This window comes from Actinoplanes xinjiangensis (assembly GCF_003148685.1).
Taxonomy (GTDB): Bacteria; Actinomycetota; Actinomycetes; order Mycobacteriales; family Micromonosporaceae; genus Actinoplanes; species Actinoplanes xinjiangensis.
In genome coordinates this window covers 1-57671 of record NZ_QGGR01000042.1, presented here as the reverse complement: position 1 = coordinate 57671, position 57671 = coordinate 1, and the positions used below count along the sequence as shown (strand labels likewise).

Below are 57671 nucleotides of genomic sequence, written 5' to 3'. Positions count from 1 at the left end.
GGCGGAGCCTTCTGCAGTGCCAGCTCGTTGCGGGACTTGGATCCGGGGACCCGTCCGTTCAGTATCCGGGCCGCGCCGGCCGAGTTCACCGGTCGGTCCGCGATCAACACGGTCCGGACCTCCCCGAGCCCCACGCCCCCGATGGTCGAATGCGCCGCGCCACCGTGACCGCTCCCTGCCTCGCGGGCGCCGCTCCCGCCGGCACCGGGGACACTGACACCGTTTCCGCCGGCGCGGGCGTGTTCCCGGGCTGATGGGGCGCCGGCTCCGGTCGTACCCGATGAGGTTGTCGGTCTGCCGGCCGGGCCAAGGTCGAGCCGGTCGATGTGCAGTAGTTCGGCGGCGGATTGAGCGGCGTAGTGCTCGGGCCGGTCGCACGTCTGTGGGGCGGCGAAGGTCGCCGCCGCGGAAGCGGGTGCCGGAAGGGTCAGCGTGCCCGCCAACCCGAGTGCTACGACACTGGCGGCCACCGAGCGGGCGGGAGTCATGGCTGGTCCTCTCGAGACGTAGGCGTCTACGGGACTGGCCAACGAGGGTCGATTAGTCCGGTTGCGCAGCATCTATGGGACAACCCGCGCGGGTAGTTCAAATCCGGCATTTGGTACGGCTTGCCAACCGTCGTAGGGTTGATCGCATGGGCATGCTGTGCGCGGTCAGTTTCAACCGGTACGGCCGCCTCTACTACCTCGATCCCGCCGGTTTCACCCCGGCTGTCGGTGACCGCGTGCTGGTGCCGACCGATGACGGTCCCGAGGTGGCGGAGTGCGTCTGGGCGCCGCAATGGGTCGACGAGGAGACCGCCGGGTTTCCCAAGGTCGTCGGGCTCGCCGACGACCAGGACCTGCGCCGGGACGAGACCGTGCGCAAACGCAAGGCCGAGGCCAAGGTCGCCGCGAAGAAACTGATCAAGGCCCACGACCTGCCGATGAAGGTCGTCACCGTCGATCACGTGCTGGATCAGCCGGGCAACGGCGGCGCGCGTACCACCATCTACTTCACGGCTCCGCACCGTGTCGACTTCCGGTCGCTGGTCCGCGACCTGGGCGCCACCCTGCACTGCCGGGTCGAGTTGCGCCAGCTCTCCGCCCGTGACTCGGCGCGGGTCCAGGGCGGGATCGGCTCGTGCGGCCGTGATCTCTGCTGTGCCACCTTCCTGACCGATTTCGAGCCGGTCACCATCCGTATGGCGAAAGATCAGGACCTGCCGCTCAACCCGTTGCGCATCTCCGGGGCGTGCGGCCGCCTGATGTGTTGCCTGAAGTATGAGCACCCGCTCTACCAGCAGTTCCAGGCTTCGGCACCGTCGATCGGCACCCGCGTGACGACTCCGGAGGGTGACGGGCGCGTGGTGGCGCACAGTGTTCCCAAGGACTCGGTCGTGGTCCGGCTGGACGCCGACGGCTCCCGCTGTTCGTGCAGCCGTGCGTCGGTGTGTGCTCCCCGCCAGGCGCACGACGCCCACTACAACGCGGACGACTCCACGGCGTGAGCCGTCCGGATCGGCCACGCGCTGATCGTCGGGTTCAGTCGACCGTGACGGGCGACTCGATGCGGTGCACGGTGAGCGGTGTTCGCGGTCGCATCCACGGCGCGTGCGGCTCGCCGTCCGGGTCGGCCTCCCAGTCCTTGCAGATCCGCTGGACTCCGAGCGGGTGGATCGTGAGGGTCCCGTCGGCGCTGATGTGCAGGCGCAGGAAACTCTTCGCATGTTCGATGCCCTGACCGGCGTAGAGCTCGTTCAGGTTGACGTCGAACCGGGCGGCGATCAGCAGGTAGAGCGCCAGGAGCTGGGTGGCGACGATCGCGATCAGGGGTCCGTAGGCGACCGCGGCCACCGCCAACGGTCCGGGCCACTGCCAGTTGCGGAACGGGAACTGCTCCCACACCCAGGTTCCGCCGACCGCCAGCCCGATCTGCGCCAGGCCGTGGGCCGCCCCGAGGACCCAGTGCCGTACATGTCCGTCCGGTTTGGCGAACAGCACGGTGCCCGCCATGATCAGCACCAGCATGAGCACCAGCGGGATGCTGAACAGCCGCTGGATGTTGCCGCCCTGGCTGGCCGCGCCCGCCATGGCCAGCATGGTCAGCGTGTGGATGACGCCGAGCATCGTGGCGAACCCGGCGTTGCGCCGCGGCACCCGGTAGAAGACGCCCCAGCCCATCCGCCACGACGACTTCGTGTCGGGGAAGGTCGCCCGCTGCTCGTAGCGTCGGCTGCGGCTGCTGCTGCGGGTCAGCGTCTCCTTCGGCGGCACCATCAGGTGGTCCGGCAGGTTCTGCGTGCCGAGCGTGTACGCCCCACCGCCACCGCAGGTGATCAACTCCCGGTCCTCGCCGGAGTAGCGCGCGTAGTGGTGCAGGTCCCCGGAGACGAGCACCCGCACCTGCGCCTGGGTGGGTGCCAGGATGGTCCGGATGAAGTAGTCGACCGCGTCGTACGCGTCCGGGTTCTGCCGGCCCTTGACCCACGTCGGTGACGGGGTCATCAGGATCACCCGGTCCTCCGGCCCGACGTGCTCGGCCGCCCGCTCGAAGTAGAGCAGCTGCGGATCGTCGATGTAGGCCCCGAACTGCTCGTCCACCGCGAACAGCCACCAGTTCGCGGGCAGCTTCACCGCGAAGTACGACCGCCGCTGCTCGGTCCGCCACCCGCCGATGTGGCCGTCCTTACGCCGGGCGAAGAGCCGCAGGAAGGCGGTCAGCCCGTCGTACCAGTCGTGGTTGCCGGGCAGCGCGAACAGCGTGGGCCGTGGCGCCCCGGCCGGTGCCTCGGGCAGCGCCGCACGATACGGCCCCTTCATCCGGTTCTCGTAGCCGTCCCCGCTGGCCAGCGGATACACCTGGTCGCCGCCCATCAGCAGCAGCCGTCCGCGGGGCAGCCGCTCACCGTCGACCTCGAGTTCCTCCTGTGCCAGCAGGTAGGCGATCGAGTAGGTGGCGTTGAACCCGTCCCCGAGGTCGGCCACGTAGTCCAGCCAGAGATCCCCGGTCGCGGTGGCCGAGTGATCGAAGACGTCACCGTCGAGCGAGTTCTGCAACTCCCGCTTGTCCAGGTAGGCCCCGAACAGGATGTGCAGCAGCGTCCGCAGACCGGTGCTGAGCAGCAGTAATGGGGCGAGCCAGCCGATCGGGCCTTTCCGGGTGAACCCGAGTTCCTGCGGATCGAGGCTCCGAGGCCGATTCCGTTCACTGTTCTCAGACTCGGCGAGACGGTGCCGGGGAACGATGGTCACCGAACGATCCTCCCCGGTGAGGCCGTGTCCGTCTATGCAGTACACTTTCTAATCGTTGCCGCCTTAGCTCAGTCGGCTAGAGCGACGCACTCGTAATGCGTAGGTCGACGGTTCGATTCCGTCAGGCGGCTCAGAAAGAACCCCCAGGTCAGCGACCTGGGGGTTCTACTTTTGAGCGCCTACGCCTCGAAGCGGGCGCGGCGCCGGCGTCCGATCACGAAGCCTGCGCCACCGAGGAGCAGAAGCGCGCCGCCGGCACCGGCCACGACCCCGGTGTTGGCGCCGGTCACGGGCAGTCCGCCGCCCTCGCCGCCGTCGCCCTCCTCGCCACCGGTGGCGGCGGGGCTGGCGGACGCCGTGGCGCTGGACGTGGCACTCGGCGTCGCGCTGGGCGTGGCACTCGGCGTGACGCTCGGTGAGGGCGAGGGCTGCGACGCGCAGTCAAGCGCACGTGCGGCGTACAGGCCCTTGTTCAGGTAGGCCAGCAGCGCATCGAAGGACTCGTCGTCGAGCGCCTTGTTCGCCGCCGCCTTCACGTTGGTGCCGGCGTTGGTCATCGTCCAGCCCACCGAGATCCGCAGATCATGCGTCCAGGTCGACAGCACGCCCTTCTTGAGGAAGGCCCGCAGGTCTTCCTCCGTGCCGCGCAGGTTCTTATCGATCTCTCCGGGCAGAACGGGCAACGAATCGGCCTGGGCCGCGTCCAGGATCCGGTAGGCCAGGATCCGCAGCTGCGCCTCGTTGGCGGTGTCCAGATCGATGGTGATCAGCTCACGGATGTCGGTGAAGATCTTGGGCTCGACCGTCTTGCAGGCCTCGTTGAGCACCGGTGTTTCGGTCTCCGCGGCCGCCGGCGCCGCCGGAATCAGAAGAGCCAGCGCCAGCAGGGCGCCGGCTGAGATCTTCTTGAGCATGTAGGTTCTCTCCCCGTTGAAGGCCAAAGCCGACAGATATTACAGTCAATGGTTCGACAGGCAGGCGGCGGCCCCGGCAGGCCGGGCCGGCGCGCTCAGACAGGCGATGCTCTGCCCATCCGGGACAAGAAATCCGGCTCCGGGGTACGAAAGATGCCGCCCGGTGGCTACCGGACGGTGGGCTCTCGTAGTGCCGGGGTGAGAGCGAGTGACAGCACCAGCAGCATGGCGACCGCGAGCAGACCGCGGGAGACCGTGAAGTGGTCGCCGAGGAAACCGATCAGTGGTGGCCCGCCGAGGAACGCGCAGTATCCGATCGAGGCGACCACGCCGACCCGGGCGGGGGCTTGCGCGGGCTCGTCGGCGGCGGCGCTCATGCCGACCGGGAAACCGAGTGAGGCGCCGAGTCCCCAGAGCAGCGCGCCGGCGAAGGCGACCGCCGGGTGCGGGCCGAAGACGAAGACGAGCAGGCCGGCCAGCCCGGTGACGGCGAGGAGCCGGAGCACCGGCACCCGGCCGAACCGGTCCAGCAGGTTCGGCCCGAACCAGCGGCCGACCGTCATCGCGGCCAGGAACAGCGCGAAGCCGAGGGTGCCGGTGGAGGCGTCGGTGCCGTGGTCGTCGATGAGCGCGATGTTGATCCAGTCGATGCCGGCGCCCTCGGTCAGCGCGAACGCCAGCACGAACAGGCCGATCAGCAGGGTCCGGGGTTCGCGCCAGGCGGCCAGGGCGCCACCCGACTTCCCGGCCTCGTCCTCGGCGCTGCTCTCGTCGGTGATGAAACCCCGCACCGCGATGACCACCGCGATCACGACCAGGACGCAGGCGATCACCACATGCTCGGTGACCGGGAGCCCGGCCTTGACCGCGCCGGCGCCGGCCAGGGCGCCGGCGACCGTGCCGACGCTGTAGCCGGCGTGGAAACGGGACATGATCGACCGGCCGAGACGGCGTTCCACCACGGCGGCCTGCACGTTCATGGCGACGTCCCAGGCGCCGGTGGAGAAGCCGTAGACGTAGAGCGCGATGACGACCGGGACCACGCCGTACTGGTAGCCGATCGCGGCGCCGGCCAGTGCCGTGCCGAGAAGGACCGCCATGGTGCCGACCATGGCGCGGGAGCCGAACCGGTGGGTGAGGTGCCCGGCGAGCGGCAGCGAGGTGATCGACCCGGCCGCGATGGCGAGCAGCACGAGACCGATCCCGGAGGGGCTGAGCCCGAGATGGTCGCGGATCTGCGGGATACGGGCGGCGAAGCTGGCCATCGCGACGCCGAGGAAGATGAAGGTGATGTAGACCGATCGGGTGGTGGCCCGCAGGTCGGCTGTCTCGACCGTACTCAAGCGATGACTCCGTGTCGCTGTGGGAGCGTTTGCTCCGCTCACGGTATCGAGATTCCGTCTATGCGCCAGGAGTCGTAACGGGCGTCTCATCACCGGGCGGCCGGGCCGACTGCCCGGTGACGAGAGTCAGAGGGAACGGCGCTGCCAGGGCGCCCACTGGATCGGCGCGGCGAAACCACCGCGCCGGGCGTCCCGGGCCCCGGCCGCGGACAGCGGCCCCTCCCGGCCGGACTTGACGCCCGTGCCGATCAGCCTGGTCTCGAACCAGGACCCGCTCAATCCACGGCGTACGCGTTCCCACAGCCCGCCCTCGACGAGCGCGTCGGTGTGGGTGCGCAGCCGGTCGGCCAGGATCGCCGGGTCCTCGGCGCAGGTTTCGCAGGCGCATGCCGGCAGTGACTCCATCCACCATCGGCCGAGCCGGATCGCCAGCCCCGGCTCGATGAAGTGGACCGCCAGGGGGGCGGCGGTCGGCATGCGGGGGATGAGCCGGACCGTCCGCACGAGCGCGTCGTCGAGCCCGAGCGGTTCCTTGCTCTCCCGGCGCTCCACGAGGTAGCGCTCGGAGAGTTCGTCCAGCAGGGTTTCGGCCGCCTCGTGCAGAGTGGCGAAGCGGTCGGTGTCGGTGGCACCCGGTTTGCCGTCCACCACTGCAGTATGCCGCGCTCGGCCCGCGGCGCCGGGGTCCACCGGAGGAAGGTGAGTCATCAGAAACCGAAGGTTCCCGCCTTGACTCCTGCCACGAACGAGTCCCACTGCTCCTCCGGGAAGCTGAGCGGGATGGTGCCGGGGTTCTTCGAGTCGCGAACCAGGAACCGGTCCGCCAACCGGGCCACCTCGACACAGGCGCCGTGTGAACATCGACCGCTTCGGCGCCAACGGGGCTCTTCCGTCGGTTTGATCATTTCTGTGCACCTCCGTGACGGTTCGGGATCCACGTTAGGCGAGGGACCCGTTACCGGCCGGACGGTCACATGAGTGAAAATGAAAAATGACGCATTCCTCACCGAATGGGAGTTATGCGTCGTCTATTTATTGCTATTAATCTGTTTTGTGAATTTTTTGGACCGGCCCGCTCTGAATTCTCCCCACAATCAGAGCGGGCGCGACCGAACGACTTCAGAAGCGGAACTCGCCCGCGGCCACACCCTCCACGAAGGCGTCCCACTCAGCCTGCGTGAAGCTCAGAGCAGGAGCCTCAGGGTTCTTCGAGTCGCGGACCAGGTACTGGTCGTCCACCTTCGCGACCTCGACACACGTCGACGTTCCGCAGCGGCTGCTCTTCCGCCATGCGGGCACGTTGTTCTCTTCCATCGGGGACCTCTCGGAAACGTTTATCGGTTATCTATTTATTTCCTGGCGACGCGGTTCCGGTGTTTCCGCGCTCCAGTTCCTTTATCTGCCGTTCGATGAATTGGATCGTGTCTTCCTCACCTGCGGCCTCGCGCCAGACCCGGTCGTAACGAGCGCGATGTTTCGCGATCGTCTCCCGGTCCTCGATCATCTCGTCATTGAGACCCGTTTCCCGGTACAGCACCTCGCCCTGGCCCAGTTGAAGCAGGTCGAAGCTGGCATTGTTGGTCAGTGACGCGTCGAGCGAGAACGGCACCATCCGGATGCGGACGTAGCCGTTCTCAGCGTTGTGCTTCAGGTGGCGGAGCTGCTCCGCGAAGACCTCCGGGCCGCCGATGGTGCGGCGGAGCACCGACTCGTCCACCATCAGCAGGAACGTCACGGGCCGGGTCTCCAAGACCTCGCGACGTTTGTTCCTCGCCTCGATGCGCCTCGTGCGCTGATCCGCGGAGAGCTCGTCCTCGAACCGGGACATCAGCGCTTCCGCGTAGGCGGGCGTCTGGAGGTGACCCGGGATGTAATAAATCGAGTACGAGCGAATCTCCGAAGCTTCGCTCTCGTACTCGATCAGTTTACGCATGCCGTCGGTGAGGGTGTCGCGGAATTCGGCGGCCTGATACCACGCCTGCTGGCGAGTCCGGGCGATACGCGCGGCAGCGACCAGATCGGCGACGACCGTCTTGTCCTTGACGCCGAGAAAGGCCAACAGCGGTCGCAGATCGTTCTGGGAGATGCTGACATCGCCGTTCTCGATCCGGATGACCTTGCTGTGTGACCACTCCATCGCTTCGGCGACCTGATTTTGGGTGAGCCCGGCTCGCTCGCGCGCCAGACGGAGCGCGAGACGCACGCGCCGGCGTGCGATCGTCGGCGAGTCACCCTCGGTCATGAGTCCTTCATCGTCGAAGTTATGGTGACGCTCGGTGATCATTGGAATCCGTTAAGCCACCTCGCTGCCTGCCAGGTGGCAACCAGCGAGGTCGCGGACATCCTATTACTGTCCTATCAGAACGACGGGTGCAAGGTGCGGTTTTGATCAATTCGCAATCTCACCCGAGAGGTCCTCACGAAATCGCAGGTCAGGCGGCTGCCAGGCCGTAACCCCAGGAGGTACGGCGCCGGTCCTCCATGGCCCGGCGCAGAGCCCGGCTCACCTGGTTGAAGACCCGCGGGTCGGCGGACGAATAGAGCACCACGGCGACTCCGTGGTACTGCGCGTGCAGCTCCCAGCGGCCTGGCTCGCGCCACAGCGCGGCTACTCCGGGTATCGCCAGGGCCAGGAAGACGAGGACGTAGACCGCCGGATCCGGGAGCAGGATCCAGCCGGCGGCCGCCGCGGCGATGGCGACCACGGCGAAGACGGGGGCGTAGGGGCGGACCCGGGCCGGTGCCTGGACCAGGCCGACGTTGCGAAGATCCGGAATGGTGAAGACCTGCGGCGTGGCGGTGGGGTGCCAGACGAACCGATTGTCGGACACCAGAGCGTCCGGCCCGCGATAGTAGATCCGTGTGCGCATGGCGAACTCCTCTTCACGAATTCTTGCGAGAGGGGAAGGGGTGGAGTCACCATGGGCGCGAGAGACCCGTTCCCGCCTCGCTCGAGTCGTTACGAACGCCGCCGCTGAGGAAGCCGCCGCTGAGGAGTGAGCCTCAGAGGCAGACAACGGCACCCGTTTGCCGCCGGGTGCCGTTGCTTGTCTCTCCCCTTCAACTTCGCCCTTGTTGCCCTACAAGAAGTGAAGCACGCCACCCTGCACTCCGCCATCACTCAATCTGCCATGTTGCAGATTGCGTACAAGCTGTGCGACGTCGGTGCCGGTCGTCCATCGGCGGTCACCTACGTGTTTGCCCCCGGAAGCGACCGGGTAGGCCAAGCTCGGATGCCATTACAAGCCTGCGTTTGCGCAGGTAGGAAGGGCGTAACCGAATGGAGAGCCGATTGAGCGTCGCCGGACAGGCGGTGCAGCCGATTCTGGTGATGTTCCCACTGGGCCTGTTCGCTATGGCCGTTATGTTCGACCTGGCGGATTTGTTGGGGGGTCCTAGCATCCTCGGTGCCCTCGCGTACTGGAACGTCGTCGCCGGTCTGGTCGGCGGGGCTCTGGCCGCCGTGGCCGGTGCCGCCGACGTGATGTTCGCCCGCCGCTCGCAGGATCGCCGGCTCGGTGCGCTGCGCAGTCTGATCAACGTGGGTGTGCTGGTGGCCTTCGCGGTCATCGCGATGCTGCGGGTGCAGGCCGCCGACCGCGTCGTCGGCGGTGGGCTGTTCACCGTCGAGCTGTTCGCCCTGGCGCTGGCCGGGTTCGGCGCCTGGTTCGGTGGTGAGATCGCCAACGGCCGGCCCCCGGCGTTCGCGCGCGCGGCGGTCGGGAACCGGAACTACTGACGCATCCGCCGCAGGGCGGACCCGGCGTTCCCGGGCGGGCCGATGATCACGGCTCGCCCGGCCGGGAAAGCGGCAAAGCCGTTTCGGTTCTTTCGGTCTGACCATTCGGCCAGCGTCGCCCCTCCGCAAGGTCGAAAGTGCGCGCCGCATCTGGAAAGTGACGGCGGGGTGCGGGAAGGATTCCCTCTGCGTAACGACGGGACGGAACCGTCCGTTCGCTGAGGGAAGGAAGTCCATGCGCAAGTCTCTCGTCCGCCGCGGTGCCGCGGCGGCTCTGGCCGTTCTCACCGGGCTCACCACCGCGGCGCTGGCCGCCGCGCCGGCACAGGCCGCTCCGGCGCTCGCCGGTGTCACGCTGTCCACCGGCACGGTCGTGCTCGACGGTGACGCGGGCTGCGCCAACCGGGTGAAGGTGACCTACAAGGTCTACGACCCGACGGCCGAGGAGAACTACGCCGACGTCTCCGCGGACGTCATCGGGGCGGACGGCGACCTGGTCGACTTCCTGTACCCGTCCCAGACCTCGCGCAGCGGTGACTACGTCTACCTGACCGACTGGATCTTCATCTGCGGTGGCCTCGACGGGGCCGGCCGGTACACCATCCGGACCGAGCTGGAGTGGTACGACGACGACTTCAACAGCCACGTGGTCGAGCGGGTCACCACGTTCTACGTCAAGCGGCCGACGTCGCTCACCTACAACGCGACGCCGGAGCCGGTGAAGCGGAACAGCGCGCTCACCCACGGCGGCGTCCTCAAGGCCGACCCGGTCGGCTACGGAGCGAAGTACGGACTCAAGGGTGCCGTGGTGAAGTTCTACTTCAAGGCCGACGGCGCCAGGACGTACGTGTACAAGGGGCAGGCCACCACCGGGACCGGTGGCAGGTACAGCAGGAACATCAAGGCCACCCACTCCGGCCTGTGGAAGGTCGTCTACGACGGCAACTCGTTCCGGCAGCCGCAGACGGCGTACGACGCGGTCAAGGTCAGGTAAGCGGCGACCGGGTCCGGGAGGCGGCGGTGGCGTTCCACTCGTCGTCCGCCGCCTTCTTCAGGGCCATGCCGTGTTCGCCGTCGTAGCGGAGGAACTTCGGCAGAGCCGCCGCCAGGGCCACGCTGCCGATCACGCACAGGACACCGCCCACCCAGATGGAGCCGGCCACACCCAGACCGGTACGGGCCATCGCGCCGGCCCGGAGCTGACCGAGCAGCGGGCCGGTGGTGTACGACAGCATCTCGATGCCGGCCAGGCGCCCCCGCAGATGGTCGGGGATGGTCTGATTCCAGATGATCATGCGGAACAGTCCGGAGACCATGTCGGCCGCGCCCGCGAAGGCCAGACAGAACAGGGTCAGCCACAGGGTGTCCGACAGGCCCACGCCGACGATGCCGACACCCCACAGGGCCGCGGCGATCAGGACCATCAGGCCGTGCCGGTGCACCCGGGCGGTCCAGCCCGAGCCGATCGTGGCCAGCAGGGAGCCGACCGCGGGGGCGGCGTAGAGCAGGCCCAGCACCTTCGGGCCGCCGAGATCGTCGGCCAGGAACGGGTACAGCGCCGACGGCATGCCGAAGAACATCGCGTTGATGTCGACCAGGTAGGTGCCGAGCAGTTCGGGACGGGACTTCGCGTACCGCAGGCCGGTGACCACGCTCTTCAGGGACGGTCGGTCGGCGGCCACCGGTGGCGGGACCGCCTTCACCAGGGCCAGGCAGATCAGCGAGACGGCGAAGGTCAGCAGGTCGAACGCGTACACCCAGGCCAGGTCGAAGGTGGCGAGCAGGATGCCGGCCAGCGGCATGCCGGCGAGCTGGGCGAACTGCATGCTGAGCGACTGGAGCGACATGGTGGCCGGCAGTTCCTCCGGCTTCACCAGCCGGGGGACCATCGCCTGGAGGGCCGGCCGTTGCAGACCGGCCACCGCGGCGGTGAGGAACGCGGCCACGTAGAGCAGCCACAGATTCGGCTCGTCGGAGAGCGAGTTGATCAGCAGGATTCCGCAGATCACCGCGAGCGCGGCCTCACTGCCCAGGACCAGCAGCCGCCGGTCGATGTAGTCGGCCAGCGCCCCGCCGACGAACGACATGAAGATCAGCGGCAGCAACTCGCAGACGCCGATCAGGCCGACCATCAGCGGGTCGTCGGTCAGCTTCGCCACCTGGTACGGGATGGTGACGTAGCTGATGAACGACCCGAACGCGGTGACGAGGCCGGCGATGAAGACGAGCCGGAAGTCCCGGGAGGTACGCAACGGGGACAGATCCAGGCTCAGGCGGCGCTTCGTGGTCACGAAGGGCCATCCTGCCCCAGGGCGCGGCGAGCCGCACCGCGATTTAGGCCACCCTCACTTCATGACGAGGACACCGGTCTCGCGGAAGGTCGCCAGGTCGGCCAGCGCCTCGTCGATGACGAACGACTTCTGGCCGGGCAGCGCGTCCAACGGGAAGAAGCCGGCGTCCACACTCTCGTCGGTCTGCCGCAGCAGCTCCCCGTCCCAGGAGTGCACCACGAACGTCATGAGCACCTGCTGGTACGTGTGCCCGTACTCGTTCGTGTACGTGTACGCCGTGTAGAACGCGTACGGCGTGAGGGACGTGGCCCGCAGGCCGGTCTCCTCCCACAGCTCCCGGACGGCGCACTGCTCCATGGTCTCGCCCAACTCCATGGCGCCGGCCGGAATCGCCCAGCGATGGTTGTCGGACCGCTGGATCAACAGCAACCGGCCCTGCTCGTCGAGCACCACGGTGCGCGCACCGACGAAGAAGATCGTGTCGGTGTCGCCGATACTCGCGCGCACCTTGCCCAGGTAGGACTCCGCCCATGTCAGCGCCATCGGGACACCCCGCATGCAACTCCCATGGGAGAAGATTAGTCACGCTGACTTCTTGGTGGCCTTCCGTGGAGTGCTGGCTTTCTTCGCCGGCGTGCTCTTCCGGGGCGCCCTGGACGCCTTTTTCGCGGGTGGGGGCGCGTCGGCCGTACCTTCCGGGGATTTTTCGCCGCGGGCCTGCTTCGCGCGTTCGACGGAGGCCTTGAGCGCCGCCATCAGGTCGATGGCCGCCGCCGGCGCCTCCTCGGCCTCGTCCGGCTGGACCACCTCGCGGCCCTCGATCTTGGCGTCGATGACCTCCTGCAACGCGGCCCGGTAGTTGTCGGTGAACTCGTCGGGCTTGAAGCTGCCGGCCATCGAGTCGATCAGGGAACTGGCCATCGCGAGTTCGGCCGGGCGGGTCTCGATGTCGTCGTCGAGGAAACCGAAATCGGGGGTACGGACCTCGTCGGGCCACATCATGGTGTTGAGGACCAGCACGTCGTCGCGGACCCGCAGGGTGGCCAGCTGCTCGCGCTGCCGGATCGCGATCTTGACGATGGCCACCCGCTCGGCGTCCCGCAGCGCGTCGCGCAGGAGCACGTAGGGCTTCGCGGCCTGGCCCTCGGGTTCCAGATAGTAGGCCTTCGCGAAGAGGATCGGGTCGATCTGCTCGGCCGGGACGAATTCGAGCACGTCAATGGCGCGCGACGTGCTCAGTGGGAGGTCGGCGAAGTCCTCATCGGTCAAGATCACCATTTCGCCGCCGCCGACGTCGTAGCCCTTGGCGATGTCGTCATAGGTGACCACCTCGCCGTCCACCGAGCAGGTGCGCTGGTATTTGATCCGGCCCCCGTCGGTGCGATGCACCTGATGGAAGCGGATGTCCTTTTCCTCGGTCGCCGAATAGAGCTTGACGGCGATCGACACCAGACCGAATGAGACAGCGCCCTTCCAGATCGCTCGCATGTCCTCAGAATGGCATCACTGGGACGCCTGCGTAAGGTGATTGCTTTTGCCTATGGTGATCGGGTGTCCGGATCACCGCTCACCCCGATGCTCGCGACCGCGGGCGGGTTGCCGGTGGGCCCGGACTGGAGCTACGAGTTCAAGTGGGACGGCGTCCGCGTCCTGGCGCTCTGCAGTGGCGGATCGCCGGCCCTCTACGCCCGGTCCGGCGCCCTGGTCACCGCCGCCTACCCGGAGATCGCCGACCTGCACCTGCCGGAGGGCACGCTCCTCGACGGCGAGATGGTGGTCTTCGACGCGGCCGGACGGCCCTCGTTCACCGCCCTCGCCGAGCGGATGCACGTCCGCGACAAGACGAAGGCCGCGCGGCTGGCGGCCACGCTTCCGGTCAGCTACCTGATCTTCGACCTGCTCTATCTCGACGGCATGGACTACACCGGGCTGCCCTATCTGGCCCGGCGCGAACGCCTGGAGGAACTCGACCTGGCCGGGCCGCACTGGATGGTGCCGCCGTCCTTCGGTGACGGGGCGGCCACCGAGGCCGCCGCCCGGGAGAACCGGCTCGAAGGCGTGATGGCCAAACGATCCGACTCGGTCTACCTGCCCGGACTCCGCTCGGCGGACTGGGTGAAGGTCAAGTTCGACCGGACCGGCGACTACGTCATCGGCGGCTGGCGGCCCGGCGCGCGCAAGCTCGGCGGCCTCCTGATCGGTGTGCCGACCCCGGCGGGCCTGGCCTTCCGGGGCCGGGTCGGCGGCGGCATCGGCGCGGCGGCCGAGCGCGACCTCCTCTCGCGGCTGGCGCCGCTCGCCACCTCGGATTCACCGTTTGCTGCCGGCGCGGTGCCGCGCGAGGATTCCCGAGGGGCACATTGGGTACGCCCGGAGCTGGTGGCCGAGATCCGCTACGGCAACCAGACGCCCGACCGCCGTCTGCGCTTCCCCCGCTTCCTGCGGCTGCGTGAGGACAAGAAGCCATCGGAGTGTGTCGACGATGCCCCGTGACCGGTTCCTGGTCGAGATCGAGGGCCGCGAGGTGGAACTCTCCAACCTGGACAAGGTCATGTATCCGGCGGCCGGGTTCACCAAGGCCGAGGTGATCGACTACTACACGCGGATCGCCCCGGTCATGCTGCCGCATCTGCGGGGCCGGGCGGCCACCCGGATCCGCTATCCGAACGGCGTCGACGAGGCGCATTTCTTCGAGAAGAACAAGCCGGGGGGTACGCCGTCCTGGGTCCGCCTCGAGACCTTGCCGGTGCCCGGTTCCACGAAGAGCCGGGAGACCATCGACTTCGTGGTCGTCGACGAACTGGCCACGCTGGTCTGGCTGGCCAATCTGGCGGCGATCGAGCTGCATACCCCGCAGTGGCGGATCGGCGCGGACCCCGACCTGCTGGTCGTCGACCTGGACCCGGGTGCTCCGGCGGCACTGAAGGAGTGCTGCGCCGTGGCGGTGCTGATGCGGGACCGGCTGGCCGCCGACGGCATCTCCGCCTATCCGAAGACGTCCGGCAAGAAGGGCATGCAGTTGTGCTGCCCGATCTCCGGCACCCAGTCCTCGGAGATCGTCAGCGCCTATGCGAAGAAGGTCGCCGAGGAGCTGGCCGCGATGGTCCCGGGCTCGATCACCGCCAGGATGGCTCGCCAGCTGCGGCCCGGGAAGGTGTTCATCGACTGGAGCCAGAACGCCGCGGCCAAGACCACGGTCACGCCCTACTCCCTGCGGGCCGGGGTGAAGCCGACCGCCTCCACCCCGCTGACCTGGGATGAGGTGATCTCGATGGCGACCGGGGAGGCCGAGTCCTGGCAGTGCGGCGCGGCCGAGACGCTGGCCCGGGCGGAGGAACACGGCGACCTGCTCGCCGGGGTGCTCGAACCGGGGCCGCCGGTGCCGGCCTGATTGCCTTCAGCCACAGCCTCTGTGTATAACTGTTCTAGAACTCAGTTCTAGAACAGTGGAGGTGTGTCATGACCGAGATCGCGCTGCCGCGACCGGCCGCCAGTGTCATGAGCGACCCCGGCGCAGTGGGCCGGTTCGGTGAATACGGCGGGCGCTATGTGCCCGAGTCGCTGATCCCCGCCTGTGCCGCGCTGGAGGAGGCGTTCCGCGACGCCTGGGCCGACCCGCGGTTCCGCCGTGACCTCGACCGGCTGCTCGCCGTGCACGCCGGCCGGCCCACCGCACTCACCCCGGCCTGGCGGCTCTCCGCCGAGCTGGGCGTGAACGTGCTCCTCAAGCGTGAGGACCTGGCACACACCGGCTCCCACAAAATCAACAACGTGCTGGGGCAGGCACTGCTCGCCCGGCGGATGGGCAAGACCCGGCTGCTCGCCGAGACCGGCGCCGGCCAGCACGGCGTCGCCACCGCCACCGCCGGGGCGCTGCTCGGCCTCGACGTGACCGTCTTCATGGGCGAGGTCGACATCGAGCGGCAGGCCCTCAACGTGTTCCGGATGAAGATGCTCGGCGCCGAGGTCATCCCGGTCACCAGTGGCACCCGCACCCTCAAGGACTCCACGAGCGAGGCACTCCGGCAGTGGGTGACCTGTGTGGACGAAGCCCACTACTGCCTCGGCTCAGTGATGGGACCCCACCCGTACCCGTGGATGGTCCGGGAATTGCAGCGGGTGGTCGGTGACGAGGCCCGGCAGCAGTGCGCGGCCGAGATCAGCACCGGGACGCCCGACTACGTGGTCGCCTGCGTCGGCGGCGGCTCCAACGCGGCCGGCACGTTCGCCGGGTTCGTCGACACCCCGGCCCGGCTCGTCGGAGTCGAGGCCGAAGGCGGCGCGGCAGCCGCATTCGGGCAGGTCGGCGTGCTGCACGGATTCTCGTCCTACCTGCTGCAGGACGAGAACGGGCAGGTCTCCGAGGCTCACTCGATCGCGGCCGGCCTCGACTACCCGGGCATCGGGCCGGAGCACGCCCACCTCAAGGACAGCGGGCGGGCGCGGTACGTCACGGTTCGCGACGAGGAGGTCGTCCCGGCCGTGCACCGGCTCGCCCGTACCGAGGGAATTCTTCCCGCCCTGGAATCCGCCCACGCCATCGCCTGGGTGATCCGCGCCGCCGAGTCCGGTGAACTGCCGCCCTGGTCGACCGTGCTGGTGACGCTCTCCGGGCGCGGCGACAAGGACATGGCGACCCTGATGGCGGCGTCATGACTCTGCAACTGCGCCGGGACCGGCCCCTGCTGGCGCCCTACGTGACCGGTGGCATCCGACCCGACTGGACCGACTACCTGCACGAATACGCCCGCAACGGGGCGGACGCCATCGAGATCGGGCTGCCGTTCTCCGACCCGATCCTGGACGGGCCGACCATTCAGGAGGCGTCCGACGCGGCCCTGCGCCGGGGGGTCACGGTCCGCGGCCTGCTCGACGAGATCGCCGCCGTCGACGTCGGTGTTCCGCTGATCGCGATGACCTACTACAACCTCGTCGTGCACCGCGGCGCCGCCGAATTCTGCCGTGACCTGGCGGCCGCCGGGATCCGCGGACTGATCGTGCCGGACCTGCCGGTCGACGAGTCGGACCCGCTCGCATCCGCCGCTGTCGCCGCCGGGATCGAGCTGATCCTGCTGGCGGCACCGACCACACCGGCCGACCGGCTCGCCGCGATCGCCCGGGCCTCCCGCGGTTTCGTCTACGCGGTCTCCACCATGGGCACCACCGGCTCCACGTTCGCCGCGTCGGGCTGCCGACTCGCGGCCGACCTGCGGCAGCTCACCGACCAACCGGTCCTGCTCGCGTTCGGCATCGCCACCCATCTCGACGCGGTGACCGCCGCACGGTCCGCGGACGGTGTGGTGATCGGGGCCGCGCTGATGCGGCGCGTCCTCGACGGCGGCACACCCGCGGAACTCGGCGCGGTGCTGGCCGGGTTCCGTAAGGCCCTGGACGAGGATGGGCCAGACTGTGTTCCGTGAAAATCCCCGCCTACCGGCGCATCGCCACCGACCTCGCCGACAAGATCCGGGCGGGGGAGTACCGGCCGGGTGACGCGCTGCCGGCCCAGCGGGAACTGAGCGCCAGCTACGGGGTCACGCTGATGACCCTGCGCCAGGCACTGCAGGAGTTGCGCGACGAAGGTCTGATCGTCCAGCAGGCCGGGCGGGGGACCTTCGTCGCGCCGGTGCAGGCCGCCTACCGGGTGGACACGCTGCGCAGCTTCGTCGAGGACCTGCGCGAACAGGGCCACCGGGTCACCACCGAGGTGGTGTCCGTCGCGCTGGACGAGGACCTTCGTCTGGAACGGGTCCGCCTGCTCGGCGATCGGCCGGTGATCCACCAGACCTCACGGATCCCGGCACCGTGGGCCGCCGCGGTGGCCGGCGAGGATTTCCGGCGGGTCTCGCTCTACGCGGCACTGGCTGATGCCGGGGCGACGATCGTGCGGGCCTCGGAGCGGATCGTGCCGGGGCTGCTCATCGAACCGGTCGCCGGCCGTCTGCGCCGCCCCGCCGGGGAGGCGGTGTTCGTCAGCGAGCGCACCACCTACGCGATGGACGAGCAGGTGGTGGTCGTCGACCGGGCGATCATCCTCGGCGATCTGATGGAGATCCGCGCCGAGCGCGCCGCCACCCGGCTGTCCTTGCAATGGAGATCGACGTAGATGATCAACGGCGAGAGGGTGCTGGGCGCAGCCGGCAACGCCCGGATCACCATGGCCCGCACCTGGTACCGCTGACGTGGCCCTTCCGTGCCGGCCGCCCGTCGACGGCCGGCACGGAGGATGTCAGTCGACCTGGGGCAGCGGCGGACCGAGGACGTCGTCGGCGTCGATGATCTTGTAGGCGTATCCCTGCTCGGCCAGGAAACGCTGGCGGTGCGCCGCGTACTCGGTGTCGATCGTGTCGCGGGAGACCACCGTGTAGAAGTGCGCCTGCCGCCCGTCGCCCTTCGGCCGCAGCACCCGGCCCAGGCGCTGCGCCTCCTCCTGCCGCGACCCGAACGTGCCGGACACCTGGATCGCCACCGCCGCCTCCGGCAGGTCGATCGAGAAGTTGCCGACCTTCGACAGCACCAGCGTCCGGACCGAACCGTCCCGGAACGCGTCGAACAGCCGCTCCCGCTCCTTGTTGGTCGTCGAGCCCTGCACGATCGGGGCGTCCAGAAACTCGCCCAACTCGTGCAACTGATCCAGGAAGCCGCCGATCACCAGCACCTGCTCGCCGGGATGACGGTTGACCAGGGCCTTCACCACAGGCAATTTGGTACGCGCGGTCGCCGCCACCCGATAGCGCTCCTCGGCCTCGGTCACCGCATACGACATGCGTTCCGCATCGGTCAGGGTGACCCGGACCTCGACACACTCGGCCGGTGCGATCCAGCCCTGCGACTCGATGTCCTTCCACGGGGCGTCGTAGCGTTTCGGCCCGATCAGGGAGAACACGTCACCCTCCCGGCCGTCCTCGCGGACCAGGGTGGCGGTGAGGCCGAGCCGGCGGCGGGCCTGGAGGTCGGCGGTGAACCGGAAGATCGGCGCCGGCAGCAGGTGCACCTCGTCGTAGATGACGAGTCCCCAGTCGCGGGCACCGAACAGGTCCAGATGCGTGAACGCCCCGCCACGCCGTGAGGTCAGCACCTGGTACGTCGCGATGGTGACCGGCCGGATCTCCTTGCGCTCGCCGCTGTACTCCCCGATCTCCTCCTCGGTCAGCGTGGTCCGCGCCAGCAGCTCCCGTTTCCACTGCCGGCCCGCGACCGTATTGGTGACCAGGATCAGCGTGGTCGCCTTGGCGGTCGCCATCGCCGCCGCACCGACCAGCGTCTTGCCCGCCCCGCACGGGAGCACGACGACCCCGGAACCACCCGCCCAGAAACCGTCGACGGCCTCCTGCTGGTACGACCGGAGCGTCCACCCGTCCTCGGCGAGGGCGATGTCGTGCGACTCGCCGTCGACGTACCCGGCCAGGTCCTCGGCCGGCCACCCGAGCTTGAGCAGCGCCTGCTTGAGGCGGCCCCGCTCCGAGCCGTGCACCGCGATCGTCTCGTCGTCGATGCGGGAGCCGAGCATGCCGGCCAGCTTCTTGGATTTCGCCACCTCGATCAGCACGATCTTGTCGAGGCCACGCAGGACCAGCCCGTGCACCGGATCGTTCAGCAGTTGCAGCCGCCCGTAGCGGTCCATCGTCTCGGCGACGTCGACCAGCAGCGCATGCGGCACCGGATACCGCGAGAATTTGATCAGCGCGTCGACCACGCTCTCCGCATCGTGGCCGGCGGCCCGTGAGTTCCACAGGCCGAGGGGGGTCAGCCGGTAGGTGTGCACGTGCTCCGGCGACCGCTCCAGCTCCGCGAACGGGGCGATCGCCATCCGGCACGCCTGGGCGTCCGGATGATCCACCTCCAGAAGCAGGGTCTTGTCCGACTGCACGATCAGTGGTCCAGCGCTCACCGAACACCCTCCGAAGGCCGAAAAAGACGACCCTCAAGTGTGCCACGAAATTTGTTTACAACCTTTCGCCTCTCTCGCGCGTCGGTACATACGGCCGGGTCGTGTGCTGTGAATCGGGGGCGCGCGACCCGGCAATACCTTCCTACCGCCCGGCGGCGAGCGCCCCGAGCTCCTCCAGCCCGTCGAAGGCGGCCCGCACCGCTGCGGAATCAGCGTCCCGAGCCAGGAGTGCCTCGGCGATCGGCTCCGCCTCGCGCTTGTCGACCCCGCGATGAACGAGAAGCCGGACCGTCGTATCCCGGACGCCGTCCCCGAACGGGTTGAGGGTGACAGGCACTGGTGTGGCCCCGGCTGGTATGTCGATGCCGAACAGTCTGCCGAATGCTGCGGGATCGCCGAGGGCGAGATGCCTGCCGACGATGTCCAAGGGATCGGATGCAGATGGGTCGGATGCAGATGTGATCGTGCGGCCCTCCGGGATCCGTACTGGCGACTAGCTGAACTAGAGCCTAGATGCTCCATGCAGCTAGTCGCAAGTAACCGGATCAGGGACTACTCCTCGGTGACCGCCGCGGTGATGCGGTGCAGGGCGAAGGTGTGCAGGCTCTCGCCCCGTTCGTCCTCGGCGCGGAGGTAGCCGGCGGAGAGGGAGACCGGGCGGACCAGGCGGGACAGGGTGGCGCCGTGGGAGTCGACGTAGCCGACCCAGACGCGGGCCTTGTCCCGGACCGCCTGCTGGAGCACCGCCATGGCCTGGGTGTGCTGCTGGACCGCGGTGAGGCCGGGAATCGCCTGGCCGTGGGCGGCGCGGACGGTGACCGGGGCGCGCCGGGCGGCCCGGGTGGCGATGTCGCCGCGGCGCAGTTGCTCGACCACGCCGGCCAGCCGGGGGCCGGTGAGGACCGGGCCGGAGGGCTCGGCCAACCGCGGCGTACGCGACGGTGCCCGCCGGGCCTTCGGCCTGCTGAGCACGGTGGTTCCGCCGGCGTCCTCGGCGACCGGGGCGTACCCGTTCTCGCGCAGCGCGCCGAGGAGCCGGGCCGTCGGGCGCGGGCTGACCAGCACGGTCGGTGCGATTCGCCGCAGGTCGAGGGTGCCGAGGCGCCGGTCGGCGACGACCTCGGCGAGCAGCGCCTCGTCGTCGCTGCGCAGGTAGGACCCGGCCGAACCGCTGCGCAGGCCGCCGTGCCGCCGGGCGGCGTCGTCGATCAGGTAGGTGAGGGTCTGCGGCACCGGGGTCCGGGACCGGCGACGGAACAGCGCATGCAGGTCGGCGGCCTGGTAGCCGACGTCGAGGGCGCGGCGCACGCTGGCCGGGGTGACCCGGAAGACGCTGGCGGCGCCGGCCGACTCGGGATCGGCGAGCACGTCGAGTTCGGTGGCGAGGTCCGGTTCGGGTGGTCCGGGCACGATCACGGTCAGGTCGGCCTGGACCAGGATGTGGTCGACCGGCGCGGGCAGCAGATGGTCGAGGGCGCGCACCGCGTCGGTGTGGGCGTCCTCCGGATGCACGCCCAGCGGGTCACCGTCGTCGGGGCCGGTGTCGGTCAGGAGCAGCCTCGCGTACGACGTGAGTGCCCCCAGCCCGGTGATCCCGAGCATGGCCGCCCCGGCGTAGGCGTCGCGGTGTGCCGGCTCCCGGCCGCGGGCCCGCCGTGGCGCCTGCCAGGCGAGCAGCTCCAGCAGATCGTCGGTGGTGGGCGCGGCGCCGGGGCCGAGCTCGGCGAGGGCGGTCAGGGCCTCCCGCCGGGCCTGTGGTGCGCCGGCCCGTTCGGCGTCGGGGGCGAGGGCGTTGATCGGACGGTCGCGTTCGTCGCGGCGGCCGACGAGTCCCGGCTGCCGGGTCATGGCGAGCCAGGACCGGGCGAGGGTGGCCCACCGGTGTGCGATGCCGGTGGCGCGCCACAGGTCGTACGCCCCGGTGGGGAGGAAGTTGTCCTGGTTCTGCCCGTTCTCCGACTCGCCGAGCAGACCGGCCGCATAGGTGATCTCGACGAGCAGGGCGGCGCCGGCCTCGTCGACGCCGGCGGCTTTGGCGACGCGTTTGAGGTCGCGGACGCCGAGCCCACCGGCGCGCAGCACCGGCGCCGGTTCGGTTGCCAGCGATTCGAGGACCGCCTCGGCGGCGCGGACCGCCTCCATGGTCTGCCCGGCACCGGCCGAGTCGGCGGCCTGCGGGTTGCGGGCCGGACCGCCGGGAACGGGCGCGGCCGGGCGCAGCACACCGAGCGGGCCGGTCTCGCGGCGCAGCAGCATGCCGATCTCGCGGGGCAGCTCGACGAGTTCACCGTCGGGGCGCGGCATCCGGCCGGCCTCCGAGACGGGGACCAGCACGTGCTGGTCGACGAGCCAGCGGACGGGCTCGGCGACGGCGTCACGGGTGAGGGCCCCGATCGGCGGCCCGGCGGCGAGCCGGTCGAGGACCGCCCGGGCCCCGGGCGGCGCGGCGAGCACCGTGCGGCGCAGCTTGGCGCGGTCGGCGCAGAGGGCGGCGGCCTGCGGGTCGAGGAAGTCGGCGGGACGGCCGAGGCCGGCGGGGTACGGCGAGGTGACCTCGTCGACCGCGCCGACGACCTGGAGGCCGTCCTCCGGCCCGTGCAGCAGGAAACGCGTGCGGAGTCGCTCGATGGCGAGCCGAACGTCGTCCGCGGGAACGTCGCCGGCCAGCTCGATGATCGCCTCGACCGAGGTCAGGGCGGTGTCGGCGGACCGGGTGAGCCGGGCCGCGTCGAGGACGGTGAGGGTGAACTCGTCGAGGCCGTCCAGACAGCGGGCGACCGAGTTGCGGGACTGTGCGCGTACGGCGAGGGCCGAGATGTCAGCCGGTACCGGAACGACGAGATCAGGGCGCAGTTGTATGAGCGCGCCCAGAGCCTCGTCGGGCAGCGACCGGAGTTGATCGGCGAATGTGGTGGCCATCGTCTTCAACGCTAACGTTCATGGGACGATGGTGGTGGGTCCGGGAGTGGCCGGACCGCTATCTGAGGAGGACCGAAAGTGGCGAAGTCCAAGCTGCCGGGAACGAAGGTGTCGACGGGTGAGCACTCCGCCGGGCCGCGTGGCGTGGACATGAAGGGCAGGATGCACGTGTCCGAGCTGATCTCCGACCGCGCCGCCGCCCCGTCCCCCTTCGGTGACGACCAGACGTTCCCTCTTCCGGTGGAGAGCCTGACCTACCGGGCCACCCACGGCCAGGGTGACTGACGTACCGGCGGTCGGGTTCGACCTGGACATGACCCTGATCGACTCCCGGCCGGGTATCCGGGAGGCGTATCGGCAGCTCACCGCCCGGACCGGCGTCTTCGTCGACGCCGACCTGGCGGTGTCCCGGCTCGGCCCGCCGTTGCGGACCGAGCTGCGGCACTGGTTCCCGGAGGACCAGGTGGAGGCGGCGGTCGCCACCTATCGCGCGCTCTACGTGGAGTATGCGATCACCCCCAGCCTGCCCCTGCCGGGCGCCGTCGAGGCTCTGGACGCGGTCCGGGCGGCCGGTCTGCGGGTCGTGGTGGTGACCTCCAAACTCGGCCGGCTGGCCGGTCTGCACCTGGATCACCTGGGCATGCGGGCCGACGAACTGGCCGGTGACCTGTTCGCCGAGGGCAAGGCGACCGCGCTGGTCGAACACGGGGTGCGGTGGTATGTCGGTGATCACACCGCGGACATGGTGGCGGCCCGCACCGCGGGGGTGCCGGGTGTCGGCGTGGCGACCGGCCCGTGTTCGGAGTCCGCGTTGCGGACGGCGGGCGCTTCGTACGTCTTGCCCGATCTGACCGTGTTCCCGACGTTACTCAGTGAGATTGCAGTTGGGTCGGGGCCGTCCGCTGGATAGCCTTGGCGTGAGCGGTTGTGTCCATTGAGTGAAGTTGAGGTCAGCGGTGCCCACGGGTCGAGTGAAGTGGTACGACGCTACGAAGGGGTTCGGTTTCGTCACCAGTGATGAGGGCGGAGACGTGTTCCTTCCCAAGGGTGCGCTGCCGGCGGGGGTCACGGAGCTGAAAACCGGCCAGCGGATCGAGTTCGGCGTCGTCGACAGCCGAAAGGGCGCGCAGGCCATGGGTGTGAAGCTCCTGGACGCCCCGCCGTCCCTGGCCGAGTTGCGCCGCCGCCCGGCGGACGAACTGGCCAGCATGATCGAAGACATGATCAAGGTTCTGGAGAGCTCGGTGCAGCCGTCCCTGCAGCGGGGGCGTTACCCGGACAAGAAGACCTCGCTGAAGATCGCGCAGCTGGTGCACGCGGTCGCCCGCGAGTTCGAGGTCTAGTCACACGGACGGTCCGGTCACAGCAACGACGGCACCGCAGGCGTGAGACCCGCCGCCGCCGCGCGCCCGAGCAGGGCGTCGGCGGCGGCGAGTCCGTCTTTGCCCAGGTCCATGGTGAACTCGTTGACGTACAGCTCGATGTGCTGTTTCACCACGTCCGGTTCCATCTCCTGCGCGTTGGCGAGGATGAAGTCCCGGCCGGCGGACGGGTCGCGCCAGGCGTGCCGCAGCGACTCGCGGATCCACCCGGTGGCCTCGGCCGGGTCGACCGCGCCGCGCCGGGCGAGGATGGCGCCCAGCGGGATCGGCAGGCCGGTGTCGGCCTCCCACCACTCGCCGAGGTCGACCAGGGCGGTCAGGCCGTATCTCTGGTATGTGAACCGCGCCTCGTGGATGACCAGGCCGGCATCGAAGCGGCCCTCGGCGACGCCGGGCATGATCTGGTGGAACGGGACGACCTCGATGCGGGCCGGGCGCTGGTCCGCGGCCCACAGACGGAACAGCAGGTACGCCGTGGTGCGGTCGCCGGGGACGGCCACCGTCGCCCCGTTGAGGTCGGTGCGCCCGCCGGTCAGCACCAGAGGGCCGCAGCCCCGGCCGAGCGCACCCCCGCAGGGCAGCAGCTCGTAGTCGCGCAGCAGCCACGGCAGCGCCGCATAACTGACTTTGACCAGGTCGAACGCGCCGTCGAGGGCGGCGGTGTTGGTGACGTCGACGTCGGCGAAAGTCAGGTCGACCGGCGGGGCACCGGCGACGAGGCCGTGCACGAGCGCATGGAATACGAAGGTGTCGTTGGGACACGGCGAGACCGCGAGAGAGAGCGCCACGCTTTCACGCTAGTCCGGCCGGTGGGGAAACGTTCAGCCACGTCATCGTTCCCCAGGGAAAAATATTCACGTCTCCCTCTGGCCTCGAAGGTGTGATCCTTCCTACACTCCGCTTTGTTGGATCAAGTGATCGACCAAGGGGGTGCCGCGTGGCTCGTAAGCTGGTCGCAGGCGTCTTGGTGCTCGGCCTCATAGGTGGGCTGCCCGCGCCCGCCCGAGGAGCCGCGAACTGGACGCCCGCCTACGACCTGGAGGGCGCCTGCGTCACCCTCCAGGCTTTCAACGGTTCGAACCCGCTCGGTTATGTCTGGAAGGACTCGGTCGGGTACGGCTTCAAGAGCGCCGTCGCCAGTGCTGAGCCGTTCCGGCTCGAGGCCACCCAACTCGGGCGCTACGTGCTCCGGGACCAGGACGGCGCGCCGCCCTACCAGAGTGTCGCGAACTGGGTGTGGGCCGGATCCGAGTACGGCGCCCGCGCCGACTGGACGGTCACCACCGACGGCACCAGCCACAAGTTCGTGAACACCGCCACCGGTCAGCAGGCCGGCTCCTACCTCGGTGGGCTCGGCACCGGCAGCGCCACCTTCAAACTCGCCCCGGCCAGTGGCTGCGCCGCCGTCCCGGACATCGCCACCGGCGTCACCGGCACCCCGTCCGCCGGCGTCGACGCCAACGGCAGGCTGGTCGGCTGGATCGACGCGCACGCGCACATCACCGCCGGTGAGGCGTTCGGCGGGGCCCTGCACTGCGGAGACGCCTACGCGCCCGGCGGTGTCACGGTCGCCCTCAAGGGCTGCGCGTCGCACGGCACCCTCGGCTGGGGCGCCCTGCTGGAGGCGATCATCGCCGGCACCGACCCGATCAACTCCGCCGAGGACGGCTGGCCCACCTTCGGCGACTGGCCGCAGTACGACACGCTGCTGCACGAGGCGTCCTACTTCCGCAGCCTGGAACGGACCTGGAAGTCCGGCCAGCGGGTGCTCAACGTGCTGCTGGTCGCGAACCGGGTGATCTGCGACCTCACGCCTACGCACACCTCCTGCAACGAGATGGACCAGATCCGCGCCCAGGCCCTCTACCTGCAGAAGATGCAGGACTATGTGGACGCCCGCAGCGGTGGCCCGGGTAAGGGCTGGTTCCGGCTGGCGAAGACCCCGGCCGAGGTACGCAGCATCGCCGCCCAGGGCAAACTCGCCGTCACGATCGGCGTGGAGAACTCCGAGATCTTCAACTGCCGGGAGATCAAGGGTGTCCCGCAGTGCACCACCGCCGACATCGACGCCGGGCTGAACGAGCTGGAGCGCCTGGGTGTCAGCGGCCTCTACCCGGTGCACAAGTTCGACAACGCGTTCGGCGGCACCCGGTTCGACGAGGGCGTCACCGGCGCGGCGATCAACGTCGGCAACCTGATCTCCACCGGCCACTGGTGGCAGGCGACCAGCTGCACCGGCCCGTCCGACAACGAGCAGCCCCTGGTCAGCGACGACATCGCCAAACTGCTCGAACTGGGCGTCGGTCTGCCCGCCGGCACGGTCCTCCCGGTCTACCCGAGCGGCAAGATCTGCAACACCCGTGGACTGACCGACCTCGGCACGTACCTCATCAAAGCGATGATGGACCGCGGCATGATCATCCACATCGACCACATGGGTGTGAAGACCGCGTCGGCGGTCCTCGACCTGGCCGAGCAGGCGAAATACCCCGGTGTCGCCTCCGTGCACACCTGGGCCGACCCGGCCCTGATCAACCGGACGCTCGGCGTCGGCGGCTTCGTCGCCAGCTACGCCTTCGCGGCCCACGACGACGGCCAGGGGACGCCTACCTTCCTCGACGAATGGCGCACCCACCGGGCGCTCGCCAACGGCTCGAAGATCACCGGGTACGGCGTCGGCACCGACGTGAACGGCCTGGGCCCGCAGGCGGCACCCCGCCTGGACGCCGGATCCAGTCCGCTCACCTACCCGTTCACCGCGACCAACGGCACCACGGTCGCCAAGCAGGTCTACGGCACCCGCACCTTCGACCTCAACACCGACGGCGTCGCCCAGTACGGGCTCTACGCCGACTGGGTCACCGACCTGATCAAGCAGGCCGGATCCGACGGCCCGCTGCTGAGGTCGCAGCTGCTCAGTGGTGCGGAGGCGTACACGGTGATGTGGGAAAGGTCCCGTGCGTGACGCTTGTCGAAGCGCCGGTCCGCCGGTCATGGATGATCGCTTACGCGCTCGCCATGATCGGCGTGGCCGCCGGCTGGTTCGGGCCGATCCAGATCCTGCTCCCGGAGCAGGCGGCCCGGCTCGCCGGCGACGACGGTAAGGAGGCGCTCCTCGCGCTGGTCACCGCCTGGGGCGCGGCGGCGTCCATGGTGGCCAATCCACTGTGGGGGGCGGTCTCCGACCGGCTCGGGCGGCGGCGGCCGATCTTCGTGGCCGGAACGCTCGTCGGCGTCGCGGGTCTTCTGGTGCTGTCCGTCGCGGACACCACGACGCTCATGGTCATCGGCTGGGTCCTGGTGCAGGTCGGGCTGAACGGGCCGCTGGCCGCGCTGGCAGCCATGATCGGCGACCAGGTGCCGGAGCGGCAGCGGGGCACGGTCGGCGCCCTCTTCGGGGTGGCGCAGATCATCGGCGTCATCCTGGGCACGGCGGTGGCCGTGGTGGCCGGATCCGCCACACCCGGCTACGTCGCCGTGGCGATCGCGGTGCCGGCTCTCGGCGCCGCGCTGCTGATCATCAACCGGGAACAGCCGGTGGCCGCCGTCCGGCGCGGGAGGATCCACTGGCCGGGCGGGCAGTTCGCCTGGGCCTGGGTGATCCGCTTCCTCCTCAACCTGGTCAACGCCCTGGTCCTGGTCTACCTGCTCTACTACCTGTCGGACGAGGTCGGCGTCGACGACGCGGCCACCTGGGTGCTGATCGTGACGGTGGTGAACGTGCTGTTCGCCGGCGTCTTCGGTTTCGCCGGGGGAGTGCTGTCCGACCGCTGGGAGAGGCGCAGGGTCTTCGTGGCGGCCGGGGCGGTCATCCTCGCCGTCGGCACCGTGCTGATGGCCCTCGTCCCGGTCGTGCCGGTGGTGCTGGCCGCGTCGGTGCTGGTCGGCATCGGCTGGGGGGCCTACATCGCGGTCGACATGGCCGTACTCACCCAGGTGCTGCCGGACCCGGACACCCGGGCCACCCTGCTCGGCGTCGCCAACGTGGCCGGGACCCTGCCACAGATGCTCGCTCCGGTGCTGGCCGCACCGATCGTCACCGCACTCGGCGGCTACCGCACGCTCTACCTGGTCACGGCCGGCTTCGCCGTGCTGGCCCTGGCCCTGCTACCCCGCCTCCGGGCGATCCACTGAAAGGAACCACCTTGTACCCCCAGTTCCCACCGGGATTCCGGTTCGGCATGTCCACCTCGGCCTACCAGATCGAGGGCGCGGTCGACGCGGGCGGCAAGGGCCCGAGCATCTGGGACACCTTCACCGCACAGGGCGGGACCGTCCGGCACGGCCAGGACGGCCGGGTGGCGATCGACCACTACCACCGGTACGAGTCGGACATCGCCCTGATCGCCGCGGCCGGGGTGCAGGACTACCGGTTCTCCTTCTCCTGGCCCCGGGTGCTCGCCGGTGACCTGGACTTCTACGACCGGCTCGTCGACACGATCGTGGCGAACGGACTGCGGCCCGTCCCGACGCTCTACCACTGGGACCTACCGCAGGAGTTCGAGGACGCCGGTGGCTGGATGAACCGGGACACCGCGCACCGGCTCGCCGACTACGCCAGCACCCTCGTGCTGCGGCTCGGCGACCGGGTCCGGGACTGGATCACGATGAACGAGATGAACGTGCACACCCTCTACGGGTACGCGCTCGGCGATCACGCCCCGGCGCGGGGGCTCGGGCTCGGGGCGTTGCCGGCCGGGCACCATCAGCTGCTCGCCCATGGGCTGGCGGTGCAGGTACTGCGTACCCATGGAGCCCGCGGTGTGGGGGTCGCCAGCCAGCACTTCCCGGTGATGCCGGCCAGCGAATCCGCCGAGGACGTCGCGGCGGCGACGCTCTTCTCCGACCTCACCAACTGGACGTTCTCCGACCCGATCCTGCTCGGCGACTATCCGAGCGAGCTGATCCGGGCCGGTGTCGGCGTGCCGGACGCGCAACTGGACCGGGATCTCGAACTGATCCGGGCGCGACTCGACTTCTACGGGGTCAACTACTACGAGCCGACGATGATCGAGGCGCCGCGGGTGGGGAAGGACTACAGCGGGGTCCTCGAAGTGGATATCCCGGACGGGATGCCGTTTTCCCCGGTGCCGGTGAAGAGCGACGAACGCACCGATTTCGGGTGGGCGATCGTGCCGTCGGGCCTCACCGAGATCCTGGTCACGTTGCATGAGCGGTACCCGGCGCTGCCGCCGGTAATCATCACCGAGAACGGGGCGTCCTTCCACGACGCCGCGCCCGGCCCGGACGGCCGGGTGCACGACGAGCGGCGCATCGCCTATCTCGGCGCCCACCTCGCCGCGGTCGCCGACGCCATCGCCGCGGGGGTACGGGTGGACGGCTACTACGTCTGGTCGGCGATCGACAACTTCGAGTGGGCGGCCGGGTTCGACGAGCGCTTCGGCCTGATCCACGTCGACTTCGACGACCTGTCGCGGACGCCGAAGGACTCCTACTACTGGTACCGGGATCTGATCGCCGCGCAGGCGCCCTAACCGCGCAGCTGGTCCACGAACTGGTTGGCGAGGCGGGACAGCCGGTCGGCACGTCCCTCCTCGGCCCAGCCGTCCACCAGGCTCAGCAGGGTGCTGCCCTCGACCAGGATGATGAAGTCGTCGATCACAGCCTCGTCGTCCACCCCGGCCCGCAGCTCGCCCAGCTCCCGCGCCTCCCGTAGGCAGTTGATCAGGTGCACCCGGATCGCCCGGTGCGAATCACGCCGTGACCCGGCCAGCCGTGGGTGCGACAGCGCCGCCCCGGCGAACGCCACGTTCACATGCGCGTCCGCGGCCCGCTCCTCGTCCAGCGGGAGCACCGCCTCCAGCGCCGCACGCAGCCCGTCCAGCCCGAACAGGTCGCCGCCGATCTCGAAGGCCCGCTCCACGATCCGGTCGTAGATCGCCTTCTGCGCGGCCACCAGGATGTCGTCCTTGCCGCCCAGGAAATGCGCCAGCACACTCAGCGAACAGCCCGCCTCGTCGGCGATGGCCCGGGTCGTGGTGCCCTCCACCCCGCGTGCCCGAACGACCCGCCAGGCGGCAGCCAGCAGCTCCGCCCGTCGCAGGTCGTGATCCACCAGCTTCGGCACGGGCACAGCCTATCCATCGCCGTCCCGCCGGTTTCCCGACGCCGAACACGCCGGGTGACCGTCGGCACCGATCCTCGCCGGCCCGCACGGTGGGGTGTCAGTTGACGGCCGGCTCGCGGACGGTCAGGTGACCGACGCGACGGGCCAGCGGGAGGGCCGCCAGCACGGCGATCACCGGGATCAGGAACGCCCACCGCAGGCCGATCGGCTCGGACAGCGCACCCAGCAGCACCGCGCCGAGCAGAGCACCGCCGTAGTTGAACAGGTTCACCTTGGCGATCACCTCGTCGCTGCTCTCCATCGCCGCCTCGCCGGCCGCGCTGAACGCCAGCGGCACCAGCACGCCCACCCCGATACCGGCGATCGCGAAGCCGGTCACCGCCGCGCCGATCGCCGGAAGCGCCACGACCAGACCGCACCCGATCCCGCACACCGCCAGCGCGCCGAGGGCGACCGGCGCCCGGCCGGCCCGTGGCACCAGATGGTCGGCCAGCAGGCGGCTGACCAGGACCGCGCCCTGGTAGGCGGCGTAGCCCAGCGGGGCCACCGAGGCGGCCGCCGCGAGCGAATCCTGCAGGTAGACCGAACTCCACGTGCTGACCGCCGAGTCCACCAGGAACGCCGTGAAGATCAACATGCCGCAGACGAGCACGATCGGGCGTACGCTCCGGCCGCTCCCGGCATGCGCGACACTCGACCGCAGGGTCCGGCCCGGTTCGAACCGTCGCCAGCCGATCAGGCCCACCAGGATCGCGTACACCGCCGCCACCCCGACCGCCACGGCCGCGCCGGCACCCGATTCCAGCGAACCCGACATGATCAGCGCGGCGATGATGGCGGCGGCCGTGTACGCGGCGAACAGGCGGCTCATCACACTGCGGCCGAGCCGGGCCTGCACCAGCACCCCCTGCATGCTGAGGGACGCGTCGACCGCGCCGAGGCCTATGCCGTACCCGAAAAGGATCACGGCGAAGATCGCGTTGGGTGACCAGACGGTGGTCCCGGCGAGCCCCGCACCGGCCAGGAACAGGCCCGACGCGAGCGCGTAGCGGCTGCCCCAGCGGGCGGCGACGCGGTCGGCCAGGATCGATCCGCCGGCTGCCGCGACCACCACCAGCAGCAGGAGCGCGGACACGAACGTGTCGTCGATGTGCTGGCGGTCCTTGAACGTCGGCAACGCGGTCACGACTGCGGCATAGCCCAGGCCCTGCGCGGCGTATCCGGCGCCGATCAACCGGGCCCGCGCGCCGGCCGGCATGCCGCCCGCGCTCTCGTCGTCCATCGATGCCTCGTTTCGCTGTCAGCAGCACGTGTTCCTGATCACAGGTCCGTCAGCGCAGCATGCCGCCCACGATCGCCAACAGCAACATTTTCCGTGTAAACGAATCGCTTCACCCCGACTAGCCACACAAACCCGGCATGCCGGTCCCGGGCCGCCCGTTGCGGCTCCGCCTCAGGGAAGTGCGGCGAAGGCGTCACCCGGGCGCCAGGCGGCCCGCTCACGAGGGAAGGGCGGCCAGGGCGGGGGCGGCGGCACGTAGGGCAGGGAAGGTGTCACCCGGGCGCCAGGCGGCCCGCTCACGAGGGAAGGGCGGCCAGGGCGGGGGCGGCGGCACGTAGGGCGGCGAAGGCGTCACCCAGGCGCCAGGCGGCGCGGTCGCGGGGGCCGATCGGGTTGGAGATCGCGCGGAGCTCGGCGAAGGGCACACCGGCCCCGTCGGCGGCCACCGCGACGCCGTAACCCTCCATGGCCTCGGCCACGGCCCGCGGGAAACGGGTGGCGAGCCGGTCGGCGGTCGCGGCGGTTCCGGTGACGGTGGCGAGCGTGAGGACGTCGCCGGAGACCGCGCCGGGCAGAGCGGTCTCCAGAGCTTCGACAAGGCGCGGGGCGGCGTCCAGGACGCTGGTGCCGAAGCCGAGTTCCTCGATCGGCAGGAACCCGCCGGGGGATTCGGCGCCCAGATCGGCGGCGATGCTGCGGGTGGCGATCACCAGACCGCCGACGGCGGCGCGGCCGGGGAAGCCACCGGCGATCCCGGCACTGACCACCGCGCGGTAGGTGCGGCCGGCGAGCAGCCTCGCGGTCCCCGCGGCGGCCGCGGCGGGGCCCACTCCCACGGCCTCGACCACGACGTCTCCGGGGTCGAGGCCGGCCCGGACGGCATCGGCCTCAGCGGTCACCGCGGTCACGACCAGCAGGGGGTACGAACTCACGAGTCGCCATTCTCCGCGGGATCACCGTCGCGCGTCTCCGACCCGGCGGACGACGGCCGATAGACGTGGTAACCGGGCGGCGCCATCGGCGGCCCGGCACTGTCCACGTCGCCGCCACGGCCCCGGCCGCCGATGCCACCTGGTCGTCCGCCGCCCGGCCCCGCGTCGCCACGGCCCCGGCCGCCGATGTCAGCCGGTCGTCCGCCCCCCGGCCCGGCGTCGGCCCGGCCACTGTCGGAGCGGCCCGACGGGACCGGCCGGCCCGCGGGTGCCGGGCTCTTGCTCTTGCGCTGCCACCAGCGGCGGACGTCGGGTTCCGGATCGAGTCGCCGGGTGTCGCCGTCCCGGGACGGTGGGTCGGCGGGGTGCCGCCGGCCGGGAGTGCCGCCGGGGCGGGCGGTGCGATCGTCGCGGCCGGCCCGGCTTCCGGCGCCCTGGCCGGCCCGGCCCCGTCCCGAACCGGAGCGGGCTCCGTCGCCCCCGGCGGTCCACGGGTCGTCCGTCCAGGTCTCGTCGGCCTCGAGCCAGGCCGCCGGGTCGTCGTCCGGTGCGGTGCCGGCCCGGTCACCGGCCCCGCGGCCGGAACCCGTGCCGGCCGTCCCGGACCCGGGGCGGCCGCCGCCCGCGGTGTGCCGACGGTTCCCGCCGGCGCCCGGAGCACGCCGGAGGTCGGTGGTGTCGTCGGGGCTCGCGCCGGGCGTACCGCGGAGGTCGGTGGTGTCGTCGGGACCCGCGCTGGGCGTACCGCGGAGGTCGGTGCTTCCGCCTCGCGCGCCGCGGATGTCGGGGGCGGTGGGCGTACCGCTGAGGGGGTCGTCGTCGGGGACCGGGACGTCGGGCCGGCCCGCCAGCCTCTCGTTGTGCAGACGTGCCGCCGACCAGGCGGCCCGGGCCGCCGCGAGCACCGCGAGCAGTGCGGCGAAGGCGAGGCCGAGCCGTCCGTCGACGGGGATGAGGCCGAGGCCGCCGCCGGCCACCCAGGCGAGCATCAGCGCCGTCTCGGAGTGGGCGAAGGCGGTGGCCCGCTGCCGTTCCGGGACGCGTTCCTGGATGCTGGCGTCCACCGCGAGTTTGGCGAGGCCGCTGAAGGTCGCGGTGAGCAGCGCCAGCAGGGTGACCATCGCGAGGTTGTAGAGGATCGTGGTGAGCACGGCGACGCCGGCCGTCACGATCAGGCCGCTGGACTGGAGCGCCAGGGGCCGCCGGATCCGGAGGCCGGTGCCGGCCGCGGTGGACAGGAAGGTGCCCAGTGCCAGGGCGCCGCCGACCAGACCCACCGCCATGTTGCGGCCCAGCTCGTAGCCGAAGACCTCGGTGGTCAGCTGGTCGCCCATGATCGCGAAGGTGAGGAAGAGCAGCATGAAGCCGTAGAGCAGGCGCAGGCTGCTGCTGCCGATCAGGGTCGCGACGACCAGCCGGTTGGAGAGCGGACGATCCGAGTCGCGGCTGATACCCAGGACCGTGCGCCAGGGGCGGGGCATCGCCTCCGGTGGATCGGAGTCGGCGCGTGGTGGCAGGCGCAGCGCGACGACCATCCCGACGAGGAAGATGATGGTGGCGACCCGCAGCGGCCACTGTGGCCCGAACTTGAACGCGAGCAGCCCGATCGGTGCCACCAGAGCGCCGGCGAACGTGCCGTAGACGCTGGCCCGTGCGCCCACCTGGGACAGTCCGACGCCCTCGGGCAGCAGCCGGGGCACGGCGGCGGACCGGGCCACACCGTAGGCCCGGGAGAGCGCGAGCACGCCGAAGGCCGCCGGATAGAGGCCCCAACCGAGCAGGTTGTCGGACATCACATAGGCCAGGAAGGCCCGGCCCAGGAACGTGGTGGCCAGGGCGTAGCGCCGGCCGTGCCGGAAATGGTCGAGCAGCGGGCCGACCACCGGTGCCAGCAACGCGAACGGCACCATCGTGATCAGCAGGTAGAGCGCCACCTTGCTGCGGGCCTCGCCGAGCGGAACGCTGAAGATGGTCCCTGCGAGTCCGATGGCGATGAGCGCGTCACCGGCGCAGGAGACGGCGTGCAGGTCGAAGAGCCGGATCATGCCGACCTCGTTGGCCGCGCCCTTGGCACGGGCCAGGCCGACCCGGCGGGTGGCCCAGGCACCGCCACGCACCGAGCCGCGCACCACGAGACGGCCCGCTTTGATGCCGGTGCCGACGATGCGCCCGAGCGCGGAGAACTGCGGCATGGGAACCATCCTGACTGATCCGGGCGACCCGCGTCGCCTCTGACGCTCGGCTATCTGGGGAGTCGTTGCGGGTCACCCGGTTCGGTAGGCAACAATGGGCGGGTGACCTCCAGGACCACTTCCCGCGCCGCCCGACTCGACCAGGTCTGTGCCGATGCTGTCGGGGTGGCCCGTGGTGCCATCACCGAAGTGGACCCCAGCGACATCGGCGAGCATCTCGACGCGATCGCCGAAGGCGATCGTGTGGTTACCCACTTTTTCGAGAGCCACCTCGACGGCTACCGCGGCTGGCGGTGGGCCGTCACGGTGACCCGGGTGCCACGAAGCCGCCATGTGACCGTCTGCGAAACCGTCCTGCTGCCCGGGCCGGACGCTCTGCTCGCCCCCGGCTGGGTGCCGTGGAACGAGCGGGTGCAGCCCGGCGACCTCGGCGTCGGCGACCTGATGCCGACGGCCCCCGACGACGACCGTCTCGCCCCGGGCTATGTGCTCAGTGACGATGCCGCCGTCGAGGACGTGTCCTGGGAGCTCGGTCTCGGCCGGTCCCGGGTGATGTCCCAGGAAGGCCGGATGGAGACGGCTCAGCGGTGGTATGACGGTGACTCCGGCCCGGAGGCGCCGATCTCCTCCGCCGCCCCGCGTAACGCCCGTTGCGGCACCTGTGGCTTCTACCTGCCGCTCGCCGGTTCGCTGCGGACCATGTTCGGTGTCTGCGGCAACCTCTACGCGCCGGACGACGGCCGGGCGGTCAGCGCGGACCACGGCTGCGGTGCGCACTCCGAGGCGTTGCTGAGCGCGGTCGAGCAGCCGGTCGACGAGCTGCCCACGGTCTACGACGACAGCGAGGTCGAGTCGGTGGCGGTCAGCCGTGGCCACGGCTCGGTCGAGTCCGGCGACCCGGCCGAGGATTACGGCCACAGCTAGGCCTTCTCCTCCACCACCTGGAAATCCGGGTGGGTCAGCGCGCGGCGTCGTGCACGGCCCCGGTCGTGCACGACCATCGACAGTGTGCCCGGGATGCCCCACACCAGGCCCGCGACGCTGATCTCGACCCAGGACTGCGGCGCATTGCCGAGCCAGGTGACCAGGGATGCGACGGCGAAGGCGGCGACACCGGCGAGCGCGAACGGGACCATGGGTGGGTCCAGCGGTTCGGGCCTCGGTTTCGTCCCGGTCACCAGGGCCAGCACCGGCAGGGGTTCGCCGGCGTGCGTGGCGGGAGACAGGTCACTCACTCCGACAGGGTACGACCATCACGTACCGCATCGGCGCAGCGCGTGAGAGTTGTAACATCACTTCGCTTTTGCGGAGGTAGTTGCATCTGAAAGCATGCGCGCGTTCACCCCTGCGGCATCTTTCGGAAGGTCCCATGTCTGCTGATACCGAAGCGACCTCCGCGTCCCGCTTCGACCGGTTCTTCGAGATAACCAAGCGCGGCTCGACGGTGAGCCGGGAGATCCGTGGCGGTGTCGTCACGTTCTTCACGATGGCCTACATCGTGGTCCTGAACCCCCTCATCCTGGCCGGTGGCATCGACGCCGATGGTCAGAAACTGCCGATCACCGCGCTGGCCGCCGGAACCGCGCTGGTCGCCGGCGTGATCACCATCCTGATGGGTGTGGTCGGCCGCTTCCCCCTGGCGCTGGCCGCGGGCCTGGGCGTGAACGCGCTTGTCGCGTACGAGATCGCGCCGGAGATGACCTGGGCCGACGCGATGGGCCTGGTCGTCATCGAGGGTGTCCTCATCCTGATCCTGGTGCTGACCGGGTTGCGCACGGCCGTGTTCAAGGCCGTCCCGACGCAGCTGAAGACCGCTATCGGCGTGGGCATCGGCCTGTTCCTGATGATCATCGGTCTGGTCGACGCCGGTTTCGTGCACCGCATCCCGGACGCCGCGAACACCACGGTCCCGGTCGAGCTGGGCCTCGGCGGCAAGCTGGTGACCTGGCCGACCTTCGTCTTCGTGATCGGCCTGCTGTTCACGCTGGTGCTGTTCGTCCGCAAGATCAAGGGCGCCATCCTGATCGGCATCCTGGGCACCACGGTGCTGGCGATCATCGTGGAGGCGGTCGCGAAGCTCGGCCCGGCCGTGCTCAAGCCCGGCGGCTGGTCGCTGAACGTGCCGGCGATCCCGGACCAGATCATCGACACCCCCGACCTGTCACTGATCGGCGAGTTCAACGTGCTCGACTCGTGGACCACGGCCGGTCCGCTGGTGGTGCTGATGTTCGTCTTCACGCTGCTGGTGACGGACTTCTTCGACACCATGGGCACGATGGTCGCGGTCGGCCAGGAGGGTGAGCTGCTCGACTCCGAGGGCATGCCGCCGCGTACCAAAGAGATCCTGCTCGTCGACTCGGTCGCCGCGGTGGCCGGCGGTGCGGCCAGTGTGTCCAGCAACACGTCGTACGTGGAGAGCGCCTCCGGCGTCGGCGAGGGCGCCCGGACCGGTGTCGCCAGCCTCGTCACCGGCGCGCTGTTCCTGGTGGCGATGTTCTTCGCGCCGCTGGTGAAGATCGTCCCGTTCGAGGCGGCGTCCACCGCCCTGGTCGTGGTCGGCTTCCTGATGATCACCACGGTCCGCCAGATCGACTGGTCGGACTACACGATCGCGGTGCCGGCGTTCCTCACGGTCACGCTGATGCCGTTCACGTACTCGATCTCCAACGGCATCGGCGCCGGGATCATCACGTACGTGGTCCTGAAGGTGTCCACCGGCAGGGCGCGCGAGATCCACCCGCTGATGTACGGCATCGCCGCGCTGTTCGTGCTGTACTTCGCCCGGGGTCCCCTGGAATCCTGGATCCTCTGAGCTACTTCAAGCCGTCACCGGGTGCGCCAGCGGGCCCGGTGACGGCTGTCATATGGGTCAAGAGATGTCGTTAGCCATGCTCATTAGCTAGGCTAAGGACCGTGACGGAGCGGGTGATGACGACGGAGCGCACGACAGCGGACACGCTGGCCAAAACGCTGCGGGACGCGATCATCCGGTTCAGCCGGCGAGTCCGGCAGGCCCGCCCGGTCGGTGACCTGACGTTCAGTCAGCTCTCCGCGCTGACCAGCCTCCAACTGGCCGGTGCGCTGACTCCTCGTGAGCTCGCCGACGTCGAGCGGGTGCAGCCCCCGACGATGACCAAGATCGTCGGCAAGCTGGAGGAGCGCGGGCTCGTAGCGCGTACACCGCATCCGACCGACGGGCGCCAGGTGATCCTGGCCGCCACGGACGAGGGCCGGGCGGTCTACGCGTTGCATGAGCGGGCCCGCAACGAGTGGCTGGCCGCCGCGCTGGAGCGGCTCACTCCGGAGGAACGGGAAACCCTGGCGCAGGCCGCTGAGATCATGCAGCGAGTCGCGCGCGGCTGAGAAGCCCCTGGTCGCTCCGCTTCGTCACAACGGGATTTGTTCGCGACGGTGGAGACGTTCCATGTGACCTCATCCGTGCAGGCGGTCGAGGTAGGTCGCGAACAAACCCCGGCTTCTGACGCGTACGACGAAACTAGGGGGCGGCCGCTCTGAACGCCATGTTCCGATCCCTACAGGTCAAGAACTACCGGCTCTTCACCGCCGGGCAGATGGTGAAGCTGATCGGCGTGTGGATGATGTTCACCGCCCAGGACTGGCTGGTCCTCGAACTCTCCGGCAACTCGCCGGGTGCCCTCGGTATCGTGACGGCGCTCCAGTTCGTACCGGTGATGCTGCTGACCCTCTGGAGCGGGCGCCTGGCCGACCGGTACGACAAGCGCAAGCTGCTGGTCGCGGCGAACGCCGCCTTCGCGCTCTTCGCCATCGTCTTCGCCGTGCTGGTCGCGGCCGGGGTCGTCCAGCTCTGGCACGTGTTCGTCGCCGCGCTGTTCCTCGGCATCGCGAACGCCGTCGAGACGCCGGTCCGGCAGGCGTTCGTCTCCGAACTGGTCGAACTGCACCTGCTTCCGAACGCGCTGGCCCTGTCCGCGGCGACCTTCAACGTGGCCCGGATCAGCGGCCCGGCCCTGGCCGGAGTGCTGCTCGCGCTGCTGTCCACGCCCGGCGTGTTCCTGATCTCGACGGCGCTGGCGATCGCGCCGGTCTTCACCTATCTGCGGATGCGCCCCGAAGACCTCTACCGGACCGAGCGCCGGACCCGCGGCGGGGCCCGGGTGATCGACGGCCTGCGGTACGTCGGGAAGCGTCACGACCTGCTGCTGCCGATCTGCATGATGGCCGTGATCGGCATGATCGGATTCAACTTCCCGGTCACCCTGGCCGCCCTCGCGAAGATCGACTTCAACGCTGGCCCGTCGACGTTCGGCCTGCTCACCACATGTCTGGCGATCGGGTCGCTGGGTGGGGCGCTGGCCGGCACCCGGCGACAGTCCCGCCCCGGGCCGTACCTGGTGATCGGTGCCGCTCTGCTCTTCGGGGTCTTCGAGTTCGCGGTCGGGTTCGCGCCGAACTTCGTCACTGCCGCGCTGCTGCTGGTGCCGACCGGGTTCTTCTCGATCTACCTGGCGCAGGGCTGCAACCACCGGGTTCAGATGGGCGTCGACGCCGAGTTCCGGGGCCGGGTGATGTCCCTCTACGTCCTGGTCTTCCTCGGCACCACGCCGATCGGGGCGTCGCTGTCCGGCTGGTGGGGCGAGCGTTTCGGGGTGCCGTCGAGCATCTGGGCGGCCGGCCTGGTCAGCTTCGTGGCGGCGGTCGGCGCGCTGATCTGGCAGCTGCGGGTCAGCGGCGACCGGTTCCGGTTCACCCTCGGATCGCGGCCGCGGATGCGCCTGGAGATCGCCGAGCCGGTACCACCCGCCCCGGAGCCGACCCCGCCCGGCACGCAGGCCGCCGAGCCGGTCCCGCCGCGCCCGCACGCGGAGCCGCTCGCCCGGTCTGGTTCGGGCATCAGCGTCTGAATCCGCACCTACCGTGATGTTGGCACGGTCGGCTCCACCGAACGGGTATTCCCGCCTGCCCGGTCAGCGCCTAGCGTCGAACCGTGGCGATCGCGCACATTGCTGTGCTGGCGGCGGCGCTGTCAGCGCTGCTCATTCTGCCGTGCGCCGCAACCATCATGATCACTGGCGGGGCCGGCGATCTCCGCCGCCTGCTCACCCGCCGCGGTCGCAGAGAGTTGCGTGATGAGCATCACCGCGAGCGAGCCTCCGGCCGGCGTGTGGTCCGGCGCTACCGCCGCCGCGTCGACCGGGGCCCCCGCGGCCGCGACGACCGCGCCCACCGCCGTCTGGACCGCACGATGCGCGCATGGGACCTGGCATCGCGCCTGGCGGTGCTGCGCATGCCGACGATCGAGCAGATCGCGTACGACCTGCGCCGCCTCGACCATCAGCGCCGCTCCGGGCCGTACGGCGAGGCCTACCGGGCGGCCGTGATGACCGCCTACGACACCCGGCTGCGGCTGGCCTGCCGCTGCCTGGGCATCCGGGAGTTCCTGCACGGGCTGGAAGGCGTGGAACTCGATTTCGAACGCGTCCGCGTCGAAGGGCTGCTGGAGGCGGCCGGTCTGGTCCTGCGCCACGAGCCCGGCCCGGCCTTCTGACCCGCCCCCGATGCGCCCCGCAGTTCGGGGTCAGGCGATCTGCGGCCGCGGCGCGCCCGGCTCGGAGCGCCGGGCCAGGAGCATGGCCACGACTGCGGAAGTGATCGCGCCGACCATGCTGGGCACTCCCACCTCCCCCCGCGCGACGTAGGAGAACGCCGACGCGGTGAGCACGCCGGTCGTGTAGGCGAGCCCGACGGGCAGGACGACGAGAGCGGACCGCGCCGGCAGCAGGGCCCCCACCAGGAGAACCGCGCAGAGGATCAGGTCGGGGACGAGGAAGAGATTGTCCGCACGCCAGGAGTCGTGCAGGAACAGGAAGACGAAGGTGGTCAGGCTCAGGACGGCCGCGGTCACGCGGCCCACGAGAAGCAATCGCATGTCTACACCGTAGACGTGAGGGCGAGATCATGTCTACGGCGTAGACTTCCGTTCCGTGCCAAAGCTGACCCCCGCCCGGATAGCCGACGCCGCCCTCACCCTGGGCGACCGGGACGGCGCCGCCGCCATGTCCATGCGCCGCATCGCCGCCGACCTCGGCTGCGATCCGATGGCGATCTACCGGCACTTCCCCAACCGGGAGGCGTTGCTCGACGCCGTCGCCGACCTCGCCCTCACCGACGTCACCGACCCCGGCCCCGGCCTCCCGTGGGACCAGCGCCTCAGCGCCATCCTCGGAGCCGTCCGGGCGGCGGCCCTGCGGCATCCGGGAATCGCCGCCCACATCGCGGCACGCCCGCCACTCGGCCCCCAGGGCCTGCGGCTCGCCGCCGGGCTCACCGCCGCCCTCACCGAGGCGGGCCTGTCACCGTCAGCGGTCGTCCAGACCATGCAGACCCTCATCGCGTACGTGGCCGCGGCGCTCGCCATGGCTGACAACGCGGGCGTACGGGACGAACGCTGGCACCAGGTCAGCCAGGCGATGAGCGGCCTACCGGGCCCGGCAGTGCCCGCCGGGACGCTGCCGGTGGTCGGCTCCCTCGAACAGTTCGACTACGGGCTGCGGCTCCTGCTCCACGGCATCCGGGCCGAAGCCGGGCGCGATCCCGGCCGTCGCGCGGATGAGTGACGGCTCGCGGGTGGGCGCCTACCGCGCCACGGGATGCGTCGACAGCGGCAGGTAGTCGCCGTCCACGCTGTCCACCAGGGCGATCTCGTTCACCGACCAGGACGGTCCGCGGTAACCGTCCAGGGTGGTGGCGAGGCGGCGATCGTACCGATAGGTGATCGTGAGGTGCGGCCGGAACGGTCGCGCGTCGACCGGGAAACCGGCGTCCTCCACAGCGCTCCGGACCTCCTCCCGGAAGGCGGCCAGCGGGTCCACGTCGCCGTGTACGCCGGTCCAGACCACCGAGCCGAACCGGCCCGCCCCGGCCAGCCGCAGACTGATCGGCCCGGGTGCGGGCACACCGGCGAGGGTCGCGGCGAGGACCGGCACGTCCTCGTCCGGGACGTCACCGACGAAGACCAGCGTGACGTGCCATTTCTCCGGCCGGCGGGCAGCCGGTGCCGGAAGATGCCGGCGCAGGTGATCGACGGCCTCCTCGGACGGGAAGACCGCGACGAAGAGCCGGCTCAGGAGGACTCGCGGGCCGCCGGCCCGCCGCCGAACAGCACGTCGTCCCAGCTGGGGAGCCGCTTGCGAGGCTTGTTGCTCTCCTCGGCGTCGTTGCCCGCCTGGTTGTTGCCCTGGCCCACCGTGCGGCGAGGCCGCAGCACCGCGAGGGACGGCACGGCCGGCACCTCTTTCGGCAGGTCGGCGTCGTCGTCGAAGGCCGAACCGGAGCCACCGCCGAGCAGGGCGGCGGCACCGCCGGCGACCGGACGGCGAGCGGGCGGCTCCAGACTGCGGCCGGACGAACCCTCCAACGGCCGGTCCAGCGAGGCGAGCAGGGCGTCGCGGCTGGCCCGGATCGAGTCGCGGGTCGAACGGGCGGCGGCCGGGTCGGCGCTGGGCAGACCGTGGCCACCACGGGTCGGCTCGGTGCTGCGGGCCGGGCCCGGCAGGCCGTGGCCGCCACGCTCGGACGCCGGCTCCTGGCCGAGGATCTGGGTGGGCCGCTCGGCACACAGATACTGCGCCATGTCGTCGTGCGGGGAGACCACCTGGCGGCCCTTGTCGAGGTCCCAGATGGCCTGCGCGGTGGCCTTACCGGACGGCCAGGTGGCGACGATGCGCCAGGTGCCGTCGTCGCGGCGGAACGCGTCCCACGAGATCTTCTCGGTGTCGATGCCGTGCTGCGCGAGCCGGCTGTCGACCACCTCGGCCAGCGGCTGACCGGAGTCGGACGTCTTCAGCCGGGTGCGGCGGGCATGCTGCGCCAGCATGGCGCGCTCCTGCAGCACCGGGCCGGCGTAGCGGAGCACCCGGTCGACCGGCACACCCGCGATGCGGGCCACATCCTCCGCGGACTCGCCGGAGCGGATGCGGGCCTGGATGTCGCGCGGTGACAGGGTGGGCGTGTTGGCATCGGCGACGAGGACCGCGACCGCGCTGCCGGGGGCCACGGGACCCTCGTGGAGCGCGCCCGAGATCCGGTCGTCGATGGGGAGAGCCAGGAGCCTGCCGACCTCGTCGGCGAGCACCAGAGCCTGACCGTCCTCGGAAAGGGCGACGAAGCGTACCGGCCGCATGCGTTGCCTCCGTCCCGTCGCGTTTGGCCTGGACATCCCGAGAGTCATCCACCCGGGCGCGTTGCGGAACACGGTACGCGCCTTGGTCACCCAATGGGGGTAAGCCACGCCGTCAAGAAGCTGACCAGCGGAGATGATCTTCACCCTCCGCCACCGCGTCTCTATTCAAACCCAGAAACAGCTTTATCGGTACGGCCAAGGCGTAGTCAACCGCAATGAATGCCGTCACTACCCATCCGGGCGACGCTCAATCCCCCTCCGGATCGATGCGCCGCCCGCTGGGCGTGGAGACGGAACTACCCGAGGTGTTCGACGACGTAGTCGATGCACTCGGTGAGGGCGACGACGTCGGCGGGGTCCACGGTCGGGTAGAGGGCGACCCGCAGCTGGTTGCGGCCGAGCTTCCGGTACGGCTCGGTGTCGACGATGTCGTTGGCGCGCAGCACCTTCGCGATCGCCGCGGCGTCCACACCCTCGGCGAAGTCGATGGTCGCGACGGCGGCCGACCGCAGCGCCGGGTCGGTGACGAACGGCTCGGCGAACGACGACCGGTCGGCCCAGCCGTAGATCGCGGCGGCGCTCTCGGCGCTGCGCTTGACCGCCCACGACAGACCGCCCTGCGCGTTCATCCAGTCGACCTGCTCGGCGGCGAGGAAGACGGTGGCCAGCGCGGGGGTGTTGTAGGTCTGCTCCAGCCGGGACTGCTCGATCGCGGTCACCAGATCGAGGAACTGCGGAATGTAGCGCCCGGACGCCTTGACCTGGAAGGCCCGCTCGATCGCGGCCGGCGACATCAGGGCCAGCCAGATCCCGCCGTCGGAGCCGAGCGCCTTCTGCGGTGCCAGATAATACACGTCGGTCTCGCGGACGTCGACGTCTAGGCTGCCGCCGCCGGAGGTGGCGTCGGTCAGCAGGAGCGCGCCCGGGTCGGCACCCTCGACCCGGCGGACTCCGACGGCCACACCGGTGGACGTCTCGTTCTGCACGGTGGCGTAGACGTCCACGCCGGCCTCGGCGGTCAGATAGGCGGCCCGGCCGGCCGGCGCGCGGTGGACGGTCGGCTCGGCCAGGAACGGCGCGTCGGTGACGGCCTTCACGAACTTGGCACCGAACTCACCGAACTCGGTGAACTGCGCCTTCTGCTGGATCAGCCCGAACGTGGCGACCTCCCAGAACGCGCTGGTGCCGCCGTTGGCGAGGATCACCTCGTAGCCGTCCGGGAGGGAGAAGAACTCGGCCAGGCCGCGGCGCAACCGGGCCACCTGCTCCTTCACCGTCTTCTGCCGGTGGGAGGTGCCCATGAACGTGCGGGACACCGCGGAGAGCGCCTCGACCCCCTCGGGCCGGACCTTGCTCGGCCCGGAGCCGAACCGTCCGTCGACGGGCCTGATCGCGTCGGGAATCCGGATGTCATTCAACGATTTGACCTTCTGTTTTCCGCTGCGGGGCTAGCACTGCCACGGTCACACATTATGCGGGAGCTGATCCCAGCCCTCGACCTGCTGCGGCTTGCGCGGCTCTGGTCCCACATAGTGGAGACCCGGGCGCAGGATCCGGCCGAGCCTCTTCTGCTCCAGGATGTGCGCGCTCCAGCCGGCCACCCGGGCGCAGGTGAACATCGACGTGAACATGTGCGCCGGGACCTCGGCGAAGTCGAGCACCACGGCCGCCCAGAACTCCACGTTCGTCCACAGGTGCTGGTCCGGCTTGCGCTCGTGGAGCCCGGCCAGCGCGGCCCGCTCCAGCGCCTCGGCCACCTCGTAGCGCGGGGCGCCCAGATCCTTGGCGATCCGCCGGAGCACCCTGGCCCGCGGGTCCTCGGCCTGGTAGACCCGGTGGCCGAAGCCCATCAGCCGGTCGCCCCGGTCGAGGGCGTCCTTCACGAACGCCTCGGCGTCCCCACCGCGCTCGACCGCCTCGATCATCTGCAGCACCCGGGTGGGCGCACCGCCGTGCAGCGGACCGGAGAGCGCGCCGATCCCCGAGGAGATGCAGGCCGCCGCGTCCGCGCCGGTGGAGGCGACGATCCGGGTGGTGAAGGTGGAGGCGTTGAGACCATGCTCACAGGAGGAGATGAAGTACGCGTCGACGGCCTTGACGTGACGTGGGTCCGGCTCACCCCGCCAGCGGCGCATGAACCGCTCCACGATGGTCTCGGCCTTGTCGATGTCCTTCTGCGGGACGGCCGGCAGACCCAGGCCCCGCGCCGCCTGCGCGACGAAGGAGAGCGCGGTCACCGACACCCGGGCCAGATCCTTGCGGGCCTGCTCGTCGCTGATGTCGAACATCTGCGACAGCCCCCAGTACGGCGCCAGCATGGCGACCGCGGACTGCACGTCCACCCGGATGTCACCGGAATGCACCGGCACCGGGAACGGCTCGGCCGGTGGCAGCCCAGGACCGAACCGGCCGTCCACCAGCAGGCCCCAGACGTTGCCGAACGAGACCTGTCCGATCAGGTCCTCGATGTCGACGCCGCGATACCGCAGGGCGCCACCGTCCCGGTCGGGCTCGGCGATCTCGGTCTCGAACGCGATGACGCCCTCGAGCCCCGGCTTGAAGTCGGTCACGGCACTCCCTGTGGAACCGAACTGCGGTGGGTGATTCATATTGCCCGCCGGGTAACCGCACGGTCGACCCGTGGCGATTGTGCTCTCGATGACACCCATCCTGGTTCAACTGACGTTTCGGGGCGGGGGACTTACGGTCGTTTCCGCCCCCGGGAAGATTCCCGGCGGTGTCGAGACGTCAGCGAAGGAGGCCGGTGTGGCCACCGAACCGCCGTCACCAGCCGGGATGCGCCGGGACTACACCGAGTGGCCGCCGCTTCTGGAGACCGGCCTGGCCGCGACCTGGACCAGCCAGTTCGCCGCCTGGTTCGCCGACGCGACGGCCTTCGGCCTGCCGGAACCCAACGCGATGATCGTGGCGACGGTGGGCGAGGGGGCACGGCCGTCGGCGCGCACGGTCCTCCTCAAGGGGTACGACGAGAACGGTTTCGTCTTTTTCACGAACTATGAGTCGCGCAAGGGTACGGAGTTGGCGCTCCACCCGTACGCGAGCCTGGTCTTCCCCTGGTTTCCGATGCAACGCCAGGTGATCGTGGCCGGGCCGGTCGAGCGGGTGGCCCGCGAGGAGACCGAGGAGTATTTCGCGTCCCGGCCGCGCGGCTCCCGGCTCGGCGCCTGGGCCAGCCCTCAGTCACGGGTGCTGCCCGGTCCGGAGGCGCTGGAGGAGGGGCTGGCCGCGGTGGCCGAGCGGTTCGGTGACGGGCCGGTGCCGGCGCCGCCGCACTGGGGCGGGCTGCGGGTGCGGCCGGACAGCGTGGAGTTCTGGCAGGGCCGCAGCAGCCGGCTGCACGACCGGCTCCGGTACCGCCGGGACGGGCGGGACTGGGCCGTGGAGAGGCTGGCCCCTTGAAACAGGGCGCCACCGAGCCCCGGTCCTGGATGATCGACACCCGCCCGCTGAGCGTCCCGACGTTCCGCCGGACGTGGATCGGCAACGGGGCGTCGTACTTCGGGTTCCAGTTCACCGCGGTCGCCGTCCCGGTGCAGATGTTCGCCATCACGGGTTCGCCCACCTGGGTCGGACTGCTCGGGGTCGCGGGTCTCGTACCCCTGCTGATCTTCGGGCTGTGGGGTGGCGCCGTCGCCGACGTGGTGGATCGCCGCAAGCTGCTGCTGACCAGCTCGGTGATCACCTGGGTGACCACCGTGGCGCTGCTGGCACAGGCCGTGCTCGGGGTGCGCAGCGCGCACCTGCTGCTGGCGCTCACCGCGATCCAGGCGGCCGGATTCCGGTCAGCTCGCCGGCCCGGCAGGCGATCGTCCCGCGGATCGTGCCGGAGCCGCTGGTCCCGGCCGCGAACACGCTCAACTACACGGCCACGACGGCCGGTGGGGTGCTCGGCCCGCTCGCCGCCGGCGTGATCATGGGCGTCTGGTCGACCGAGGCCGGCGTGGAGGTGGCCTACGCGCTGGACGCCCTGCTGTTCACCGTGACGTTCTGGTCGACCTGGAAGCTGCCGGACATCCCGCCCGTGGTCTCCGCCGCCTCCGAGAGGCCCAGCGCCGGCCTGCGCGGCATCGCGACCGGCCTGAAATTCCTGGTCACCCAGCCGGTGCTGCTGCTCTCGTTCGCGGTCGACCTGGTCGCCATGGTGTTCGCCATGCCGCGGGCCCTGTTCCCGGCGGTCGCCGAGGAGCAGTTCGGCGGCGGCGCGGCGGTCGGCTGGCTGTACAGCGCGATCGCGATCGGCGCGATGATCGGCGGCCTCACCTCCGGGTGGATCGGCCGGGTCCGCCGGCAGGGGCTCGCCCTGATCGCCGCGGTGGTGGTCTGGGGCCTGGCGATCGGCCTGTCCGGACTGGCGCGCAGTCTGTGGCTGATGGTGCTGCTGCTCGCGCTGGCCGGGATGGCCGACCTGGTCAGCGCGGTGTACCGGCAGACGATCATGCAGACCTTCGCACCGGACCACCTGCGCGGCCGGCTACAGGGCGTGTTCACCGTGGTGGTCGCCGGCGGCCCGCGCCTGGGTGACCTGCGCGCCGGGGCGACCGCCGACCTGACCAGCGTGACCACCTCCTGGGTGGGTGGCGGCCTGGTCGCCGCCGGGCTGGCCGTGGTGCTGGGGCTCACCTCACCCGCACTCATCCGATACCGGCCCGAGCAGGACCCAGGGGACGACCGATAGTGTCCCGGGTATGAGCGCAGAGTCCGCCGCCAAGTCCGGCATCCAGTGGTCGATCGAGGCGGACGGCCACCGTGCCGTCCTGGTGGAGGTCGGCGGGACGCTCCGGTCGTACTCCGTGGACGGCGTCGACATCCTGGACGGATTCGGCACCGGCGAGATCTCCCCCGGATCGGCCGGCCAGATCCTCGCACCGTGGCCCAACCGCATCCGCGACGGGCAGTACGAGTTCGAGGGACAGGCCTACCAGCTCGCGCTCACCGAGCCGCCCCGGCGCACGGCCATCCACGGCCTGGTCAACTGGTCCCGGTGGCGGCTCGCCGAGCAGACCCCCGCCTCGGTGACCCTGGAGTACGAGCTGCCCGGACAGGTCGGCTACCCGTGGTCGCTGCTGCTGCGCTCCCGCTGGACGGTCTCGGCCGACGGGCTCCGGTGCGACCAGGAAGTGATCAACACGTCCGATGCCAACGCGCCGTGGGGGTATTCGGTCCACCCGTACCTGCGGCTGCCCGGCGTCTCCGTCGAGGACACGGTGCTGCACGTCCCGGCCCGGTCCCGGATCCAGGCCGACGCCCGGCTGCTCCCGATCGGCGCCACCAAGATCGCCGGCACCGAGTTCGACTTCTCCGAGGCCCGCCGGATCGGTGACCTGGTCCTCGACACCACCTTCGGCGACATCGACTTCGACGCCGACGGGATCACCACGGTCACCCTGGCCGACCCGGGCGCGGGCCGGCCGATCGTGGTCTGGGCCGACGAGAAGTTCCGCTACTGGCAGGTGTTCACCGCCGACACGCTGCACGGCGAGCGGTTCCGCCGGTCGATCGCGGTCGAGCCGATGACCTGCCCGCCGGACGCGTACCGGACCGGCCGTGACCTGACCGTCCTGGAGCCCGGATCCACCTGGGCCGCGTCCTGGGGCGTCCGGTACTGATGGGGCTGCTCCGCTGATGGAATTCGACGAGGTCGTCCGCCGCCGGCGGATGGTGCGAAGTTACGACCCGGATCGCCCGATCCCGCCGGAACTGGTCGACAAGATCGTCCAGCACGGGCTGCGGGCGCCGTCGGCCGGTTTCAGCCAGGGCTGGAGCTTCCTGGTCCTCACGGCACCCGCCGACCGCGCCCGGTACTGGTCGGCGACCGCCGATGCCGACGGCCCGGACGACAGCTGGCTGACCCGGATGCGGGCGGCCCCGCTGATCATCGTCGCGCTGTCCAACAAGTCGGCCTACCTCGACCGGTACGCACAGCCCGACAAAGGCTGGACCGATCGCGACGAGGCACGCTGGTCGGCGCCGTACTGGGACATCGACACCGGGTTCGCCGCGCTGCTCATGCACCTCACCGCGGTCAACGAAGACCTCGGCTCGTGCTTCTTCGGCCTGCCCGCGGCCCGGGTGCCGGCGTTCCGCGACGCGTTCGGGGTGCCGGCCGAGTTCCACCCGATCGGGGCGCTCACCATCGGGTACCGGGCGGCGGACAAGAGGTCACCGTCACTGCGTCGTGGCCACCGCCCGGTGGCCGATGTGGTGCATCATGGCCGGTGGGCTTCGTCGGGCGAGGTCTGACCGGCCCGCGGGTACGCTGGCATACGGTTCTCACGGAAAGGGCAACCGCCGTGATCTTCAGAGCGGTCCGGGATGGAGCCCCGTACCCCGATCACCAGACGACGCTCAAGGAGTGGGCGGAGATCCCGCCGCGCAAGGTGTGGCTGGCCGATCTCATCACCACCAAGCGCGAGCTGGCACTCGACAAGCTCCTCGCCGAGGACTCGACCTTCTACGGTGACCTCTTCCCCCACGTCGTGGAGTACCAGGGGTACTACTACCTGGAGGATGGTCTGCATCGGGCACTTCGGGCGGCCCTGCAGCAGCGCAAGGAGATCCACGCCCGGGTGCTGATCCTGGAGGACTGACCCGGTTGGGGTCGGTTTTTCGCGTCTTGGGTCGCGTCGGTCTCGGGTCCGTTTCGCGCCTTGGGTTCGGGTCGGTTCCGTTCCTGGTTCGGTCTGGCGTCTTGGTTCGGTCTGGCGTCTTGGTTCGGTCTGGCGCGTCTCGGTTTGGTCTCTCGCGTCTGGGTTCGGGCCGGTTTCGTGTCTCGGTTCGGGCCGGTTTCGTGCATCGGGAGCCCGATGAGTGCTCTCCGGTCGCGAATTGTCGTACCCCCTCCGTACCGTTAGGGCATGGCCGAATCGCCCGCCCCCGATCACCCCACCAGTGAGTATCCGGCCGTGCCCGATCGGCCGGACGCCGTGGAGCCCGCCCCCGCCCCTGCCCCCGAGCAGATCAAGCCCAGCGGCTTCGCGCGCCTACTGATCTTCGTCGGCTTCGTCTTCGCGCTGATCGTCGCGTCCTGCCTCGGTCTGCGCGCGATGGATGTGCTGCCCACCTTCGACAACCCGTTCGCTGAGGAGACCACCGACCGGAGCCAGCCGGTGCTCCTGCAGTCCATGCGCGACCTCCAGCGTTATGTGGCCGCCGACGGCACATTCCAGGTGATCGTCGACCTTCAGGAGAACCGGGACAACATCCCTGATTTCCTGATCAACCGGCGGACGCTGTTCGTCGGCTCCGGCACGGTCGAGACCTACGTGGACTTCAGCGGCCTCTCCGGCGACGGCCTGAAGATCGACGAGGAGAAGAAGACGATCGAGCTGACCCTGCCCGCCCCGCAGCAGTCCACCGCCGCGCTCGACATGGAGCGCAGCTACGTGGTGGCCGAGGAGCGCGGCCTGTTCAACCGGATCGGCGACGCCTTCCGCGACGACCCGGGCAAGCAGCAGCAGGTCTATCAGCTCGCCCAGCAGCGGATCACCGAGGCGGCCCGCGCCAGCGAGCTCGACGAGCGCGCCCGCGAGAACACACAGCGGATGCTGGAGAGCCTCTTCGCCCGGCTCGGCTACACCACGGTCACGGTCTCCTTCGCCAGCCCATGACCGACGACGCCGACGCACGAATCGGCCACTCGACCGAAGGCGCCGGTAGGTGAATCGCCACCCGATCGAAGGCGCCGGTAGCTGAATCGGCTGGCCGAGCGAAGGTGCCGGCGCGCATATCGGCCGCCTGACCCGAAGGCGCCGGTAGGTGAATCGGCTGGCCGAGGGAAGGTGCCGGTGCGCGAATCGGCCGCCTGACCCGAAGGCGCCGGTAGGTGAATCGGTTGACCGAGCGGAGACGCCGATGAGTTAGTCGGCTGGCCGAGCGGAGACGGTGGTAGGTGAATCGGCCAGTCGTTGGTGCGGAGGCACTGGCGGGCGAATCGCTCGGACGGCCGAGCGGGGGCGTGGCGGATGAGCCGGCCGGTCGCTGGTGCGGAGGCGCCGTGGGGATTCCGCTGGCTTGCGTGTGAGCGGAGAGCGCCGGCTTCGTGGGCGAAGGCGCCGGTCGGTAAGCGTGAAGGCGTGCCGTTCCCCGGCGTCGTTGGCGGGGAACGGCCCGTCGTTCGGTTCCGGGCATCCCGTCACGGGGGCAGAGGACGGGATGCCCGGAGTTCGAGGGCGCTGGCAGCCAACCGCGGCCTTCTCGGCGGGTGTTCGACCCGGTTGAGGGCTGAGGGCGTTATGCGACCGCGGGCATGGCGTGCGCGACCGCGGGCATGGCGTGGCGTGGACGGCGGGCGTTGCGTCAGCGTCGGTCGCCTTCAGCGCGTTGCGGCAGCGTCGGTCGCCTTCAGCCGAGAAGTTCCCGCCGGTTTTTCGGCTGGCCGGGAACTTCTCGGCTTTCGTTGGGCTGGGCGACGATGCTCGGCTTCTTCAGCCGGTACCAGCTGTTTGCTGCTCTCGCAGTCGGTAGCCAGTTGCCCGCTTCGCTCGGCCCGGCGGTGACTACTCGGCTGGTATCAGCCTGGCGGGCCCCCGTCGACTTGCAGCCGTGATGGCCCGCAGGTTTCCGGTGCCGGCGTTACTCGCTCGGCATCAGGGCCCAGAGGGCCAGGTAGATCAGGATCTGCGGGCCGGGCAGGAGGCACGAGACAACGAAGAGGAGCCGCACCATCCCGGGCCGCATTCCGAAACGCTGGGCCAGGCCGGCGCAGACTCCGGCGATCCGGCGGTTGTGGCGGGGGCGGGAGAACGAGCGGGTCTTCAGGGGGCTGGTCACTTCATCCACTCCTTCGGCGGTGGCCTCGGCTTCCTGCCGTGGCCACTTCGACGGTAGGTACGGGAGCGGTGCCGTCCCTCGTTCCCGAGGTGGAGGCCGGCGGTTCAGCTCCCGTAGGGGTTACCCGTACCCACCCCGGCCCCGCCGTTAACCTGAGCCCCCCTCGGCCCGGGTGCGGGCACGCAGCTTCGGCTCATGATCGCTGGGGACCGTGTTTCAGCTGATCGATCTTGATGCCTGGCGTGGCCGGCTCGTGAAACCGTCCCGGCCGGCTCGTGAAACCGTCCCTCAGCCGGTCGTCGGACGCACCCGTTCGCCGCTTCGGTTCAGCTAACGCCCATAGCGGGGCGCTGAGAGCCAACAGGCCGGGCACCCATGCGTAGCGGCCGCTCCCGCGGGGCCCTGGCTGCGGTGTCGGCTGGGCCGTCTGGGTCAGTGGTCTGCGAACGGACGACGGGAGCGCACGCAACGCTTGGGTGGGCTGCCGTCATCGCCCCTACGCGGGTGAGCGCACGCAGTCCGCGGATTGTGTGCGCCGGTGAGTGCCAGGACGTGGGTCAGCGCCCACGTTGCGCGATTGTGTGCACCGACCTACGTCGCCGGCGACGCCGTGCCCAGCTCGCGCCGTGTCGATCGGTTCGGTCCGAACCGACAGGGGCGGCGGCATGGCTGGCACTGGGCGAGGCTGGAACGCCGGAACGGCATAAGGGCTGATCGGCAGAACGTTCGAACGGCAGACACAGCTGAACGGCACGTGCGCCTTGAACGGCACGCGCAGTTCGAACGGCACGCGCAGTTCGAACGGCAGGCACGGTTCGAACGGCAGACATAGCTTGAATGGGCGCGGTTCGAACGGCAGGCGCGGCTCGAACGGCAGGCACGGTTTGTGCGGCAGCACGGTTTGTACGGCAACAGAGCTTGAACGGCAGACGCGACCTGAACGGCAGACGCGGCTTGAACGAAGACGCGGCGTGGTGGGCGGGGCGGGGTGGGGCGGTGAGTGGGCAGCACGCCCGTGAGGCGCCTTGCGGTCCGGCGCCGGGAAATGCGCGCGGGCTGGCTCGTGCATGTGTGGTTGCGGTCGGCGGGCCGGTAGGTCGTACCAGATAAGGATGTGAACGTGCACACCCGGGACCTGCGATGTTCAGTGTTCTGTAATCGATTGATCACTATGTGCGAATGGCACTTTCGTCCGATGGTGAACCATCGAAGGCCCTCGCAGAGTTAGGGCCCGATCGCCGACCGTCGTGGGCTCGGGGTCGACACTCGATCGCGGGAGGTTGACGGTGTCCACCGTCGCGCTCAAAGACGTCACCAAGATCTGGCCAGACGGTACCTATGCCGTCGACAACGTGAGCCTGGAGGTGCAGGACGGCGAGTTCATGGTCCTGCTCGGGCCATCGGGCTGCGGGAAGTCGACCGTGCTGCGGATGATCGCCGGGCTGGAGGATCCCACGCGGGGGGAGATCCTGCTCAACGGTGAACCCGTGCTGGAACTGCCACCGCGGGACCGGAGCATCGCCATGGTGTTTCAGGACTTTGCGCTCTATCCGCACATGACGGTGTCGGAGAATATCGGCTTCCCCCTGAAGCTGTCCGGGATCGATTCGTCGCCGCGCCAGGATCGGGTCGACGCGATCGCGGGTGCGCTCGGGATCGGCGAGGTGCTCGGCCGGCGGCCCAGTCAGCTCTCCGGTGGCCAGCGGCAGCGCGTGGCGATGGGACGGGCCATGGTGCGCCGGCCGGGGATCTTCCTGATGGACGAGCCTCTGTCCAATCTCGACAGCGGGCTGCGTGCCGAGCTGCGCGCCGAGATCAGCAGCATGACGCGTGAGCTGGGCGTGACCACGATGTACGTGACGCACGACCAGGCCGAGGCGCTGACCATGGCCGACCGGGTCGCGATCATGCGCAAGGGTGTGCTCCAGGATCTCGGCACGCCGACCGAGGTCTACCGCCGTCCGGCGACCCTCTACACCGCCGCCTTCCTCGGCTCGCCGAAGATGAATCTGCTGGAGGCCGCGGTCTATGTGCACCTGGACCGCTACATCGCGCTGAGTTTCGGCGAGCAGACCCTGTACCTGCCGTGGACCGACCCCCGGGCGCGGGCGGTGGCCCGCTACCACGGTGAGCGGATCGTGGTCGGCATCCGGGCCGAGGCGCTCACCCCGGTCACCCCGGACACCCAGGGGCACGTCTTCCAGGGGCGGATCCGCTATCTCGAGCATCACGGGCACGAGTCGCTGGCGTACCTCGACATCGGCGCCACGGCCATCGTGGTGGACGAGATCGGCGCGGCGCAGGCGGACACCGGGGGTGCGGGGGGCGGTGCCTTCAAGCGGCTCGGCGGGGCGCTGCAACGGCTGACCCGTCCGGGTGTCGCCGAAGTGGCCCCGGAGGGCCGTGGAGGGGTGGCGACCGACCCGGGCCGGCACCATCGCAAGCCGGCCGAGCTGGCCGTACGGCTGGCGCCGTATCCGCAGGTCTCGCACGGTCACCCGCTTGCCGTGTCGGTCCGGATGGAAGCGGTGCACTTCTTCGATCAGCGCGGTGACCGCATCGATGTCGGCTGGCGCTGAGGACCCGATCGGCACACTTCCGGGCGCGTTCCTCGAATGCCTCCCGCCACCGGTCGGCCACAGCGCGTAGGCTGCACCACGGTGGAGGACAGGATCGGCCAGAGCGTGCGTTCGGCTCTCGACGGGGAGCCGAGGGTCGATGCCGCCCCGCCGCGGGAGTGGCCGGTGCTGCTGGACCGCACCTTCGGGCCGGACGACATTGCCGTCGTGCGGCACGAGATCACCCGCCTGCTCGCGGCGGTCGGGTTCGCCGGTGACCGGCAGCACGGGTTCGTCCTGGCCGTCAACGAGGTGCTGACCAATGTCGTGCTGCATGCCGGCGGCACCGGGCGGGTCGTCCTGAAGATCGAGGACGGTTCGGTGTGGTGCGTGGTGACCGACTCCGGTCCGGGCATCCCCGGCGCCTATCTGGACGGCCTGCACACCCCGGAGGCGTTCGAGGTCGGCGGTCGCGGATTGTGGCTGGCGCACCACCTCTGCGACGAGGTCACGACGGCCACCGGGCCGATCGGCACGTCGATCGGACTGCGGATCATCGTGGATTCCGCAGGTTGAACGACTTGTAAACCATCGTGGAAATGTGAAGCTGCCCTTCGCCTCTCGCCCGGGATCGGGTCCGGCTACATTGGGCGCGTGCTCGGACTTCCCTCACAGGTGACCGCTTGCCTATTCGATCTTGATGGCGTGCTTACGCAAACCGCGCTGGTGCACAACGCTGCGTGGAAACAGACGTTCGACACGTTCCTGAAATCGTGGGCCGACCAGCTCGGCCAACCTTTCGTGCCGTTCGATTCCGCGGCCGATTATCACCGATATGTCGACGGCAGACAGCGTGCCGACGGCGTTCGCACGTTCCTGGCCTCGCGGGGCATCACCCTGCCCGAGGGCGACCCGGACGACACCCCCGATCGGGAGACCGTCAACGGCATCGGCAATCGCAAGAACCTGCTCGTGCTAAAGAAGATCAAAGAAGGCGCCGTCCAGGTCTACCCCGGATCGGTGGAGTATCTGAAGGCCGCCAAGGCCGCCGGTCTACGCCGTGCGGTCGTGTCGGCGAGCGCCAACTGCAAGGACGTCTTGGAGGCGGCCGGGATCGCCGACCTCCTGGAGGTCCGCGTGGACGGGGTCGTCGCGCGCGAGCTGGGGCTGCCCGGCAAGCCCGCGCCGGACACCTTTCTCAAGGGCGCCGAGCTGCTCGGCCTCGACCCGGCGCACTGTGCCGTCTACGAGGACGCGCAGGCGGGCGTGGCCGCGGGGCGGGCCGGCGGCTTCGGCATCGTGATCGGTGTGGACCGGGTGGGCCAGGCCGACGCGTTGCGCGAGCACGGCGCCGACATCGTGGTGACCGATCTCTCCGAGCTCCTCACGCAGTAAAGACCTCCTCTGAAATTCAGTTACGAGAGGCACGACCGTGATCCGTGAACGGGCCTACCCCGTCGACCCTTGGCACATCCGGGAGACCCGGCTCGATCTGGACCTGCTGGCCCAGTCGGAGTCGGTGTTCGCGCTCTCCAACGGCCACATCGGGATACGCGGAAACCTGGACGAGGGCGAGCCGCACGGCCTGCCGGGCAGCTACCTGAACTCGTTCTACGAACTGCGGCCCCTGCCGCACGCCGAGGCGGGGTACGGCTTCCCCGAGTCCGGCCAGACCATGGTCAACGTCACCAACGCCAAGCTGATGCGCCTACTCGTCGACGACGAGCCGTTCGACGTGCGCTACGGCGAGCTGCGGTCCCACGAGCGCTGCCTCGACCTGCGGGCCGGCACGCTGGAGCGGGTCGTCGAGTGGGTCTCGCCGTCCGGCCAGGGCGTTCGGGTGCGGACCGTGCGGCTGGTGTCGTTCACCCAGCGCGCGGTGGTGGCCTTCCTCTACGAGGTGGAGCCACTGGACGCGTCCGCCCGGCTGATCCTCCAGTCCGAGCTGGTGGCCAACGAGCAGGTGCCGCCGCGGAGCAAGGACCCGCGGGTCGCCGCGGTGCTGGACCGGCCGTTGCAGGCCGAGGAGATGCTGGAGCAGCGCACCGGCGGCATCCTCGTGCACCGCACCAAGGCCAGCGACCTGCGGATGGCCGCGGCGATGGAGCACCTGGTGGAGACGCCGGGCCGGCACGCCATCACCACCGAGGGCCACCCGGACTGGCTGCGCACCACGGTGGCCTGCCGGCTGGAGCCGGGGCAGAAGCTGCGGGTGGTCAAGCTGGCGGCGTACGGCTGGTCCAGCATGCGTTCGCTGCCGGCCCTGCGGGACCAGGTCGGCGCGGCCCTCGCCAGCGCCCGTCTGGACGGCTGGGACGGTCTGGTCCAGCAGCAGCGGGACTACCTGGACGCGTTCTGGGACCACTCGGACGTCAAGGTGGAGGGCGACCCGGAGGTGCAGCAGGCGGTCCGCTTCGGGCTGTTCCACACGCTCCAGGCCGGCGCCCGGGCCGAGCAGCGCCCGATCGGCTCCAAGGGCCTCACCGGGCCGGGGTACGACGGCCACACCTTCTGGGACGCCGAGACGTTCGTGCTGCCCGCTCTGACGTACACCCAGCCCTCCGCGGCGGCCGACGTGCTGCGCTGGCGGCACTCGACGCTGGACCTGGCCCGGGAGCGGGCGCAGACGCTCGGCCTGCAGGGTGCGGCGTTCCCGTGGCGGACCATCCGCGGGCAGGAGTGCTCCGGGTACTGGCCGGCCGGCACCGCCGGGTTCCACATCGCCGCCGACATCGCCGACGCGGTCCGCCGCTACGTGCAGGCCACCGGTGACTACGACTTCGAGCGTGAGGTCGGCCTGGAGCTGCTGGTGGAGACGGCACGGCTGTGGCGGTCGCTGGGCCACCACGACCGGCACGGACGGTTCCACATCGACGGCGTCACCGGGCCCGACGAGTACACCGCCGTGGTGAACGACAACATCTACACGAACCTGATGGCCCAGCAGAACCTGATGACCGCGGTCGAGGCCTGCAAGCGCCATCCGGACCTGGCCCGGCGGTTCGGGGTCGACGACGAGGAGACGGCGTCGTGGCGGGACGCGGCGGCCGCCGTGCACATCCCGTACGACAAGGAGCTCGGCGTCCATCAGCAGTGCGAGGGCTTCACCCGGCTCCAGGAGTGGGACTTCGACAACACCCCGCCCGAGGGGTACCCGCTGCTGCTCAACTACCCGTACTTCGACCTGTACCGCAAGCAGGTGATCAAGCAGGCCGACCTGGTGATGGCGATGTTCCTCCGGGGGGACGCGTTCACGCCGGAGGAGAAGGCGCGCAACTTCGCCTACTACGACGCGCGGACCGTCCGCGACTCGTCGCTCTCCGCCTGCGTCCAGGCCGTTCTCGCGGCCGAGACCGGGCACCTGGAGCTGGCCCACGACTATCTGGGCGAGGCCGCCCTGATGGACCTGCATGACCTGCACCAGAACGCCCGGGACGGCGTCCACGTGGCGTCCCTGGCCGGCACCTGGATGTCGCTGGTCGCCGGCCTCGGGGGCATGCGTGACTTCAACGGTCAGCTGTCGTTCGCCCCGCGCCTGCCCAGCCGGATCAACAACCTGGAGTTCTCGCTGCTCTGGCGGGGCCTGCGGCTGCGGGTGAGCGTGACCTCCGAGGAGGTGACCTACTCGCTGCGCAACGGCGGCGGCCAGGCCCGGCTCACCCTGCTGCACCACGGCAAGGAACTGGAGGTCACCCAGGTGCGGCCGGTGACGATGCCGATCCCGGCGGCGGTGCCGGCCGGTCCGGCGCCGGACCAGCCGCACGGTCGGGCGCCGGTACGCCGCGCGCTGCACTGATCCCGCGAGACGAAGAAGGCCCGCTCCCCGAAAGGGTGGCGGGCCTTCTGTTCGTCGGACGGACGCTAGGTGGCTGGTGTTAAACGGGGTCAAGTCACCCGTGCGATGAATATAGCTTTGTTTCTATTTTGGTTAGTTTGCTGGGATGACGTTGGGTAGG

General features: G+C 70.1%; 54 protein-coding genes, 1 tRNA gene and 2 pseudogenes. 31 read left to right on the top strand and 26 right to left on the bottom strand.

Features of this window, described 5'->3' with window-relative positions:
* The first annotated feature begins 634 nt into the window (after positions 1 to 634).
* On the top strand, positions 635 to 1489 hold the full coding sequence (locus BC793_RS45285) for a PSP1 domain-containing protein (protein ID WP_109602825.1): 855 nt from the start codon (positions 635 to 637) through the stop codon (positions 1487 to 1489).
* A 34-nt stretch (positions 1490 to 1523) separates the two neighbouring features.
* Here BC793_RS45285 and BC793_RS45280 read toward each other — a convergent pair whose 3' ends face one another.
* The gene (locus BC793_RS45280; RefSeq protein WP_109602824.1) at positions 1524 to 3233 is read right to left on the bottom strand and encodes a metallophosphoesterase; all 1710 of its coding nucleotides are present in this window, start codon (positions 3231 to 3233) and stop codon (positions 1524 to 1526) included.
* 57 nt (positions 3234 to 3290) lie between these two features.
* Here BC793_RS45280 and BC793_RS45275 point away from each other — a divergent pair.
* Positions 3291 to 3364 (top strand) — tRNA-Thr (locus tag BC793_RS45275).
* A gap of 48 nt (positions 3365 to 3412) precedes the next feature.
* Here BC793_RS45275 and BC793_RS45270 read toward each other — a convergent pair.
* From BC793_RS45270 to BC793_RS45240, 7 genes are all read right to left on the bottom strand, one after another.
* Complete coding sequence (locus BC793_RS45270) at positions 3413 to 4147, bottom strand: LPXTG cell wall anchor domain-containing protein (RefSeq protein WP_109602836.1); 735 nt, start codon at positions 4145 to 4147, stop codon at positions 3413 to 3415.
* A 167-nt stretch (positions 4148 to 4314) separates the two neighbouring features.
* A complete protein-coding gene (locus BC793_RS45265) occupies positions 4315 to 5490 on the bottom strand; it encodes an MFS transporter (RefSeq protein ID WP_239170701.1) in 1176 nt (391 codons plus the stop codon).
* A gap of 126 nt (positions 5491 to 5616) precedes the next feature.
* Positions 5617 to 6138 carry a DUF6226 family protein gene (locus BC793_RS45260; RefSeq protein WP_109602835.1) on the bottom strand — a complete coding sequence of 174 codons (522 nt, stop codon included), beginning with the start codon at positions 6136 to 6138 and terminating at the stop codon, positions 5617 to 5619.
* Positions 6139 to 6197: 59 nt separating this feature from the next.
* Positions 6198 to 6395: a DUF397 domain-containing protein gene (locus tag BC793_RS52610; protein WP_109602822.1), complete on the bottom strand. Its 198-nt coding sequence runs from the start codon at positions 6393 to 6395 to the stop codon at positions 6198 to 6200.
* A 214-nt stretch (positions 6396 to 6609) separates the two neighbouring features.
* Positions 6610 to 6804, bottom strand: coding sequence for a DUF397 domain-containing protein (locus tag BC793_RS45250; RefSeq protein WP_109602821.1), 195 nt, complete (start codon positions 6802 to 6804; stop codon positions 6610 to 6612).
* Positions 6805 to 6835: 31 nt separating this feature from the next.
* On the bottom strand, positions 6836 to 7774 hold the full coding sequence (locus BC793_RS45245; RefSeq protein WP_239170699.1) for a helix-turn-helix domain-containing protein: 939 nt from the start codon (positions 7772 to 7774) through the stop codon (positions 6836 to 6838).
* 148 nt (positions 7775 to 7922) lie between these two features.
* Entirely contained in the window at positions 7923 to 8360 is a 438-nt protein-coding gene (locus BC793_RS45240) for a DUF6232 family protein (RefSeq protein WP_109602820.1), read from the bottom strand.
* Between the two features lie 410 nt (positions 8361 to 8770).
* Between BC793_RS45240 and BC793_RS45235 the strand changes: the two genes are divergently transcribed.
* Positions 8771 to 9229 carry a DUF2231 domain-containing protein gene (locus tag BC793_RS45235; protein WP_109602819.1) on the top strand — a complete coding sequence of 153 codons (459 nt, stop codon included), beginning with the start codon at positions 8771 to 8773 and terminating at the stop codon, positions 9227 to 9229.
* Positions 9230 to 9464: 235 nt separating this feature from the next.
* Positions 9465 to 10223: a hypothetical protein gene (locus BC793_RS45230; RefSeq protein ID WP_109602818.1), complete on the top strand. Its 759-nt coding sequence runs from the start codon at positions 9465 to 9467 to the stop codon at positions 10221 to 10223.
* Here BC793_RS45230 and BC793_RS45225 read toward each other — a convergent pair.
* Genes BC793_RS45225 through ku form a run of 3 tightly spaced genes read right to left on the bottom strand, consistent with a single transcriptional unit; the run spans position 10216 to position 13008 of the window.
* Positions 10216 to 11520 carry an MFS transporter gene (locus tag BC793_RS45225; protein ID WP_239170698.1) on the bottom strand — a complete coding sequence of 435 codons (1305 nt, stop codon included), beginning with the start codon at positions 11518 to 11520 and terminating at the stop codon, positions 10216 to 10218. The two genes, BC793_RS45230 and BC793_RS45225, sit on opposite strands and share 8 nt — an antisense overlap.
* A 54-nt stretch (positions 11521 to 11574) precedes the next feature.
* Positions 11575 to 12063, bottom strand: coding sequence for an NUDIX domain-containing protein (locus tag BC793_RS45220; protein ID WP_109602832.1), 489 nt, complete (start codon positions 12061 to 12063; stop codon positions 11575 to 11577).
* A 39-nt stretch (positions 12064 to 12102) separates the two neighbouring features.
* A complete protein-coding gene (gene ku / locus BC793_RS45215) occupies positions 12103 to 13008 on the bottom strand; it encodes a non-homologous end joining protein Ku (protein ID WP_109602817.1) in 906 nt (301 codons plus the stop codon).
* Positions 13009 to 13071: 63 nt separating this feature from the next.
* On the opposite strand from ku, the gene ligD (BC793_RS45210) reads away from it, so the two are divergent.
* The 5 genes from ligD (BC793_RS45210) (at position 13072) to BC793_RS45190 (ending at position 17626) form a co-directional block, all read left to right on the top strand.
* Positions 13072 to 14013: a non-homologous end-joining DNA ligase gene (gene ligD / locus BC793_RS45210; protein ID WP_170167358.1), complete on the top strand. Its 942-nt coding sequence runs from the start codon at positions 13072 to 13074 to the stop codon at positions 14011 to 14013.
* Positions 14003 to 14911, top strand: coding sequence for a non-homologous end-joining DNA ligase (gene ligD / locus BC793_RS45205; RefSeq protein ID WP_109602815.1), 909 nt, complete (start codon positions 14003 to 14005; stop codon positions 14909 to 14911). The genes ligD (BC793_RS45210) and ligD (BC793_RS45205) overlap by 11 nt, the downstream gene beginning before the upstream one ends.
* 68 nt (positions 14912 to 14979) lie before the next feature.
* Complete coding sequence (gene trpB, locus BC793_RS45200) at positions 14980 to 16176, top strand: tryptophan synthase subunit beta (RefSeq protein ID WP_109602814.1); 1197 nt, start codon at positions 14980 to 14982, stop codon at positions 16174 to 16176.
* Positions 16173 to 16940 (top strand): tryptophan synthase subunit alpha, encoded by a 768-nt coding sequence (gene trpA / locus BC793_RS45195; protein WP_109602813.1) that lies wholly within the window; start codon positions 16173 to 16175, stop codon positions 16938 to 16940. Before trpB ends, trpA begins: the two co-directional genes overlap by 4 nt.
* Complete coding sequence (locus BC793_RS45190; RefSeq protein WP_239170697.1) at positions 16937 to 17626, top strand: GntR family transcriptional regulator; 690 nt, start codon at positions 16937 to 16939, stop codon at positions 17624 to 17626. The genes trpA and BC793_RS45190 overlap by 4 nt, the downstream gene beginning before the upstream one ends.
* A 123-nt stretch (positions 17627 to 17749) precedes the next feature.
* On the opposite strand, the gene BC793_RS45185 is transcribed toward BC793_RS45190, so the two are convergent.
* From BC793_RS45185 to BC793_RS45175, 3 genes are all read right to left on the bottom strand, one after another.
* Positions 17750 to 19411 carry a DNA repair helicase XPB gene (locus BC793_RS45185; RefSeq protein ID WP_109602812.1) on the bottom strand — a complete coding sequence of 554 codons (1662 nt, stop codon included), beginning with the start codon at positions 19409 to 19411 and terminating at the stop codon, positions 17750 to 17752.
* A gap of 142 nt (positions 19412 to 19553) precedes the next feature.
* The gene (locus BC793_RS45180; RefSeq protein ID WP_146246752.1) at positions 19554 to 19838 is read right to left on the bottom strand and encodes a hypothetical protein; all 285 of its coding nucleotides are present in this window, start codon (positions 19836 to 19838) and stop codon (positions 19554 to 19556) included.
* A gap of 125 nt (positions 19839 to 19963) precedes the next feature.
* Complete coding sequence (locus BC793_RS45175) at positions 19964 to 22330, bottom strand: helicase-associated domain-containing protein (RefSeq protein WP_109602810.1); 2367 nt, start codon at positions 22328 to 22330, stop codon at positions 19964 to 19966.
* A gap of 78 nt (positions 22331 to 22408) precedes the next feature.
* Here BC793_RS45175 and BC793_RS45170 point away from each other — a divergent pair, with 78 nt between their 5' ends.
* The 3 genes from BC793_RS45170 to BC793_RS45160 are packed head-to-tail and all read left to right on the top strand — an operon-like array spanning position 22409 to position 23673.
* Positions 22409 to 22615 (top strand): hypothetical protein, encoded by a 207-nt coding sequence (locus BC793_RS45170; RefSeq protein ID WP_109602809.1) that lies wholly within the window; start codon positions 22409 to 22411, stop codon positions 22613 to 22615.
* Positions 22608 to 23240, top strand: a complete 633-nt coding sequence (locus tag BC793_RS45165; protein ID WP_275416313.1) for an HAD family hydrolase — start codon at positions 22608 to 22610, stop codon at positions 23238 to 23240. The genes BC793_RS45170 and BC793_RS45165 overlap by 8 nt, the downstream gene beginning before the upstream one ends.
* A gap of 46 nt (positions 23241 to 23286) precedes the next feature.
* Complete coding sequence (locus tag BC793_RS45160) at positions 23287 to 23673, top strand: cold-shock protein (protein ID WP_109602808.1); 387 nt, start codon at positions 23287 to 23289, stop codon at positions 23671 to 23673.
* 17 nt (positions 23674 to 23690) lie between these two features.
* On the opposite strand, the gene BC793_RS45155 is transcribed toward BC793_RS45160, so the two are convergent.
* Positions 23691 to 24500 carry a 1,4-dihydroxy-6-naphtoate synthase gene (locus BC793_RS45155; protein WP_109602807.1) on the bottom strand — a complete coding sequence of 270 codons (810 nt, stop codon included), beginning with the start codon at positions 24498 to 24500 and terminating at the stop codon, positions 23691 to 23693.
* Between the two features lie 149 nt (positions 24501 to 24649).
* On the opposite strand from BC793_RS45155, the gene BC793_RS45150 reads away from it, so the two are divergent.
* Genes BC793_RS45150 through BC793_RS45140 form a run of 3 tightly spaced genes read left to right on the top strand, consistent with a single transcriptional unit; the run spans position 24650 to position 29207 of the window.
* Positions 24650 to 26677: an amidohydrolase family protein gene (locus BC793_RS45150; protein WP_109602806.1), complete on the top strand. Its 2028-nt coding sequence runs from the start codon at positions 24650 to 24652 to the stop codon at positions 26675 to 26677.
* Positions 26674 to 27846, top strand: a complete 1173-nt coding sequence (locus BC793_RS45145; RefSeq protein WP_109602805.1) for an MFS transporter — start codon at positions 26674 to 26676, stop codon at positions 27844 to 27846. The genes BC793_RS45150 and BC793_RS45145 overlap by 4 nt, the downstream gene beginning before the upstream one ends.
* Positions 27847 to 27857: 11 nt before the next feature.
* Positions 27858 to 29207: a GH1 family beta-glucosidase gene (locus BC793_RS45140; protein ID WP_109602804.1), complete on the top strand. Its 1350-nt coding sequence runs from the start codon at positions 27858 to 27860 to the stop codon at positions 29205 to 29207.
* On the opposite strand, the gene BC793_RS45135 is transcribed toward BC793_RS45140, so the two are convergent.
* The 4 genes and pseudogenes from BC793_RS45135 to BC793_RS45120 form a co-directional block, all read right to left on the bottom strand.
* On the bottom strand, positions 29204 to 29800 hold the full coding sequence (locus BC793_RS45135) for a TetR/AcrR family transcriptional regulator (protein ID WP_109602803.1): 597 nt from the start codon (positions 29798 to 29800) through the stop codon (positions 29204 to 29206). The genes BC793_RS45140 and BC793_RS45135 overlap by 4 nt on opposite strands.
* Before the next feature lie 97 nt (positions 29801 to 29897).
* Positions 29898 to 31082 (bottom strand): MFS transporter, encoded by a 1185-nt coding sequence (locus BC793_RS45130; RefSeq protein ID WP_109602802.1) that lies wholly within the window; start codon positions 31080 to 31082, stop codon positions 29898 to 29900.
* A gap of 296 nt (positions 31083 to 31378) precedes the next feature.
* Positions 31379 to 32014, bottom strand: a complete 636-nt coding sequence (locus BC793_RS45125; protein WP_109602801.1) for a futalosine hydrolase — start codon at positions 32012 to 32014, stop codon at positions 31379 to 31381.
* 749 nt (positions 32015 to 32763) lie between these two features.
* Positions 32764 to 34206: pseudogene (locus BC793_RS45120) on the bottom strand (MFS transporter); the annotation flags it as partial.
* 39 nt (positions 34207 to 34245) lie between these two features.
* Between BC793_RS45120 and BC793_RS45115 the strand changes: the two are divergent.
* The gene (locus BC793_RS45115) at positions 34246 to 35130 is read left to right on the top strand and encodes a DUF3027 domain-containing protein (protein WP_307784601.1); all 885 of its coding nucleotides are present in this window, start codon (positions 34246 to 34248) and stop codon (positions 35128 to 35130) included.
* On the opposite strand, the gene BC793_RS45110 is transcribed toward BC793_RS45115, so the two are convergent.
* Positions 35127 to 35342 (bottom strand): DUF2530 domain-containing protein, encoded by a 216-nt coding sequence (locus BC793_RS45110; RefSeq protein ID WP_109602829.1) that lies wholly within the window; start codon positions 35340 to 35342, stop codon positions 35127 to 35129. The two genes, BC793_RS45115 and BC793_RS45110, sit on opposite strands and share 4 nt — an antisense overlap.
* A 233-nt stretch (positions 35343 to 35575) precedes the next feature.
* Between BC793_RS45110 and BC793_RS45105 the strand changes: the two genes are divergently transcribed.
* From BC793_RS45105 to BC793_RS45090, 4 genes are all read left to right on the top strand, one after another.
* Positions 35576 to 37018, top strand: a complete 1443-nt coding sequence (locus tag BC793_RS45105; protein WP_109602799.1) for an NCS2 family permease — start codon at positions 35576 to 35578, stop codon at positions 37016 to 37018.
* Positions 37019 to 37119: 101 nt separating this feature from the next.
* Entirely contained in the window at positions 37120 to 37569 is a 450-nt protein-coding gene (locus BC793_RS45100; protein WP_373871329.1) for a MarR family winged helix-turn-helix transcriptional regulator, read from the top strand.
* Positions 37570 to 37727: 158 nt separating this feature from the next.
* Entirely contained in the window at positions 37728 to 39089 is a 1362-nt protein-coding gene (locus BC793_RS45095) for an MFS transporter (RefSeq protein ID WP_109602798.1), read from the top strand.
* An 83-nt stretch (positions 39090 to 39172) separates the two neighbouring features.
* Positions 39173 to 39733 (top strand): hypothetical protein, encoded by a 561-nt coding sequence (locus tag BC793_RS45090; RefSeq protein ID WP_109602797.1) that lies wholly within the window; start codon positions 39173 to 39175, stop codon positions 39731 to 39733.
* 30 nt (positions 39734 to 39763) lie between these two features.
* On the opposite strand, the gene BC793_RS45085 is transcribed toward BC793_RS45090, so the two are convergent.
* Complete coding sequence (locus BC793_RS45085; RefSeq protein WP_146246751.1) at positions 39764 to 40114, bottom strand: hypothetical protein; 351 nt, start codon at positions 40112 to 40114, stop codon at positions 39764 to 39766.
* A gap of 55 nt (positions 40115 to 40169) precedes the next feature.
* On the opposite strand from BC793_RS45085, the gene BC793_RS45080 reads away from it, so the two are divergent.
* A complete protein-coding gene (locus tag BC793_RS45080) occupies positions 40170 to 40802 on the top strand; it encodes a TetR/AcrR family transcriptional regulator (RefSeq protein ID WP_109602795.1) in 633 nt (210 codons plus the stop codon).
* An 18-nt stretch (positions 40803 to 40820) separates the two neighbouring features.
* On the opposite strand, the gene thpR is transcribed toward BC793_RS45080, so the two are convergent.
* The 4 genes from thpR to BC793_RS45060 all read right to left on the bottom strand — a co-directional run bounded on the left by thpR (position 40821) and on the right by BC793_RS45060 (position 44937).
* Complete coding sequence (gene thpR / locus BC793_RS45075; RefSeq protein WP_275416314.1) at positions 40821 to 41312, bottom strand: RNA 2',3'-cyclic phosphodiesterase; 492 nt, start codon at positions 41310 to 41312, stop codon at positions 40821 to 40823.
* On the bottom strand, positions 41309 to 42367 hold the full coding sequence (gene sepH / locus BC793_RS45070) for a septation protein SepH (protein WP_109602794.1): 1059 nt from the start codon (positions 42365 to 42367) through the stop codon (positions 41309 to 41311). Before sepH ends, thpR begins: the two co-directional genes overlap by 4 nt.
* 296 nt (positions 42368 to 42663) lie before the next feature.
* Entirely contained in the window at positions 42664 to 43785 is a 1122-nt protein-coding gene (serC, locus tag BC793_RS45065; protein ID WP_109602793.1) for a phosphoserine transaminase, read from the bottom strand.
* A 45-nt stretch (positions 43786 to 43830) separates the two neighbouring features.
* Positions 43831 to 44937, bottom strand: coding sequence for a citrate synthase 2 (locus BC793_RS45060; RefSeq protein ID WP_109602792.1), 1107 nt, complete (start codon positions 44935 to 44937; stop codon positions 43831 to 43833).
* A 226-nt stretch (positions 44938 to 45163) separates the two neighbouring features.
* Here BC793_RS45060 and pdxH point away from each other — a divergent pair, with 226 nt between their 5' ends.
* The 6 genes and pseudogenes from pdxH (at position 45164) to BC793_RS45030 (ending at position 49995) form a co-directional block, all read left to right on the top strand.
* Entirely contained in the window at positions 45164 to 45787 is a 624-nt protein-coding gene (pdxH, locus tag BC793_RS45055; protein WP_109602791.1) for a pyridoxamine 5'-phosphate oxidase, read from the top strand.
* A 29-nt stretch (positions 45788 to 45816) separates the two neighbouring features.
* Positions 45817 to 47063, top strand: a pseudogene (locus BC793_RS45050) (MFS transporter).
* A gap of 10 nt (positions 47064 to 47073) precedes the next feature.
* Positions 47074 to 47994: an aldose 1-epimerase family protein gene (locus tag BC793_RS45045; protein WP_109602790.1), complete on the top strand. Its 921-nt coding sequence runs from the start codon at positions 47074 to 47076 to the stop codon at positions 47992 to 47994.
* Between the two features lie 16 nt (positions 47995 to 48010).
* Positions 48011 to 48628 carry a nitroreductase family protein gene (locus BC793_RS45040; protein WP_109602789.1) on the top strand — a complete coding sequence of 206 codons (618 nt, stop codon included), beginning with the start codon at positions 48011 to 48013 and terminating at the stop codon, positions 48626 to 48628.
* Positions 48629 to 48678: 50 nt separating this feature from the next.
* Positions 48679 to 48975, top strand: coding sequence for a type II toxin-antitoxin system VapB family antitoxin (locus BC793_RS45035; protein ID WP_109602788.1), 297 nt, complete (start codon positions 48679 to 48681; stop codon positions 48973 to 48975).
* Between the two features lie 267 nt (positions 48976 to 49242).
* Positions 49243 to 49995: a DUF4230 domain-containing protein gene (locus BC793_RS45030; RefSeq protein ID WP_109602787.1), complete on the top strand. Its 753-nt coding sequence runs from the start codon at positions 49243 to 49245 to the stop codon at positions 49993 to 49995.
* 964 nt (positions 49996 to 50959) lie between these two features.
* Here BC793_RS45030 and BC793_RS45025 read toward each other — a convergent pair.
* Positions 50960 to 51157, bottom strand: a complete 198-nt coding sequence (locus tag BC793_RS45025) for a PspC domain-containing protein (protein WP_109602786.1) — start codon at positions 51155 to 51157, stop codon at positions 50960 to 50962.
* A 1286-nt stretch (positions 51158 to 52443) separates the two neighbouring features.
* Between BC793_RS45025 and BC793_RS45020 the strand changes: the two genes are divergently transcribed.
* The 4 genes from BC793_RS45020 (at position 52444) to BC793_RS45005 (ending at position 57511) form a co-directional block, all read left to right on the top strand.
* Positions 52444 to 53736: an ABC transporter ATP-binding protein gene (locus BC793_RS45020; protein ID WP_109602785.1), complete on the top strand. Its 1293-nt coding sequence runs from the start codon at positions 52444 to 52446 to the stop codon at positions 53734 to 53736.
* An 81-nt stretch (positions 53737 to 53817) separates the two neighbouring features.
* Positions 53818 to 54291, top strand: coding sequence for an ATP-binding protein (locus BC793_RS45015; RefSeq protein WP_109602784.1), 474 nt, complete (start codon positions 53818 to 53820; stop codon positions 54289 to 54291).
* A gap of 78 nt (positions 54292 to 54369) precedes the next feature.
* On the top strand, positions 54370 to 55110 hold the full coding sequence (locus BC793_RS45010) for a beta-phosphoglucomutase family hydrolase (RefSeq protein ID WP_109602783.1): 741 nt from the start codon (positions 54370 to 54372) through the stop codon (positions 55108 to 55110).
* Between the two features lie 37 nt (positions 55111 to 55147).
* The gene (locus BC793_RS45005) at positions 55148 to 57511 is read left to right on the top strand and encodes a glycoside hydrolase family 65 protein (protein WP_109602782.1); all 2364 of its coding nucleotides are present in this window, start codon (positions 55148 to 55150) and stop codon (positions 57509 to 57511) included.
* Positions 57512 to 57671 lie beyond the last annotated feature (160 nt).

Excerpts from the sequence above, each read along its gene's own strand:
- BC793_RS45240 (WP_109602820.1), bottom strand. The coding sequence starts at position 8,360 with ATGCGCACACGGATCTACTATCGCGGGCCGGACGCTCTGGTGTCCGAC.
- BC793_RS45030 (WP_109602787.1), top strand. The coding sequence starts at position 49,243 with ATGGCCGAATCGCCCGCCCCCGATCACCCCACCAGTGAGTATCCGGCC.
- BC793_RS45040 (WP_109602789.1), top strand. The coding sequence starts at position 48,011 with ATGGAATTCGACGAGGTCGTCCGCCGCCGGCGGATGGTGCGAAGTTAC.
- BC793_RS52610 (WP_109602822.1), bottom strand. The coding sequence starts at position 6,395 with ATGATCAAACCGACGGAAGAGCCCCGTTGGCGCCGAAGCGGTCGATGT.
- BC793_RS45085 (WP_146246751.1), bottom strand. The coding sequence starts at position 40,114 with ATGCGATTGCTTCTCGTGGGCCGCGTGACCGCGGCCGTCCTGAGCCTG.
- ku (WP_109602817.1), bottom strand. The coding sequence starts at position 13,008 with ATGCGAGCGATCTGGAAGGGCGCTGTCTCATTCGGTCTGGTGTCGATC.
- sepH (WP_109602794.1), bottom strand. The coding sequence starts at position 42,367 with ATGCGGCCGGTACGCTTCGTCGCCCTTTCCGAGGACGGTCAGGCTCTG.
- BC793_RS45250 (WP_109602821.1), bottom strand. The coding sequence starts at position 6,804 with ATGGAAGAGAACAACGTGCCCGCATGGCGGAAGAGCAGCCGCTGCGGA.
- BC793_RS45235 (WP_109602819.1), top strand. The coding sequence starts at position 8,771 with ATGGAGAGCCGATTGAGCGTCGCCGGACAGGCGGTGCAGCCGATTCTG.
- trpB (WP_109602814.1), top strand. The coding sequence starts at position 14,980 with ATGACCGAGATCGCGCTGCCGCGACCGGCCGCCAGTGTCATGAGCGAC.
- ligD (WP_109602815.1), top strand. The coding sequence starts at position 14,003 with ATGCCCCGTGACCGGTTCCTGGTCGAGATCGAGGGCCGCGAGGTGGAA.
- BC793_RS45095 (WP_109602798.1), top strand. The coding sequence starts at position 37,728 with ATGTTCCGATCCCTACAGGTCAAGAACTACCGGCTCTTCACCGCCGGG.
- trpA (WP_109602813.1), top strand. The coding sequence starts at position 16,173 with ATGACTCTGCAACTGCGCCGGGACCGGCCCCTGCTGGCGCCCTACGTG.
- BC793_RS45105 (WP_109602799.1), top strand. The coding sequence starts at position 35,576 with ATGTCTGCTGATACCGAAGCGACCTCCGCGTCCCGCTTCGACCGGTTC.
- pdxH (WP_109602791.1), top strand. The coding sequence starts at position 45,164 with ATGCGCCGGGACTACACCGAGTGGCCGCCGCTTCTGGAGACCGGCCTG.
- BC793_RS45270 (WP_109602836.1), bottom strand. The coding sequence starts at position 4,147 with ATGCTCAAGAAGATCTCAGCCGGCGCCCTGCTGGCGCTGGCTCTTCTG.
- BC793_RS45130 (WP_109602802.1), bottom strand. The coding sequence starts at position 31,082 with ATGGACGACGAGAGCGCGGGCGGCATGCCGGCCGGCGCGCGGGCCCGG.
- BC793_RS45230 (WP_109602818.1), top strand. The coding sequence starts at position 9,465 with ATGCGCAAGTCTCTCGTCCGCCGCGGTGCCGCGGCGGCTCTGGCCGTT.
- BC793_RS45045 (WP_109602790.1), top strand. The coding sequence starts at position 47,074 with ATGAGCGCAGAGTCCGCCGCCAAGTCCGGCATCCAGTGGTCGATCGAG.
- BC793_RS45175 (WP_109602810.1), bottom strand. The coding sequence starts at position 22,330 with ATGGCCACCACATTCGCCGATCAACTCCGGTCGCTGCCCGACGAGGCT.
- BC793_RS45285 (WP_109602825.1), top strand. The coding sequence starts at position 635 with ATGGGCATGCTGTGCGCGGTCAGTTTCAACCGGTACGGCCGCCTCTAC.
- BC793_RS45220 (WP_109602832.1), bottom strand. The coding sequence starts at position 12,063 with ATGGCGCTGACATGGGCGGAGTCCTACCTGGGCAAGGTGCGCGCGAGT.
- BC793_RS45245 (WP_239170699.1), bottom strand. The coding sequence starts at position 7,774 with ATGATCACCGAGCGTCACCATAACTTCGACGATGAAGGACTCATGACC.
- BC793_RS45110 (WP_109602829.1), bottom strand. The coding sequence starts at position 35,342 with ATGGTCCCGTTCGCGCTCGCCGGTGTCGCCGCCTTCGCCGTCGCATCC.